Raw genomic sequence first — 54705 nt, forward strand, 5'->3', positions numbered from 1 at the left:
TTTTTCTAAAATTAACAGATATTTCTATCATAGATCAATTGGTCGCATGTTCAAAATAATGGCTGCCAATTGTGTTCTTATACTGCTGATTTTTTCGGTTGTATCGATGTCCCCGACTGAGGTTGGGCAGGTGACTGGCGTCAGCCTGAATGGATCAGCCAATTGGAATGCAATAACCAGTGCCTTGACAATGCTAGATGCACCGTTTCTTGCTACGATCCTACTACTTTACGTAAAAGTCATAGCTATACTAATTTTGTTTCGGTTGGCACTTCGCAGAACTCGTTTGATTGTCACCATTTCACTAGCAATCTACGCGTTTTCGCAAACGCGAATTTTGTCGGGACTGCCTTGGTTGGAAGGGGATTTCAACCCGCTAAGCTGGCAACTGGCTTTCGTCATCCCTGCTGTGACGGCTAAAGAGTGCGCCGTTTGGCTCAATCGAAGTGTGAACGGGCGCGGTTTTGTCGTGGCTGTACCGTTCATTCTTGTGATTCTCGGCTTTGTTCTAAAGGCCAGCCTTCGCTATCTTACCGATATCGACCTTCAAGAACAGTTCCTGTTCTCCAAATCACATCTGGGCCCTCTGCGCATTTTGAGCGCGATCGTTTCGTTTGTTTTTCTATTTCAGATTTTCAGTTATCTTCAGAAATATTTCCCCAAACTGGGAAATATTTTCGGTGCTATAGGCGCCAATTCGCTGGAGACCTTTATTGCCAGCGTCGTCGCGGTTTATGTCGTGGGCGCGCTTTGGCTTTTGCAGCCTAGCACGATTTCCTATTGGGCGTTTTGCCTCGCGGGATCATTGGCTGTGGGCGTTTTCGGATATCTTTTCACGCAATGGAAGCGGATGGCGATCTAGGCGATTGAGGCACGCCTGGACTGCGAGCCGAACTTTGCGAAACCTAAGATGGAACCATGAAACTCGCGCATTTCTTCTGGTCCGGGGTTCGCAACTGGGGCACGCGCCTGGGCAGCGTGGTGCTGTTCCTGATCGTCGCGCGCATTTTGAGCGGGCACGAACTTGGCCTGTTCAGCGCCGCCATCGCCATTCTCGCCATCGCGGAACTGTTCGCCGATAACGGGATCGGCGATGCCGTGGTGCAGGCGCGCAAGCTGAACCCGGGCGCTCTGAGCGCGGCCTTTCTGGTCAATCTGGGGGCCGGGATCATTCTCGGCATCCTGCTGTTCGTCTTCGCCGAGCGGCTGGAGATATGGTTCGGTGCCGATGGCCTGGCGCCGCTGCTGCGGGTCCTGTCGCTGGCGCTCATCCTCAACGCGGCGAGCTATATCGCGCAGTCGATCTTCCGGCGCGAAATGGCCTTTCGCTGGCTGGCCGTGCGCGCGTTGATCGCCACGTTCATCAGCGGCGCGATCGGCGTGACCATGGCGTTGATGGGATATGGCGCGTGGAGCCTGGTGGCGCAGGCGATCATCCTGGCGACCATCAATTGCGCACTCATCTGGTGGCGCGCGCCGTTCAATCCGCTGGTGCGCCCCGATTTCGGTGCGGCGAAGGGATTGCTGCGTTTCGGACTGTCGCTGCTGACCGGGCGGGTGCTGTATTATATCGGCACCCGCGCCATAGAACTGGTCCTGCTGTACCGCCACAGCGCCACGATCCTGAGCTATTACGTCATCGGATCGCGGCTGTATTTCGTGCTCGCCCAGATGATCATGGCGGTGCTGATCGATGTGAGCTTCGCCACGCTGTCGCGGATCGCGGATGATCGCGTAGCGCTGCAGAACGCTTTCCTGCCGATGATCCGAACCGCGTCCATCGTGGCGGTGCCGATCTTCCTCGGGCTGGCGGCGGTCGCGCCCGAAGCATGCGTGGTGGCGTTCGGCGACAAGGGAGAGGAGGCGGCGGTCTATCTCCAGATCGTGGCGCTGTTCGGCGCCTTGCAGGTGACCCAGCACTTTCTGTCGAGCATGTTGGGCGTCGTGGGCCGTCCCGGCGTCGCCACCGCGATCCTCGCGGTCCGCGCGGCGCTGGTCGCTCTGGTCGTCCTGCCGGGATGGGCGCTCGACCCGGTTCAGCTCGTCCTGCTGAGCACGGCGACGCTGCTGATCACGCTGCCTTGCGATTTCTACGCGTGCCGACGGGTCGCCTCGCTCGGCACGATGGCGATCCTGAAGGCGATCGCTCCGGCCTATCTCGCGGGGGGAGCCATGTTGCTGGCGGTCCTCGCCGCCCGCTGGGCCCTTGCGGGACAGGTTCCGGACGTTTTCCTGCGGCTGGCGGTGCTGGCCGGGATCGGCGCGCTGACCTATGCCGTGCTGCTGTTGCTCTTCGCGCCCAAACTCGTGCGCTCGCAGATCCAAGCCATTCGCGCCCGTATTCGCGGCAAGGCGCGGGCGGCGGGCTGAACGGTTTCGCGCAAAAACAAAGGTGGGCGAGCTGCGGCCCGCCCGCCCACCACAGGCGATCGCGTCAATTCAGGTTCCACGCGGGACGCGGATCGGCAATCTTGCGCAGGATCGGAGATCCGATCCTGACCGTCCCGGTGCCGCCCGCGCCCGTATCGAAGAACAGGCGCACAACGCGCGAGGCCCAGCGCAGCATGGTCGTGCCGGCGGGAATTTCCATCCGCGTCGTCAACCATGTCGATCGACCCGGCACGCTGGCGCTGTTTTCCGCAGTCCACAGATAGCCTGTATCAAAGGCATCGTTGAACAGAGCCGCCGGCCCTTCACCTGTGTAGAGGCGGCCGACCCAACCCGCCCACTCGTCGAACTCCACCGGCACGTCCATCTGGACCCAATCGCCGCTTGCGAGGCCGAGCGAGGAGAGGGAGGGATTGCCGGTGCAGCGGAAATCGAAATACTGGTAATCGCTCGTGTCGCCAGATGTGTTGGTCACACTGACGATCTGGCGTTCGTTTTCGGGCGAGAGAACCTCCTTCGCGCCCACGGCGGTGGACTGGCCGCGACCGCGTGTCAGAGTCATTCCGGTCGCCACGGTGCCGCTGGCACCGGCTCCGAGAGTGCCCGAAACGCCCTTCAGCCCCTTGCGGATGAAGAGGTTGTCGGCGGCAAGAGGGTCGAGCGCGGCGCGGGCATCGCCATGCGTCACCATCGACCGAAGGATCGGCAGCAGGATCTCCGCCCGTAGCACGCTCATCCGGATATTCGGATGGACGCCATCGGTCTCGAACAGCGCGCGGTCAGCCGATGCTGTCCCGTCGATCGCCACGGTGTCGCACAGCTTCACACCGGGTCGGGCAGCCTGCGCCCTGATCCACGCGTTGACCGCCCCGAGCGTCGAAAAACGTGGATCGCCCTCAGGCCAGTCGAATCGCCACGCCACGCTTTGCAGCACGACCCAGACGCCATGGCTGGTCAGCAGCGCGATTTGCCGGTCGAGCGCAGCGATGATCGTGGAAGCCGAATTGTCCGTGCCATGAGCACCGCCGACTCCGGAATTGATGTCGTTGGTCCCGATATCGAGATAGACGATGCCGGGCCCGCGATTGAGGACATAGGGGGTTCGATTGATCGATCCGGGCACGCTCGATGTGGCTAGAAGATGCTCGCCGCCGATCCCGTGGTTCGCGCCGCCGGTCGCGTTGAACAGACTGGGCTTATCCTGTCCGAATGGCGCATCGGGCATGGCGAAAATGTCGAGATTGAAGCGCCCGTCCAGCGCGGCGATCACAGGCAGGACGCCGCGCGCACGCTCTTCCGTCCCGCTTATGGTGGAGCCGGAAAAATTCGCGCGATAACCGCGCTGGATGAAGCTGTGGCCCAGGCCAGCGATTTTCGTGCGATTGGGCAAGGGGAGCGCGGAGGGATCGAGCGGTGGAACGCGTGGCACGGGGGCGGCCTGTCCGCCGCCGAAGAGGATCGGAGCCGTCCCGACCGCCTGTGCCATCGCCATATGGCCCGCCACCAGTCCGCTTGCGCCGACGAGCCCGCCGACAAATTGCCGCCGCCGCATCAGGGCACCCGCGCGAGGATGGCGTTGCAAGCGCTCGATCCGCTCGGGGGCGCAATATCGACGACTGCGCCCGATCCCAGCGAAACCAATGTGCCCCCTCCCGTATCGCTTGTATTCAAGCTGTGCAGCGCCAGCATCGTCGCCCCGTCCGGCCCGCGATAGCGCAGCACCAGAGCGCCGCCATTGTAGGACGCGCAGGACTGCGACAGCGCATAAATGCCGCCATAAACGGTTGCGGGCGCGGCGGGTGCGTTCGCGGTTACGAGCTGGAACGCCTCCTGCTTGGCGGCCGTGGGCAGCGGTTCAGTCGAGCTGGCGGGCACGCAGCTGCCATCCGCCTGGGCAATGCAAGGGGCGTAGATCGGGGCATAGCCCGCCGGCGCCTCGATACGAGGGGCCGTCATCTGCGCTGCAAGCGGGAAGAGAGATGGGATGGGAAAGGCCGCCGCGACAATCATCGCGAGGGAAAGGGGTTTGGACGCTAGCATATCGGTATCTCCATTTTTGGAGTTCCCCATATGTTCCATAAAACCGCGTGTAGGAAAGCTGTTTTTCGAAGCCCCCCCTTGATCGTCAGCGATCGTCAGCCGCGCGCCGTCGTTGCCAATGCATCGCGATATTCGGAAACCGGCAGTTCCCCGCGCGCGACCAGCGCCGCCCCGACCAGCGTCTTGCGTCCCAGCGCCCACAGCCCGGCTGGCGAAGAACCGCCATAGCGACGAATCGCAAGCAGCGCCCCGCCGTAATATTTCGCTCGGATGGAGGGATCGAAATCGCGATGTCCGATCATGCGCGCATCGACGAATCGCGCCGTGCGCGCTTCCCGAAACGCGCGGAGGGCAAAACCGGTATCTTCTCCGCTGCGTGCCGGAGTGCCGAGCCCCAGAGTCTCGTCGAAGCGGCGGACCGACTTCAATATTCGCCCGCGCAGCAGCACCGTGTTAGACGATGCAAAGGACAGCACCTGTTGCAGCGAAGGCGTTTGCCATGGCGCATCGGGCTGCCACGTCGCCGCCGACCCATAGCGGCAGAACCACAGGTCGAGATCGCGGTCATCTCGGAACGCATCGTATACGGCTTCGAGCGTACCGGCCGGATACCAAGCATCGTCATCGGGGAAGCCGATCAAATCATCGTCGAGATCCTCCTGCGCCAGAACGGTCTCAAGCATGCGATTGCGCGCCACCGATAAAGGCAATTGCGCCGTGTCCGATGTCACGCGGACATCGCCGGGCACGCCGATGCTATCGACGCTCGCCGCCGGATCGTTACAGCATTGGAGCAGCAGATGGTGATCGACCAGCGCATGGGGACGAGCCTCGCGGAAGGCCGCGACCGAAGCGAACAGCCGCCGCAATTCTTCGTCCCGCCCGCCTTTGGCATTGGCGGTGGTAATCAGGATGACGCGATCGGAACTGCTCATAGGGAAGCGCCTTCCGAAGGGGATGTGAAAGTGTCGGGCGAAGAGCCCGGAGGCGTCGCCGGCGGCTGATCGGCCGACAGAAACCGACCGTAATGGCCGACCTCGATATCGCTTCTCACAATCTTGGCGGGATTGCCCGCGACGATCGATCGCGGCGGCACATCGCGCAGCACCACGGCCCCGGCGGCCACGATGCTGTTGTCGCCAACCCGCACACCCGGCATGATCAGGCTGTGCGCGCCGATGAAGCAATTCTTCCCGATAATGGTGTCCCGATAGATCCCACGTGTGCGATCGTGGCACAGGATCGATGTGCGAAAGGCGATATAGGTATGGGCGCCCACATGGACGCCCTTGGGGTAGGTGCGATCCATCTTGGCCGACAGCGACATGACCACCGTGGGATCGATGGTCATTCCCCAGAAGCGATTATAGAACGCGATCCGCGACCGATTGAGCGAGCGTTGCAACCAAAGCAGCTTGTTCAGGCTAGGCATGGATGAAATCCCGTAGGAAAGTGGTAAGCGCCGGCAGCTTGGGCCCTTCGCCGAGATGGAAAGGTTTGAGATCGGGGGTTTCGAGATGCGCGGCCAGCTCAGTCTCGTCCATAGCGACGTAAATCCCCTCGCGCGCTTCGACTGCGGCAACGGTCGCCAGTTGGTGCTCGTTGCGATGCTCGCCCAGGCTGGCGCGGCGCGGCATGAGGATCAGCGGCTTGCCCAGCCTGCCGGTGCCCAGGATCGTGCCGATGCCAGCATGGCCCACGATCACCGAAGCATCCCGCATCGCCCCGTCGAACTCCGCTGGCGCCATCGCCGCGAAGGTTTCCATATGCGCGTAATGGGCTCCGGGCTCACAGGTCTGGGCGGTCACCTTCAAGCCGCGTTCGCCGGCGATCCCATCCAAAGCCGCCAACATTCTCGGGAACGGCAACTGCGTTCCGACCGTGGCGAAGATCACAGGACCGATCCTTCGTACCGGCCGCCTTCGCGCAGCGCGACCTCCGGCCATTGCGACAGCCATTCGGTGGCATGCCGCTTGGCCTGGCGTCCGGCCATCGACGGCTCTTCCGCATTGGCGATACTGTCGATCCAGATCGTGCGCGTGCGCATCCGGCGCGCCAACATCATGGCCAGCACGCCGGGAAGCGCCCCCGTCGACACGAGGACATGCGGCCGTATCTTCAGGAGAAGCACCAACAGCTTCGCAGCGCACAAGGCTGCACGTAGCGGCTCGTGGCGGTTGCAATCGGGCACGATATGCACACTTTCGAGCCCGGCGCGCTCGCCAAGCCCTTCAAGCGTCGTCACGAAGGTGATCTGCGTGCCTTCGAAGGCGCTCCGCAGGAGCATCATCTGCTCCCAATGGCCCCCTCCGGAAGCCACGGCGACGACTCGGCGCTTTTGCCCCACGCGTGTCAAAAGGCCACCGTTTCACAACCTGAAACGTGCATTCCCCTGTATTTTCCGAACACTACCAACCACCCCATTGGATTGCTTCGCCGACCCCGGAGCCAAACCTAATTTCTCAATTTAACTTTGGCTTGTTCGCTGACATATTTGCGGCTGGACGATGGATCCGTCAAGGCAGGAAGACGGAGATTGAGCGTCTTGGCCTGGTAACATGGGAGGCAGATTGCGGTTTGCCAGAGGCCAATCGTGCTCGCCACACGACGCGCGTCCCTAGGGTTTGGGGGCGATTGCTGGCTCCGCGATTTGCGATCGAGTAGGCTCGGGCACGAGAATTTCTGCCTAAACAAAAGTAAAATCACGATAAACAGGATAGATTACTCAAGATGACGCCATCCAGAGTGCTTGTGCTGGTCACGGGCGGTGCTGGTTATAGCGGGAGCCATGCAGTGGCCGCGCTGCGCGATGCGGGCTGGGATGTGGCGGTTATCGACAATCTGCGGACGGGCTTTCGCTACGCAATCCCGGACGACGTGGCATTTTACGAAGACGGCATTGAGAACAAGGCCCTGAAGACGCAGATTTTCTCCGAGCGAGGTATCGGTGCGATCATGCATTTCGCTGGGTCGATCATCGTGACCGAATCCGTCGAAAAGCCGTTGAATTATTATCGCAACAACACAGTGAATAGCCACGGACTGGTTACCACCGCGATCGCGGCGGGGATCCGGCATTTCATCTTTTCGTCAACCGCGGTGGTTTGTGGAAATCCGACCGCAATTCCGATCGGGGAAACCCATCCGACCGCGCCGATCAATCCGTATGGCAGGTCCAAGCTGATGACCGAGATGATGCTCGCGGACACGGCTGAAGCGCACGTTTTCAATTTCTGCGCACTGCGATATTTCAACGTCGCCGGCGCGGACCCCGATCTTCGAACCGGGCAGTCCACGGCGGGGGCGACCCACCTTATCGAGGTCGCGGTCGAGGCGGCGTTGGGCAAGCGAGACTATGTCGCGGTCTATGGCACCGATTACGATGCCGCCGACGGCACCGGCGTGCGGGGAACCTTCGGCTCTGGTCAGCGAAAATGCATCTATCCTGCGCGAGCTGAAATGGCAGCCGCGCCATGACGATCTGGAAACGATCATTCGTCACGCGCTCGCGTGGGAACGTAAGCTAAGCGAGATGCAAACAGGGCGTTGATGCCGCCCCCTTTCGATTGCAGCGCAAGTCCTATCGATTGGCCCGGCCGCGACCGGTCCAACCATGCTGTTTTCGCAGCTATCGGGAGCGGTCAGATAATGGCTGACGCCGCGAGTACGGCGCACACGGCCAGCGCCGCATATCCCGTCCAGCGCGATAAGACCGCTTCGATGTCCCGCAAGCGCGTGGTGATCGGAAGGACCGGGGTGGCGAAACCCTGTGGCCCACGCGCGGCGGCCGCAAACCCTTCGGCACGGATGAATTGTTCATGGTCTTGATGCATCATGGATCGGGTCCTCCAAATGCATGGTGCACGTCGAAAATTAAAATTTCGTATAGAACCAGACGCGGTGCGAGTTGGAAACCGGCGCGCTTCTCACCTGACGTTCGAGGGTCGGTTCGATCGCACACAGTAGAGCTTCGGGAAAAGCCTGCCCAAGCCTTCAACCCTGCTCGCGGCCATGAGTGAGCATTGCCGTCCCGTTCATACTCCTCGCGCCGCGTATCGCGTGGGCACGGAACTCGCACCTCGGCTGATGTGAGAAATTGGGTGAAAACTAAGAGCGACGAACCGCGCATCACCGCCTCAAAGAGTGCGGTTTTCTGCGGCTGTCTCAGGACAATGGAGCGGGTAGCGAGAATCCGCCTCACATCCACGCTGCCCTCAACACCGCAGAAAACCATGGTTTTCTGTTTGGGTGGGAAGGTGTGTATCCCACCATGTGAGAAGGTCAAGTGGTGCAGACAATGTCCGCATTTTGCGATGACGCTGGGCGATACTCGCTCGTCGATGAAGAAAATCTTTATGTGAAAATTCGGCAGCTTTGCGCCCTCAAATCCGCCATTCCCAACCGCCTTCGGCTCGACCTAGAAGCGGACATACGGTTGCGTGCAGCTGAAAATGGTGCCGAGGACCTAAGGTCACGCCGTTTATCGCACGGATCGCGCAATCCGGCTGGGATTTCAACAATTAGCGGGAGCGCGCGGCGCGGGTTTGGGTTGGGTTATCAGTATCAACTCACGAGGAACTTCGACATGAGCACTACCACATTCAAAAGCCTAGTCGACACCACGATCGATTCTGTCGAGGGTTATCGCAAGGCGATCGAGAAGGCGAAAAGCCCGCATCTCAAAGAGGCACTTCAGCGGCGGCTCGCAGCGCGCGAAGCCACTCTGGAGACGCTGAACGGAGAACTGCGGCGACAGGGTGACGAGTTAGTCACCAAGGGTACCGTGACCGGTGATCTTCACCGGCTTTGGACCGAGATCGCCGACCTGTTCGAGAGCGGTGACAAGGCTGCTGCCGAACGCGTCGAGGAAGGCGAGGATTACATCAAAGAGAAGTTCGAGAAAGCTCTGAAGGGCGACACGTTGACACCTGAAGAGCGTGCTGTGGTGCAGAGCAGCCTCAGCGAAATCGCCGAAGGCGAAGCTTTCGGCGATGTGATCGAGAAGGAATACGACTAACGCTTATTTTGGCGGTTCCGGGATGCGGGGGCATTGCTCCCGCATCCCATTATCGTGCGAGCTTGAAGCTCCAGCATGAGCTTCGATTCAGCAGATCCGACAAGGATTTACACACCAACTATTCGGCCCTTCGTGGACTGGCCCTTTTCCCAATCCGAGGGCCTATCAGGCAACGGCGTGCTTCATGCGATATCCAGCGTGATGTGACACTCCAGGCCTTCGGGCAGAAATCTTTGCGTCGTAGTTCCCTCTGCCGCGAGCGCTTCTGCAATAAGCATCGAGCCAAACCCGTCGCTGGTATCGGGATCGACGGGTGGTCCCCCATGTTCCTTCCAGAGTATATTCAGGGTTTCCGCATCGCGATCGACCCGGATCTCGATGCGCCCCTCATCGGCAGACAGGGCGCCATATTTCAGCGCGTTGGTGAGCAGCTCGTGGAAAACCAGGGCCAGGCCCTGGGCAGCCGAGGCAGACAACTCGGTTTCGTCTAAGACAATCAGGCCAATGCGTTCGCCGACGTCATCGAAGACTGACAATTCCTCCCGCAGAATGGTGCTGGGCTTCATCGCGCCGGCTGTCTCGCCAGCCAGCAGGTGATGGGTTCGTGCCAAGGCGCCGACCCTGCCCTCCAGGGCTTCTGCAAAAGCTGGAATGTCCTGCGCCCGCCGAGCCGATATCTTTACCATCGACCTGATGATTGCCAGCATATTGCGAACGCGATGGTTGAGTTCCTCGGTAATGAGCCGGAGCCTCGCCTCGCTTTGCTTGGATTCGGTTATGTCGACGACGTGACCGATCAGCTTTTCGACATCGCCTGCTGGATTTAGCAATGGGCGACCAGCGGCCCTGATCCAGCGGATCTGGCCGCTGGCGGTCCTGATCTGGCATTCGAACGACCATTCACGCTTCTCTGCGATGGTGGCCTTCTGCAGCTCATCTACCCTTTCCCGGTCGATCTCCATGACATGCTGCAGGAATTGGTCATAGGTCCATTTCGGGAGCAGTTCGGGATAGCCGAAGATCTCGTCGTGCGTCCTGTTTCTAACGGCTTCACCCGATTGGAGATCGAGCTCCCAAATTCCGATGTGGCCGGCTTCGAGAACCAGGCGAAGATGGTCGGCACTTCGGTTCTCGAAGGGTAGGAGATCAGGCATTCGGATTGCTTATGCCGACAGTAGCCGGAAGTCATCAAGTTAAGCGCACCGATCACCAGAGGAGGACCGCAAGCACATCGTCTCGAAGGCCCCTCACAGAGGTCCACGCGCAGACATTGGCCGCGCTATCGAGTTGAATGTAGAAACAGGAAAGGATGGAGAGAAATTCCTTCGATCATTCCGACGCTCTGAAACCGCACTTCATCGATTTTGCGTGAAGGATCCGATCTTTCCGGGAACTTCTCGCATCAAAATGTCTTTCATAGTCAAGCAGTTGTCGCTGCCCATAACCATGGTGTTCTACCGCTCTCGGCCTTGAGCCCAGACGCGGAATGGATGTCAAAGAACCTTGCAAGATTGAAGATGAGGAAAGCGGCTTCCCATGCCCAACTATGTCTTACGATCGCTCGATGAGAACGCGAAGCCCGTATCGGAATCGACGTTCGAGTGCCTATCGATAGCCGGCGCGCTTGACCGGGCGCAGAAACTCGTCCGGGGCCATCACGCTGATCTGTATCAGGACGGGCAACCCGTATGTTCGATGGAGCTTGTTACGGAAACAGGTGTCTGGCTTGTCGGCGGCCCTCGCCGGGGATGCTCGGAATCTACGCTCGACGAAAAGGCGGTGGCATAGCGTGACGCCATGTGGTCCCGCCGATCGCCTGGATGGTCCGCCCGATCGCTTGGCCGCAATCGTGTATCTGCGTCCCCTCGACGTAGGTCGATTAGAACGCAGTTGGACGGTGGCAGTTCATGAATGCGTAAGTTCGGTTGAGGTCGCGCCCCTCCCCCATGCCGCCATATCTTCGGGCAGGATTAGCAGGTGCTCCGGGTACCGATTGGCAAGCATGGCGGCGATTGCGGTCGGTCATTAGCGAATGAGGTGTGCGTGTTCACTCAGCTTAATCCCCCGCTGCCGGTTCTGATCATCGACAAGGGCGCAGGCCTGGCATTCGCAGTGATCGACTATGGAGCGGAGCATAATCTGATCTGGGTGACCGCGCTGGACGATACGGGCGAGATCTGGTGCGCGCCGAACCCGAAAGTCCGGATGCAGGCGAACTGGACGATGGGCCGGGAGAAGGACCGAAACTTGGAACCACCCCTTACCCCGAGGTCTACGCAATGAACCCTGGAGTGCTCGCTGTAGAAGAACCCATAGCCGAAGATATCGAGGCAAGGTTTCGTGCGCATATCTCGGACACCAGCTTTCCCTGCGTGGGTGCAAAGTCGGCTCAGGCCCGCAACTTGCTCGAGGTCGTCGTCGCCTACGATATGCGTAGCGGCTGGGACGACCTGCGAATTCACGACAGCCTGCTGAAATGGGCCGACCGGTACCGCGAAGATCCCGAAGGGTTGCGCAGCATTGCGGTTGTTTTCCAGTATCCCGAAACCCTCTGCGAGGGCGAGTTCGAGAGGCTGCTGTGGGAGAGGCTGCAATCCTTTGCGGAAAAAGACAACTGGCTGGGCCAGCCCTATGACCCTTCTGTGAGTTCCAACCCCGCCGATCCGCATTTTTCGCTCAGCTTCGGAGGGGCGGCATATTTCGTCGTGGGCTTGCATCCGGCAGCATCGCGGCCGGCTCGCCGGTTCGCCTATCCCACCATGGTCTTCAATCTTCACGACCAGTTCGAGGCCTTGCGGACTGATGGCAGGTATGAACGGATGCGGGAAACCATTCTCGAGCGCGACCGTAAACTCGCAGGGGATATAAATCCCATGCTCGCCCGTCACGGGGAGAGCAGCGAAGCAAGGCAATATAGCGGGCGGCTGGTCACCGACGACTGGACCTGCCCGTTCAAGGATCCCCGTCAGGAGGAAAAATGAACCGCATCGAGCCTCGAACAGGGGTCGCTTTCGAATTGTCACGAGGTGACAGGCTGACGGTTCGCGATCCCGATGGGGGGCAGGTTTCGGACCTGTTAGCCTACAATGCGTCCGATGTAGGTGAAACAATCTCCAATGGGCGGACCTTCGATTACGAGGAAACCATCCGCCTGGGAAAAGGTAATCGCCTCTGGTCCAACCGGTCGAACCCGATGCTGACAATCGTCGAGGATACGGTAGACCGACACGACTTTCTGCTGACGCCCTGTTCGGAGGACACATTCCGTCATTTCTATCCGGACAAGCCGCTCCATCGAGGCTGCTTCGGCAATCTCGCCGAAGCCCTTGCGCCCTATGGAATTTCGCCCGATGCGATTCCGACCGCTTTCAATATCTTCATGAACGTGCCGGTCGATGGGGATCGCGGTACTCTGGCCGTCGAGCCGCCCGTCAGCAAAGCGGGCGATCGCATCGTCTTGCAGGCGGAGATGGACCTTGTGATCGGTTTGACCGCCTGTTCCGCCTATGCCTCCAATGGAGGCTCTTTCAAGCCGATCGACTACGAGATTTCCTCGGATGCCTGAAGCATTCAATATAACCTCCGACTGGCCGCGCATTGCCGAAATCGCCGGCAACGCCATCCTGTTCTACGTGATGATCATCGTGATGGTCCGCCTGGTCGGCAAGCGGACCACCAGTCAGCTGAACAATTTCGACTGGATCATTAACGTCACGGTTGGCAGCCTGGCTGCTAGCGGAATCCTTTTGAAGAACGTCGCAACGCTTGACGCGCTTGTCGCGATTGCGGTGCTTGCGCTCTGTCAGTACGCAACGACCCGGTTGGTTTGGCACAGTCGACGGCTTGCCCATGTCGTCAAGGCAGAGCCAACATTGCTAACGCACAAAGGGAAGTTTCTCCGCGATGCAATGAAGCGAACACGGATTACGGAAGAGGAAATCAAGAGCGCATTACGTGAGCATGGCATCACCAAGAACGACGGAGCGAACTGGGTCGTCTTGGAAACCAATGGCAACCTCTCGGTGGTGCCGCGGCAGGAGATAAAGTGGGAAGAAGCTGAAACGCTTTCCGATGTGCGGGCGCCCAACCGTATGCCCGGAAGGTGACGCGTTCTACCCTATATAGGCGCGAAGACCGGTCGGCGACATTCAGTGTGCATCGATAACGCCATGGCCATTGATCGCGACAGCAGCTGTTCTATCTACCAATCATGCGACCTGCGCTGGCGAACCCTGTTCAAATTTCCCGGATCTGGCTAGCTTCACTGATCGTCATGAACCTCTTGCTACTCGCCGCTGTTGCTTCCCTGTTTTTGACCCAGTCCAGCCCGGTCGCTGAAACGCGAACGGTCACGCCGAGGGGGGAACTCGGTGCAGACGAGCGCGCAACGATCGATCTGTTTCGCAACGCCCGCGCATCGGTGGTCTTCATTTCGACGCGGCAACGCGTCGCCGATTTCTGGACCCGCAATGTCTATAGCGTTCCGCGAGGATCGGGATCGGGTCTCGTGTGGGACGAAGCCGGACATATCGTAACGAATTTTCACGTCATTGAGGGGGCGTCGGAGGCCCAGATCCAGCTCGCCGACGGGCGCCAGTTTCCCGCCCGCCTGGTCGGAATCAGCCCCCAGCATGACCTTGCCGTGCTGAAAATCGGAAAGGCGGGCTTCGCGGCCCCGGCGCGTGTTCCCATCGGCACAAACCACGATCTCCAGGTCGGGCAGAATGTGTTTGCCATCGGTAATCCGTTTGGCCTGGACTGGACCCTGACAAAGGGGATTGTGTCGGCGCTCGACCGTTCGCTCCCGAACGAAAACGGCCCGGATATTCGCCATCTGATCCAGACCGATGCGGCCATCAATCCGGGCAATTCGGGTGGCCCGCTGCTGGATTCCGCGGGCAGACTGATTGGCATCAATACGGCAATCTACAGCCCCTCGGGTGCATCGGCCGGCATTGGGTTCGCTGTGCCGGTCGATACAGTCATGCGTGTCGTACCACAGCTGATCGCCGAGGGGCGTTATACGCGTCCCACGCTGGGTATCGAAAGCGACGACGAGATCAACGACCGCCTCAAACGGGCCTCCGGGATTGACGGCGTCTTCATCCTGCGCGTCGATCCCGGTTCGGCAGCAGACCGCGCCGGCATAATCCCGGCCCAGCGCACGAGACGGGGCGTGGCGCCAGGTGACATCGTCACCGCCATCAACGGAGTACCTGTGTCGCGCGTCGGTGATCTTCTGGCCCGCCTCGACGACTATCGTGTGGGACAGACAGTTGTCCTTACGCTGGTGCGCGGCGAAGCGGAGCGAACCGCGAGACTCACGCTGGAAGCGGGAAGCTAGCGATCAGGATCTCACGCGCTTCGTTGTCGTCGGCAAGCAGCAAAGGCGGGCATTAGGCCGCTCTCGAACACGTGATTGGCTCTGCGGCTGGCCAAGGACCCGACTGACTCGCCAAAGGCGGGACGGATGCAGCCGCACCCGTCCCGCCGAACGTCCGATACTGATTGAAGCTTAAGCCGCCTTCTGGTCGGTCAGCTGCGGCGCGTCATCATTGTCGTGGCTGCCGCCTCCGATCTCGATCTTGCGAGGTTTCATCGCTTCGGGAACGACGCGCTCGAGCGAGATGCTGAGCAGGCCATTCTCATAGGAAGCCTCCTTCACCTCGACAAAATCGGCCAGCTGGAACCGACGTTCGAAGGCACGAGTGGCGATGCCTCGGTGAACGAATTCGACGCCGTCCTCGTCCTTCTCGTTCTTCTGCCCCGAGATGACGAGCTGGTTCTGCTGGGCCGTGATATCGATCTCGTCACGGGCAAATCCGGCCACCGCCAGAGTAATGCGGTAGCTATCGTCGCCGGTGCGAACGATATCGAAGGGTGGGAAGCTTTCCTGCGCATCGGTGCGGAAGCTGTTCTCGAGCGCGTCGAACAGGCGGTCAAATCCGACAGTCGAGCGTCGATACGGACTCAGGTCAAATGCAGTTCTCATTTCCAAATCCTCCTTGTTGAGCAATCTGGGCGTGAGAGGCGCCGGACCGAAAGAGCCGGCGCCCTCTGTCCAACCGGACCCATTCTTGGCGTCCGGCACATCTATAACTAGGAACGAGATCTCGAGTTTCAAGAATTTTTTGGTTTTTAAACCATGTTTTTCAGGTTGTTAATGCAAAACAGGCGCGCTCGGTGTGAGCGCGCCTGTCCGGCCTCCAGGAGAAAGAAGCGCCTTAGAAATCCATCGAAGGCATCGAGGAGGGACTGTCTTCCTTGGGTAGCTCAGCTACCAGCGCTTCGGTGGTGATGAGCAAAGAGGCTACCGACGCGGCATCCTGCAGAGCAGTCCTAACGACCTTGGCCGGGTCGATCACACCCGACTTGACCAGATCTTCGTATTCGCCTTTCGCTGCGTTGAAGCCGTGATTGTAGTCATCACCCTCAAGCAGCTTGCCGACGATGTAGGCACCGTCTTCCCCAGCGTTCTCAGCGATCTGGCGCGCCGGAGAGCGCAGCGCCCTGCGTACGATGTCGATGCCTGACTGCTGGTCGTCATTTGCTGCCTGCAGGCCGTCGAGCGCCTTAAGCGCACGAAGCAAGGCGATGCCGCCGCCCGGGAGGATACCTTCCTCGACAGCCGCGCGGGTCGCATGCAACGCGTCGTCGACACGGTCCTTGCGTTCCTTGACTTCGACTTCGGTTGCCCCGCCAACGCGAATGACGGCCACGCCCCCAGCGAGCTTTGCGACGCGCTCCTGAAGTTTTTCCCGGTCGTAGTCGCTGGTGGTCGTCTCGATCTGTGCGCGGATCTGGCCTACCCGGGCGTCGATGTCGGCCTTGTTGCCCGCACCGTCGACAATGGTCGTATTGTCCTTGTCGATGATCACCTTCTTGGCGGTGCCCAGCATGCCAAGCGTGACGTTCTCGAGCTTGGTTCCCAGTTCCTCGCTGACGACATTGCCAGCGGTAAGGATCGCAATATCCTCCAGCATCGCCTTGCGGCGGTCGCCGAAACCAGGCGCCTTGACGGCAGCGACCTTGAGCCCGCCACGAAGCTTGTTCACCACCAGTGTCGCGAGCGCTTCGCCTTCGACGTCCTCTGCGATGATCAGCAGTGGGCGGTTCGACTGAACGACCTGTTCGAGTAGCGGCACGAGTGCCTGCAGGTTCGAAAGCTTCTTCTCGTGGATCAGGATCAGGGGGTCGTCGAGTTCGACCTTCAGCTTTTCGGTGTTGGTCACGAAATAGGGCGAGAGATACCCGCGGTCGAACTGCATGCCCTCGACGGTCTCCAGCTCGGTTTCGAGGCTCTTCGCTTCCTCGACCGTGATCACGCCCTCATTGCCGACCTTGTCCATGGCTTCGGCGAGGATGCGACCGACGGTTTCGTCGCCGTTGGCCGAAATCGTCGCAACCTGCGCGATCTCGCTATTGGCAGAAACCTTCTTGGCATGGCTCTCGAGGTCCTTGACCACAGTGCCCACGGCAAGATCGATACCGCGCTTGAGATCCATCGGGTTCATCCCGGCGGCAACGGCCTTGGCCCCTTCGCGAACGATCGACTGGGCAAGAACGGTTGCGGTGGTCGTGCCATCGCCGGCCTTGTCGTTCTGCTTGTTGGCGACTTCGCGCAGCATCTGCGCCCCCATGTTCTCGAACTTGTCCTTGAGTTCGATTTCCTTCGCGACGGTTACGCCGTCCTTGGTGATGCGGGGCGCCCCGAAGCTTTTCTCGATCACCACGTTGCGTCCTTTGGGGCCGAGGGTGACTTTGACCGCATTTGCAAGCGTATCCACGCCGCGGAGCATGCGATCACGCGCGTCCGACGCAAACTTTACTTCCTTTGCAGCCATTTTGGCCTGCTCCTTTCGTTTCTTCCTTCGATTGAACTGAAGATTTGATCTCGTGGCTTACGCCGCTCGCTTGAGTTCGGCGGTGGCTTCGATGATGCCGAGGATATCGCTCTCCTTCATGATGAGCAGATCCTCGCCCTCGATCCGCACCTCGGTGCCTGACCACTTGCCGAAAAGGATGCGGTCGCCAGCCTTGACTGCAAGTTCGACCGGCTTGCCGGCCTCGTCACGCGTACCGGGCCCCACGGCCACGATCTCGCCTTCCATTGGCTTTTCCTTGGCGGTGTCCGGGATGATGATGCCACCCGAGGTCTTCTCTTCGGCCTCGAGACGGCGAACCAGCACACGATCGTGCAAAGGTCGGAAATGCATGCATAACCTCCATTACAAAGCGATATGTCTAAAGGTGTCTCCCCCGCATTCGGCAGGAGACCTCGGCGATCTAGTTTTGGCCAAAATCGGCTTCAAGTGGTCCGCTGAAAATTTTTGACGCGCGTTTGCCAGCCCGCGCCAAATCGGGGTTTTGCCGCTCCTTATCAGGGGCTTGACGGGCCAGATCCGAGGTCCAAAATATTCTTGGCGGATCTTCCGCAGTGAGTGACGAGCGGCGAAGCGGAAAGGAGGATGACCCTATGTCGCAACCATTCTCACGTTACCTGCACCCTTTCGATGAAGCGCACCACCCTTCGCCAGAACCGGAGGTTAAGCACGCGATTCTCGCGTCATGGGTCCGTAAATCCAACGCACTTGAGATCGGGTCTGCGGGCCGTCGCTTGCCCGAACCCGAGCGATCGGAAACTGCACGAGAACTCTTCCCGGCGAAAGGCTCGATCTACGGGACCCACGGGCGGAGACCTTCGCTATGACCGACCGGGCGTTCCTGGTTCAGCTGGAGGGATACGGTTTGACTACGGCTGAGATTTGTTACGCCATGCCGGATTATCCCGCCCTTCTCCAGATTTTCGCGTGGCAGGAGTACGACGCGGCACCTGATTTTCCTGTGCTCTTCGATTTTCTTGATCATTGGCGGCGCGAGATAGATGCGGAAATCAGGGCAGTCCGTATCGCCCACGAAGGGATGATCCGGCCTGCGACTTGGCGGTCTGCAGATGGTGTTATCTCATGGGAGTAGGCGGCGGTTCGGAAACCCATTTATGAATGCGCCGCCTTCCAGGCGCCCATCGAACCCAGATACACATCGAGATGGTCGAACCCGTGCGCATCGAGCCAGCCGGCGGCCACGGTCGCGCGCATGCCGCTTGCGCACATGAGCGTATAGCGTTGGCCGCGGTCGAGGTCTTTCCACTTCTCGTTCAGTTCGCCGACGTAGATATGACGCGAACCCTCGATCGCCTCGGCCTCACGCTCGTCTGCGTCTCGCACGTCGAGCAGGGTCCAGTCGTCGGGCTTTTCCTGCAAGCGGCGCTCGACTTCTTGCGTGCCGATCATCGGAATCGAGCGCATGGTTTTCCCCGAGGCTGCGGCTGGAACGACGCCGACATAACCCCCGACGATGTTGTCGAGCGCAATCCTCACCAGATGCTCCATCGCGGTTGATAGCTGGTCCTGCGACGAAGCCACCAGCGCGAGCTTTTCGCCTTCGCCGATGAACCATCCGGCAAAGGCCGGGATCATGCCGACCGGCAGGTTGATGCTGCCCGGCAGATGCCCCGCCGCATAGGCAAGCGGCTCGCGGACATCGATAACCCTGTCGGCTTCGCAGGACGACAGTTCGCCAAGGCTCATCGGCTGGGGCTTGAGCACGCGCGGTGCGGCCTCGCCGCCCACCAGGTTGAGGTGTTCCATCAACCGGAAATAGGGCGGCTGGTAGTGGTTTTCGTTGACCTTGCGGTCGATGAACGTGTCGCGATCCTCGATCTGGAGCATGGGGTTGTTGCGGCGCTCGTGACCGACCGTCGAAAACTCCCTGTCCGCCATACCCGATCCGCACACCGAACCGGCACCATGTGCGGGATAAATGATCGCCTGGTCGCCCAGATCGCAGATCTTGCGAAGCGAGTCGAAAAGGAGGCCCGCGACCTCGCGCTTGCGATCGGGATAGAAATCGGTTCGGCCAACATCGCCGACAAACAGCGCGTCGCCGGTGAACACGCCGACAGCCTTGTCGGGATACTCGCTATCGAAGATGGCATAGGCGACGTGGTCGAAGGTATGGCCCGGAGTTTCGAGGACGCGGATCTCGAGCTGTCCGATCGCGTGGCAGTCGCCTTCTCTCGTGGTCTTTGCGTATTCCACCTCGCCGTCCGCGTTGGGGCCGTGGAACACCTCCGCCCCGGTCAGCTCTGCGAGGATGGGCGCACCGGAAACCAGGTCTTCGTTGCGATGGGTCTCGAAGATATGGGTGATCCGCAGCCCCTCGCTCCGCGCCTTCTCGACATAGATCTCGCAGTCCCTGCGAGGATCGATGACGGCGGCCTGACCGCCCGCTCCGACAAGGTAGGAGAGATGGGAAAGACCGGGTGTTTTTATCTTCTCAATCAGCATTTTTCGCCTCCTGATCGCTCAATGTCGCGAGAGGCGGGCGGGTTCCGGGAACAGTCATCTATGACAGGACCATCTATGACAGGACCACAAGTTCGGAACAGTTCGCGCTCTCAGCCGCTGAAAAATCAGCAGGGGAGATGAATGTGAAGGTTTTGTCGAAGACCCTGTCGGCGGCAGCTGTAATCCTGTTCCTGGCGGTGGTGGTATCACTGCTGCCCAGCGACAAGTGGTTTATCCGGACGGTCGACCTTGTGCGCGAACCGCTAACCTATCTTGCCGGCCTATTGCTGATCGCAGCGCTGTTCGTAAGATCCTCGGGTCGATGGTGGACGGTGGCAACGCTAATTGGCGTCATCGTGATCAATCTTTGGCGAATGTGGCCGTATAATCCGGTGGCCCAGACCCAACTAGCGTTGAATAACGAGAGCGCGGCAGCGGAGCGCTGCTTCACCGCGCTATCAGCCAATGTGAAGATCAAGAACAAGGGTTACGGCCGCATGGTGGAGCAAATCCGCCGCTACGATCCAGACCTACTGTTCCTGATGGAGACCGATCAACAGTGGATCAACGAGCTGGGACCTGTGCTCGCGGCATATCCGCATAGTTATCGCCATCCACAGCCTGAGGCTTTCGGCCTTGCCTTCGCTTCCCGCCTCGAAGTCGTGAAATCGAGTATCGTCGAGAACACCCACAGAGACACCCCCACGCTGTATGCCACGCTTCGTCTGCAAAACGGAGCAGCGGTCGAGTTCATCGGGCTTCACCCCAAGCCTCCGCTGCCGGGGTGGAACACCGAGCTACGCGACGAGAACATAGTAAACGCAGGGATCCAAACACCGGACCGCCTGGCCGACGCTTTTGTCATGGGCGATTTCAACGATGTCCCTTGGTCACGCACGACGACCAAGTTTCGCGAACAGGGAGGTTGGCGCGATCCACGCATAGGCCGAGGTGTATTCCCGACATTCCCGTCCGACTGGCTGTTTGTCGGATGGCCCCTGGATCACATCATGGTGAAGGGCCAACTGGAACTGGTTTCGTTCGAAATTTTGCCAGACAATGGGTCCGATCACCGGGCGGTGTGGGCAAAACTCTGCGCACTTCGTGGCCAGTGAGGCTTGGGGAAAAAGTTTGAACCATCACCGGCGCCATTCATTGAGGGGGCGTTAGCCTAGTCACACAACAGGGGAGTTTTGAGTGAAATATCCATTTCTGACCACCGTCGCCGCAGCCTGCGTCGCGGCTGCCGGTTGCAGCTCCGAGGACGTTGAAAACACGCCGATAGATGACATCGATGAAGTCGTCGTCGAAGACGACGAAGGTTACCCGGTTGCGGGCGAATTGACGACCGAACAGCAAGCCAATTTCGACGCCCTCGACCGTGATGCGGCGGTGGAGGAATATGATACAAATCAGGCGGCGCTCGCGGTGACAGGTTCGACGGAAAGCGATGCAGGTAGGGTCACCTCTGACGCCACAGGTAGCGCCACCTCCTCCGATGATGCGCCTGCGAATAGCGCTACTGCTGAAGCGGGCTCCAACATCAAACCGCTGAAAGCGCGCAGTGCGATGGACTTCGTATTCCTCGACCGGAACGAGGATGGCCAACTGTCCGTAGCGGAGTATGCCATCTGGGCCGTGCGCTCCAACCCGCGCAAGCCGAAGGAAAATGACGAAACCCGCCCGTTCACGTCTCCGGACCAGATCAACGAGGCAGGAAAGACGTTTTTCTACTTCGACAAGGACGGTGACACCTTTCTTTCGCCCGATGAGTTCAGTGCGGCGCGCGCCAGCGCGCGAACGCCTTGATGATCCAGGAGTGTCAGGTTTCGAAACCCTGAGACCGAACCAATAGGAGGAATAGAATGAATAAACTCGCATTGATCATGGCCGCCCCGGCTCTCGCCCTTGTTGGCGCCTGCGGAGACGACAGCGCAGTTGAGGAAACCGGCGATGCGCTTGAACAACAAGCAGACGCTGTCGAGGATCTCGGCGACGAACGGGCAGAGCAGCTCGAAGAAATGGCCGACGACGCCTCGACCGACGCACGCGAGGATGCTTTGAACGCGCGCGCCGAAAAAATTGACGATGTTGGCGATGAGCGGGCTGATGCCCTCAATGAAACCGCCGATGAAATGGAATGATCGGCAGATAATCTTGCGGCCCTTGTTTTCCCCTTGGTGTCGCAAAGAGACCCTCGCCTAGACGGCGGGGGTCTCGCTCTCAGCGGTATGCGAGCGTATTGGAGGTACTGCGTATTTAACGGCTAGTATCGCCTTGCGAGTATCCGTTGGAATTCGCTGCGAAGCCAATATTCTCGGGCAATCTATTGGTAGTCTCGATTTGCACAAGTACCCGTTCAGCGCATGATCGGAGATTCGTTTGAGTATGACATACGGCATGCGCACGACGCTACATATCAAACATCTTCGTGCGGCGTCACATTCGCTATCAACGTCTTGATCGTTGAAAACAGCAACGTAACCATCGCTACGAGCAATGCACTCAGCAGCACCACCAACCAATAAAGAACGGTGTAGAGTGCCGGGAACCAGCTATCTGGGACCTCGTCGAACTCTCCGATTGGCATGGTCATCAATAAAAGCATGATGACCGAGCCGGCCAACAACCAGGCACTGAGCATACTGATCCGATAAACCCGCCGGTACATGCTGGGATCGAAATCAGCGTCGGCGCGCCGGACCAATCCCAACATGGTGAGCATCAAGGCCATGGTGGTCGCTGCGCTGGCCGCAATGGCACTGCCAAGATAGAGGGCTGGCTGACTGAGTGCCTCTATCATCTCACGTGCGTGAAGGCTGGAATAGATAGCGCCGTTCGCCATATGACCGGCAATCCCAACCGCCACAACGCCGCACGCCGCTAGAGGGGCAAGGTAGGGCAATTTCATCTCTAAGCTCCCGACCCTTGTTGAGGTCCATTCACGCTGTCGGGGCGAATAAGATAGCGATAAACGCCCCACAGGTTGATCAAGAGTAGGCAGATATTCTGCCACCCAATGCCTTCAGCATCCTCGCTTAGAAAACCCCAAGCAATCAAGGCACAGGATGACGTGACGAAGAGGACAAAAGCCCAGCCTGATACGCGCCGGCTAACGTTTGAGGCGACCACAAACGCAGCAATTACGGCCGCTATCGCGCCATACCATTCAAGCACATCAAGCATCATATTGGGCGACCCTAGAGCACTCTCGACGCGGCTCGACTGATTTCGACACCCGATGACCCCGCCTTCGAGGAGCGTTGAGGGGCCCAGTCAGTGTTCGCGGCGATCAATGATTTTTCAAGACTAGAGCGCACAGGACAGGTGAAGTTCGCGTGACATGCAATGGAAGCGCGCTAACGGCTGTTTCGTTCCGCGCGTGATGCCAAGGCTTTTCTCAATAGATCTGCTGTTTCCGCAGCCTCCGGACAAGGAGTGCAACTTGGCCCCGACTTCGAACCGATCGATCTCGCTGTAGAGACATGTGCCCGGTACGTGGTGGCACGTGCTGTGGATACATATGTCACTGCGCGCCTATCTAATGTTGGGCGTAGAGTAGTTCCTGCCCGGAAAACCGCCGGTCCGCCGCTGGCCCCCTGAACCGATCATTGAGTGACTGACAGCGCCATCCGAGCGATCAGACGTCCGGCAACTGCTGGTTGGCGAAACCCCAGCCAGCCAAGGTTTTGCTTTCCGCGCGATCGATCAGCCGTTTCGCGTCATCGATCGAAAAGGGCTGCGCATCTTTCATCGATTTGAGTTCATTCCAGCCGATCGGAACCGCGACGGGCGCACCGGAGCGAGCGCGGGCGGAATAAGGGATGACGGCAGTGCTGCCGCGCTGGTTACGCAGCCAGTCGATGAAGATCTTACCCTTGCGCTTCGCCTTGCTCATCGTGGCGGTGAAGCGCTCGGGCTCGGCAATACTCAACGCCTCGGCGAAGCGGCGCGAGAAGTCCTTGTGCTCGTCCCATGAGCGGCCGGTGTTGAGCGGCACCACGACGTGAACTCCTTTCCCGCCGGAAAGCATGGCGAAGCTGACGAGGCCGATGTCGGACAGCCGCGCTCGGATATCGCGCGCGGCCTGCTTGACTTCGTTGAAACCTAGACCCTCGTCGGGGTCGAGATCGAATACCATTCGGTCAGGCGCCTCGACATCGTCGCTGCGCGAGCCCCAGCCGTGAAATTCGATCGTCCCCATCTGGACGCATTGAAGGATGCCCCTCACATCCTCGACATAGAGATAGTCTTCCGTCCCGCCGTCCTTCTCGCGGATCGGAACGTGGTGCACGGCATCGCCAAACGCTCCGCTGTCGTGCTTCTGGAAGAAGCATTTCTTCGCGCGTCCTTGTGGGCACCGGACGAGGCTGACCGGGCGCCGTCCGGCGAAAGGCAGCATGAGCGGCGCGACCGCTGCATAGTAGTCGGCGAGTTGCCCCTTGGTCTGACCGCTATCGGGGAACACCACGCGGGGGCGGCTGGAAATCTTGACGTCGGCCGCCGGCGTTGGTGGCTTCGCAGCAGTTTCCGGTTTTATCGATTTGGCATCCTTGTCGCTCCGCAAACCAATATAGCTGCCATGGCGAATGTTCCCGTCCGCAGTGAATTCGGCGAAGGCGACTTCGGCAACGAGCTTCGGGGTCAGCCAGGTCACGCCCTGCGCGCTCGCTTCGTCAGTTTCGACCGGCGGCGTCTTGCGCTCGAGCCGCTTCATCTTCGCCGCCAGATCGTCGAGCTCGTCGGTGGAGAAACCGGTACCGACATTGCCCTTGTAGACCAGCTCGGCATCCTCGTGTTGAGCCATGAGCAAGGACGCGAACGGACGTCCCTTCGCCTTGCTCGCTTTCCACCCGACGATCACGAATTCCTGCCGCCGAGTGCATTTTATCTTCACCCACGCCTTACTGCGCGAGTGTCGATAGGGGGCGTCGATCTTCTTCGCGATAATGCCCTCCTGCCCGGCCTTGCACATGGCCTCGTACAGCTTCTCGCCCGCGCCGATGATGTGATCGGCGACATGGACCGGGGGTTCGGCGGTGGAAAGCAGCGCTTCGAGGCGCTCCTTGCGCTCGATGTTGGGCAGTTTTCTGAGATCCTCCCCGTCCAGCGACAAGAGGTCGAAAGCGTGGAGCGCCAGCGCATCGCTTTTCGACTGGCTTCCGTGTCCGCGCTTCAGGACCTGCTGGAGCGTTGAAAAATCGGGATTGCCCTTTGCGTCGTAAGCGACGATCTCGCCGTCAAGCAGGCAAGCGGGAAGCTCTAGCGCCGCGATCGCCTCGACAAGCGGGGCGAACTTGTCGCTCCAGTCTTTTCCGCTGCGCGTATAGACGCGCACGTCATCGCCCTTCGCCGCGATCATCGCCCGGTACCCGTCGAACTTTATCTCGTGCATCCACTCATTGCCGGTGGGAACATCGTCGACGAGTGTCGCCAGCTGGGGCTTGGCGAATTTGGGCAACCGGGCGGACTGGCGCTTGCTGCGAGATTTGCCCTTGGCGGCATTGCGCGACGAGGCCTTTTCCATCTGCTCGAGAAAGGCATCGTCCTTCTTCCCCGCAAGCGGGAATTCGCCTTTCTTGTCGGCGGCGATTTCGGCCATCGAGCGCCCGGTCAACACGCTGGTGAGCTCGCGTTCGACCAAGGCGTCGCCTTCCTGGGCATGGTCGTCCTGCAATTTCCGCAGGAGCCAGTTTTCGCGCTTCTCGCCGGGCTTCTTCTTGAGCCTGATAAGCAACCATTCGCCCTTCATTCGTTCGCCATTGAGGGAGAAGTGGAGATGGCCCTTGTCGAGATCCGTGGCGCTCTTACCTTTGATCGGGGCCCAACTGCCGCGATCCCACAGCATCACCGTACCGCCGCCATATTCGCCCTTGGGGATCGTTCCCTCGAACTCGGCATAAGACATCGGATGGTCTTCGGTACGCACCGCCAGCCGCTTGATGTCGGGGTCGGGCGATGGCCCCTTGGTCACTGCCCAGCTCTTGAGCACGCCATCGACTTCGAGGCGCAAATCCCAGTGGAGCCGCGTGGCGTCGTGTTTATGCACGATAAAGAGATTGCCCCGTGCGCTGCTTTCCGCCGCGCCCGAGGGTTCCGGCGTCTTCGCAAAATCACGCTTGGCTTTATACTTTGCTAGCGCATCGCGAGGCTGGGTCACTCTTCTGACTCGCCAATCTGTCGATCGCGGTCCTTGGGCTCGACCAAGCGTAACAACGTAAGCATCACCAAGCTGATTACGGACGCGATCGCGACCAGCGGCCACTGCGCGGCGCCGCATGCAATACCGATCACTGCGGCCAGCCACAGGTGGGCGGCCGTGGTCAAATTGTGCACCCGTCCCTTGCTGAACACGATCAATCCGGCACCGATAATCCCGATGAAAGCTCCCGCAGCTTCGTATACGCGCAGCGGGTCCATCTGCTGGCCACCCATCTCATTGTAGAGCGCCACTACGGAAACGGTCATCGCCGCCGCTGAGAAACAGATGAGGCCGTGCGTCCGCATGCCTGCCGCATGTCCGCGCAACTCGCGGTCTAGCCCGAGGAGTAGCCCGATAACGGCGGCGATTCCGAGGCGAGAGAGCAGGTCCCAGTCAAGCCAATGGACCAAAGTGGGATCGTTCAGCTCCATCGGATCAGGCGCTTTTCTTCGGTTTGGCCGCAGCCTTGCGGCTTGCTTTACCGTTGCTTTTCCCGGCGACCGATTTCTTGAGCGCGGCCATCAAATCGATGACGTTTCCGCCGTCCGAGACAGGCTCGCCCACATCCTCAATGATGGCCTTCTTGCTCTTCGACTTGGCCTTCTTGTCGATCAGCTTCTTCAGCGCGTCGACATAGCGATCCTCGAACTCGCTTGCATCGAAAGGCGCGCTCTTCTCCTCGATCAGGGTCGTTGCAAGATCGAGCAATTCCTTCTTCGGCTTCGCCTCGTCGATATCGTCGAAAAATGCCTGTCCCTTGCGCACCTCGTCGGCGTAACGCAGAGTTTCGAGCAGCAGGCCCTTGCCGCACGGCGTGATCGCCACGAGCTTCTCGCTACCGCGCACCGACAACTGGCCCAGCGCCACCTTCTTCGCCTTGCGCAGGGCCTCCCGCAACACGACAAATGCCTCCTCGGCCAGGTCGTCTTTCGGCGCGACGTAATAGGGCTTTTCGAAGTAGAGCGGGTCGATCTCGCACGCCTCGACGAACTGGACGAGTTCGAGTGTCTTACGGCTCTCGATCTTGACAGCCTCGATCTCCTCGTCCTCGAGAAGAACGTATTCGCCCTTGGCAATCTCGTAGCCCTTGATGATTTCGTCGCGGTCGACCGGGCCGAGGCCGGGAACGGTTTTCTCGTACTTGATCCGCTTTCCGCTCGGTTCATGGATCTGATTGAACCTGATCTTCGCGCCCGATTTGCTGGCCGAGTAGATTTCCACCGGGATGGAAACCAGCGCGAGCCTGATCTGTCCCTGCCAATAAGCGCGTGCGGCCATCTGGTCCTCCATTTCGCCGAGTCAGCGATTGGCGGGCATTTTGGTTTCAGGAGAGGGATACTAGGGATGGGTCCCTCCAACCTTAGATGTCGCCCGATGCTAAGGTCTGGATCCGCTATCTATAGGCCAAAACCGGACCGTCAGCTTCCGGCCCAGTTTCCGCCGGTCCGAAAAGCGCCCCAATATCGGGCATTCGTCTGATCGCAATTTTCGCCCGAAAGCTGCCACTGGTTCAGGCTATCCACGATAGCAGCCAAGCGCTTCCGGGTCGGCTGTGCGTCGCAAAAGGAGCCGGACGTCTACGAACATCAAGACGAATTCAAGCGTTGATACAGAACCCTAGTTTCGAGCAGGTTTGCGATTCTTAGTCCAACTTCGATTACATCGAAGGGTTTGGCGACAAAATCTTTCGCCCCGAGCGAAAGAGCGCGGCGTCGTGCCTGTAGCGTCGTGTCGGCTGTGAGCACGAGAACCGGACGGAACTCAGCCGGGCGGTCATGTCGCGAAAACGCTTCGAGCAGTTCGAAACCGTCTACCTCGGGCATCATCAGGTCGAGCAGGACGATGTCGGGTTCCAGATCGATGTAGGCTCTCATCGCCTTCGTCGGATCGGTCAGGCAATGGATGTCGGTATAGCCTTCGCGCTCGAGGACGCTGCGGAGGAGGAGGATATTGGCCACCTCGTCGTCGATCGCGAGGATCCGGCGGGAGGTGATGTCGGCTGGCGCCACCAGTTGGGCAGTCATTCTTCGGGGACCTCGATGGGCGTGAGGGTGGAGGTGGGTGTCGTCGCGTCGACGGCGAGGGGCAGTGAGAACCAGAACCGCGCGCCGAGCCTTCCGGGCCCGGTGCTGGCGGGCTCGTACCCGATCTTTCCCTTCATCGATTCCACTAGGCTTCTCGACAGTGCGAGGCCGAGCCCGGTACCTTCCGTCGCCGATCGGTTCTGTTCGCCGAGTCGGTCGAAAGCGGTAAATAGGCGCGGGACGTCGGGCGGGTCGATCCCCGGGCCGTCATCTTCCACTTCCACAATTGCCATATGCTTCTCGATGCGGCTCGACAGGCGAACCGCCTTGCCGGTGCGGTTATATTTGGCCGAGTTGCCGATGAGGTTGAGAACGACCTGCAAGGCGCGCCGCTTGTCCGCCGATACGACAACCTCCCGTTCGGGCAGATCAAGGGAGAAGGCGAGTCCGGACTGCTTGACCAGCGGCAGGCCGATCGAATGCACTTCGGCAAGCAGTTCATGCAGGTCGAAAGATTCGATCGCCAATTCACTGACTCCGGCTTCGATGCTCGAAATGTCGAGCAGATCGTTAATCAGTGACAACAGGTGCCGACCCGCCTTCATGATCTGCGTTACGGCGGAACGATGATGTGGTGCGAAGTTCTCTTCGTCGATTTCGAGTAATTGCCCGAAACCAAGGATCGCGTTCATCGGGGTCCGCAGCTCGTGGCTCGTTCGCGAGAGGAGGGCGGTCTTGGCCCGGCTCGCCGCGATCGCTTCGTCCTGCGCGGTCCGCAGTTCCTCCTCCGTGCGACGCCGCTCGGACATGTCGCGGGTCACTTTGGCGAAGCCGCGCAGAGTGCCTTTGCCGTCGCGTAGCGCGGTAATGACGACATTGGCCCAGAAACGCGTACCATCGCGCCGAACGCGCCAGCCTTCGTCCTCCGCCGAGCCGTCATGTATGGCGCGATCGATTATCTGCTGCGGGAGGAAATCGCGGGTTTCGGGAGGGTAAAAGGAACTGAAGTGCCTGCCGAGAATCTCACTCGCCTGCCACCCCTTGATACGTTCGGCACCGAGGTTCCACGTGGCGACCCGGCCCTCGGTATCGAGCGCGAAAATGCCGTAGTCGCGCACTCGGTCAACGACGAGCCGGAAGCGTTCCTCGCTTTCGCTCAGCTCCTTTTCCCGCGCACGAAGCAACGCGCTGGCACGACCCAACCGCTGTGCCAACCGCCCGATTTCGTCAGCCTCGTCGGGCAATTCGTCCAACCTTTCCCCCTTGGCCAGCCGTTCCGCATTGCCTTCCAGCACGCGCACCCGGCGAACGATCCCGGTCGAGAAGAGGTAGACCGCCGCGATGCTGCCGAGCAGACCGAGCAGGGCGCTGATGGCGGTAAGCAGCAGAAAGCGCGACCGTACCTCGTCGACCCTGGCCCGGCGCTGGTCAAGCAGAACGGCTTCGCGGCGCTGGATCACGTCGACCTGACTGCCGAGTCGCTCAAGAACATCGCGGCTTGCGCTCAGTTCCGCCTCCAGCACCGCGCGCGACGATGCCGGATCTTCGCCGCCCCGCGACACGCGCACGATCTCGCCCAGACCCTGACGCTTCGCATCGACCAGATTTGTCAGGGTCGCATATTCGTTCCGCACACCGGGGTCTTCGATCGCTTCGTCCAGCCGCTGAATGGTCGGGGCCAGTTCCCGCTCGGCGACGGAGTAAGGCTCAAGAAAGCGATCCTCGCCAGTCAGCGCATATCCCCGGACGCCTGCCGCTGCCTGCGACAGCAGAGCGTGGACCTGATAGGTATCGCGCTGGATGGCAAAGGCGCGCCGAACGTCGGCTTCTGCGCGTTCTTCCGCCGTGCTGGAAAGGTAAAGCGATGCCAGCGCTGCGAACAGAATCGCCAGCGGGATCGCGATAAACACCAGCCCCTTGATCGCCAGCGGTCGATCGGCCCAAAAGCGCAGGGGCGCAGCGGATGGTCGCAACTCCGGCATGGCTCAATCGTCGTCGCGCCGCATTTGCGTCATCAACACCGCAGCCTGTGTGCGGTCGGCAACGCCCAGCTTGCCGATGATCCGCTCGACATGAACCTTGACCGTCGCCGGACTGATGTCGAGCCGACGGCCGATCTCCTTGTTGGTCAGCCCTTCCGCGACCAGCGCGACGACATCGCGCTCGCGATCGGTCAAGAGGCGCGACACGTCGGCATCGCGGTTCGGCAAGGACGCGGCGCGCATTGCAGCATTGACCAGTTCGAGCGGCACCGCAGACTGACCTGCCTTGACCTGCGCGATCGCCGCCTTCAGTTCCTCGATTGCAGCATCCTTGAGGACGTAGCCTGCAGCCCCGGCGGCCAGCGCCTCGCGAACATAAGCGGCCATTTCGTGCAAAGTCAGCATCAGCACCCGCGTACCCAGGCCAAGCGCCACGATCTGCCGCGTAGCTTCCAGACCGTCGATGCCGTCGCCCAGCCGGATATCCATCAGCACGATGTCGGGCTCGTGCAAGCTCGCCATTTCCACCGCTTCCTCTCCGCTGGATGCCATTGCGGCAACCGCGATGTCGGGACCGTCAAGAACCGCCTTCAGGCCCTCACGTGCAAGCTGATGGTCGTCTACGATGAGGATGCGCGTCGCTGTCATGGCTGGACAATCTGAGGCAAATAGGCGGTCACGGTCACACCGCCGCGCGCATCCGCGCGCCAGTCGAGCTTGCCGCCGACTGCTGTCATCCGTTCCGTCATGACACCGATACCGATGTGCTCTCCTGCATCTTTCTGGAGCAGGCTGCCACCGGAAGGCCCGCGGCCGGTATCGGCGATGCGCAGAAAACCGCAGCCGCCCCCTTCGGAAAAAGCGAGCTCCAGCATGACCGCGCAGGGACCGCCTGCATGCTTGCGAATATTGGCGATAGATTCTTGCGCCACCCGGAACAGGGCGGTCTCCAGGGTCTTCGGCAAGCGCTCGGTCGATCTGAAAACGCGAAGGGAGATTCTGTATCCGTCGTCTCCAAGCCCCTCGGCGAGCGCCCGGATCGCAGCTTCAAGACCAAGATCGTCGAGGAGAGTAGGACGCAGCCCACCGATAACGGCGCGCAGTTCGCGCACCAGTCCACGAGCAATACCCGCGAGGCCCGCCCGTTCGGCGGCGGGCAGATCGGGAGCCTCCGAGCCCGGTCCTTCGATCAGCCGTGCGAGCGCGGTAGCGGTCTGGGCCACGCCATCATGCAGTTCCTGCGATACCCGCAATCGCTCGCTTTCCTGCGCGGTGAACATCCGTTCGACCAGCATCTCGAGGCGTTTTTCGCGATCCTGCAGGGTTTCGAGGAGATGCTGCCGCTCGGATTCCCTGCGAGTGCGGTCGATCGCACTGCCCATAAACTCAAGGTACAAGCGAAACGTTTCCCGGTCTTCCTCGTCGCGGATGTCCTGTTCGCTCGAAAGACCTTCGATGGCGATGAAGCCGAGTGGTTCGTCCCCGCCGACCGCGCGAATTGCGATCCCCGGTCCTTCGCCATCCAGCGTGAGGCGAGCACTGCGCGCGCCGAGGAAAAAAGCCAACCGTTCGGCGCAGCGGTCAAGCACGCTGCCCAAGGTTTCGGGACGAACCTCCGAGAGGATCTTTCCAACACTGGTCAGCAGACGCATCCGCGCTGCTCGCGCTTCGGCTGCGCGATAAAGCGCGCGCAGGTCCGCAACGGTCTCGAGTGCGGGAGGAGCGGATGACACGTTCTGGCCCATCGCACGGCTATTAAAGGAATTGCCGCAGAGCGCATAGGCTATCCGGCCTACGCCGCGCGGTTAGCCGTCCGGCTGATTTGAGCGCAACCGTGCCAGCCTAAATGGGGTCCGTCGGGTCGATACCCGCAGAACAATTCAGGGCCTCCACGTTTTCCTCATGGTGGCCAAAACAGGAGACGACACATGAAGCTTACCCGCATCAAGGCTCTCGGCCTCGCCGCTGCTCTTCCTCTCGCCGCCATCGCCGCGCCCGCAGCCGCCAACGTTGCCACTATGCCTACGTCCACCATGGTCGCCGCGCCCTACGCTCCGATCACCGAAGCCGAAGTCATCGCCGCGCAGCAGGCCTGGGGCAACGCGCTGGTCGCCATTGCCGTCGAATACGACGACAAGGGTCATGCCGCTGCCAAGAAGCTGGCGGGCGACATCATCGATAGCGCTTACGGCTACAACCTAGGCCCGGTGCTGTTCAAGCCGACCCTTGCCAAGGGTGACGACGAGCAGACCTTCCGCACGACCCGCGATGGCGCGCTGTCCTATTTCGTCGGAGGTGACCCCAAGTTCGCCCAGGATGGTGGGTTTGCGCTGAAGGGCTGGCGCTCGTTCGAGATCGACAATGCCGGTATCCTCATCACCGGCAACTCGGCCATTTCGATGGGTCACGTGACGGTGATCGACGCCAACGGCAACCGCACCATGGTCGACAAGACCTGGGGTTATGTCCGCGGCCCGGACGGCAAGCTGCGTATCGTGCTTCACCACTCGTCGCTGCCGTACTCGGCTGGCTGACCCCTTCCCCCTCGGCCCGGCTCCGCGCCACGATCCCTCCAACAAGCGCGGACCGGGCCTCCCTCTCCCCGAAAAAACAAGTGCCGAGATCCGGCCGCGCATCGCGCGGGCTGGGCGAAGGCCGCAACAGGATTTCCCCATGCTCGAGACCCGCTATTGTCTTGCCTGTGCCGCAATCGCGCTTCCGTTTGCGACGCCCGTCGCCGCTCAGAAAGCCGGCGATATTCAGGTCAAGGCTTTTGTCACCGGTGTGCTACCGGACGGTGCCATCGCCGAGGTCGAAACCGATCTCATCGGCTTGCCGCCCGGCTCGCAAACCGAAGCCTCGGACTCGGTTGTGCCGACCGTAGCCATCGAGTATTTCGCTTCGCCGAACTTCTCGCTTGAGACGATCTGCTGCGTCACGCCGCATGATGTGCGCGGCGCGGGCGCTCTTGCCGGTGCCGAGCTGATCGATGATGCGATTATCCTGCCCGCCAGCCTGACGGCGAAGTATCACTTCAATCTCGGTGGCGGCTTCAAGCCCTATGTCGGGGCTGGCGCAACCTACTTCATGATCTTCTCCGAAAACGCGGGGGCGGACGCGGCAGCGCTTGGTGCGACCGATGTCGACCTGTCGGACGAGTTCGGATTTCTCCTTCAGGGGGGTGTCGATATAGCGCTGAACCAGCGCGGGCTCGGTCTGTCGCTCAATGCCAAGCGCTATTTCGTCGGTACGACCGCCACTTTCCGTGCGGGCCAGACCGTTGCGCTGCAAAGCGAACACGATCTCAATCCATGGGTTGTCAGCGCTGGCCTCGCTTATCGCTTCTGACGCTTGTTATCTAAGCCATGGGGGACACCGCTCGGACTCCTGATCGGCAAGCAGATCGGCATCTTCGGACTTGCCTATCTCGCAGTTAAGGCGGGTTTGGCGAAGCTTCCCGAAGGCATCGGCCGGTGGCAGCTCCATGGCGGATCGCTGCTGGCCGCGATCGGGTTCACCATAAGCTCGCTCATCGACGGCCTTGCCTCGCCGGCCCGGGGCAGGTCGGTGCAGTTAAGCTGGGCGTACTCAGCGGGTCATTGATGGCGGCGGTCGCAGGCTTTGCACTCTTACGCACAACGTTTCCGAGGGAAACTCTTACATGATCGAAACTTTCGCTCTCCTGATCGGCGGACTGATCGCGCTCCTGATCGGTGGTGAACTCCTGGTTCGCGGCGCGGTGCGTCTGGCCGAAAAGGCGGGTGTAACGCCGCTCGTCGTTGGCTTGGTCATTGTCGGGTTCGGCACCTCGACGCCCGAACTCATGACCAGCGTGGAGGCGGCCATGGCCGGTTCACCCGCGATCGCCTGGGGTAACATCGTTGGATCGAACATCGTCAATGTGCTGGTGATTCTGGGCGTCGCTGTCCTGATCACCCCCATCGTACTGCGCGGCGGCAATCTACTACGCGATACGGGCGTATGTGCTGTGGCATCGCTCGGTCTGCTGGTCCTTGGAGCGACCGGTTGGCACGGAGCTTGGATCGGCCTGGCGATGGTGGTCGCGCTCGTCGTTTACATCGTGCGCTGCTACCGAGATGAGCGAGTAAGGGCAGCGGATTCCGGCCACACGGCGGCTTTCGACCGGCAGCAGGCGCTGGAAATCGCCGATACTGCGCTGCATCAACAAAAAGAAAGCTGGTGGAGGGCCACCCTGCTGCTGCTTGCCGGTTTGGCCTTGCTGATGCTGGGTGCCCGCTTTCTCGTGAGCGCTGCCATCGACCTCGCGCACATCGCCGGTTTGAGCGAAGCGGTCATCGGCCTCACCATAGTCGCGATCGGAACCTCGCTGCCCGAGCTCGTTACCTCGGTGGTCGCCGCGCGGCGAGGCGAGGCCGAGATCGCGTTCGGCAATGTCGTCGGCTCCAACATCTACAACATTCTCGGCATCGGGGGTGTAACGATGATCGTCAGTCCTGCTGCAATTCCGGTAACGCTGTTTCCCGTCGATCTGGCCGTGATGGCGGCGGCGGCGGTCGCGCTCCTGATCGTAAGCCAGGTCTGGAAGCGCTTCGGGCGGCTGGCCGGGATCGTCCTGATGATCGGATATGCAGCTTATGTTGCAATGTTGCTCGCTGCACCCGCGATGCACGAGAATAAGAGCGTGGCTGCGACGTCGCAGTCGACGCAAAAGCCATCACGCGCATCTCCCTGATACACTGTAGAACCAAAGGACTCAGAAGGTGAGAAGACAGGCTGTACTATTTGCGACATTGGCGACATTCGCGGCACCGTCGGCTGCCCGAGCGAGCGACGATGCCGCCGAATTCTGGCTCAATCCGTCCGTCGAAGTCGGATTGGACGACGACACGGCGTTCGAACTCGAAACCGCCCAGCGCTTTCGTTCGGAGAGTGATGGCCGGGTCGATACTTACTTCTTCCGTGGTTGGGTGAAGCAGGACATCGCCGACAACGCTACCCTGGCCGGTGCGGTCGAGTATCGCATCAACGACGGTGGATCCAACGAGGTGCGCACGATCCAGCAGCTTTCGACCAGACACGGCATCCTGAAGACACGGCTGCGCCTTGAACAGCGTTTCGTCGATGGCGCAGATCGAATGGGTCTGCGCCTTCGCCCGCGCTTAGGCTTGGGTTTCGACCTGACCGAAGACGGCAGGTGGTCCGCTGGAGCCGATGCGGAACTATTTTTGGTGCTGCGCGGTAACAATGTCGGCAACGACACCGGCCTCACGGGACTGCGCACCACCATGGGCGTCGAGTACGAAGTCAACGGCAATTTGTCGCTCGGACTTTCCTATCTGCGGCAACAGGATTTCGAGGAGGGCGCACCGGACCAGATCGGCCATGCCCCATTGATTGGCATCGAATACACGTTTTGAGGAGCTAGTTATGCGGAGTGAGCAACAAGTAAGCGGGATGCTTTGTCCGGTTTGTCGGACGGGCCTTGCACTGTCGGATCGCGGCGGGGTGGAGATCGACTATTGTCCGTCGTGCCGCGGTGTCTGGCTGGATCGCGGCGAGCTCGACAAGATTATTGAGCGGACCCCGATTTCGGACAACGATCGATCCGCTCCCGGACGTCAATACGACCGGGCGAAGCCTGGCGGCCTGATGGGCATGGCGGCTGCAATGCTCGAGGGAGACGACGGCTATCGTAAGGACAGACCGCGACACGGTGACTCTCGCGAAGCGTACGAGAAGCGGAAAAGGAAGTCGTTCCTTTCAGAGTTCTTTGACTGAAATGGTTGCCCCTTTTGGTATCTGAAGATCGCGGCGGTTGGCGCTCGTCGCAAGCTTGGAGAAACGTCGACGTCCGTCCATTTCAACCCAAGGAAATGGCGGCTTGCGTCCCCTCGATCGCCCACAGCGGAAAGTCCGGAAACGGCCCAGATGCAGTCGGTCAGCAACGCGCCCCATCTCGGTCATCGAAGCTTCGACGACGATCGCCTGAAAGCGGACATCAGATTATAGGATTTGGAGTACCCGCGTTGTCGGACACTCCGGTAAGTCCGCTTCAAGTTCGCGATCCGGCTGAAGCCGACATTCGTTCATGAGATCCGACACAGCAGCTACGCGCCCCAATGCCGGAACTTTCGAAACCTTTTCGGAAGAGCTCCTGAAAGCAGACGAGGCGCAACTGAAATCCCCCCAGCTACCTATGGGCCTCGATGAGCCCGGTTAGATACGCCACTGCGAACGAGGGCCTCTTGACAACTGAGATGGTAAGCATATCTTACCACCCGTAAGAGCTGGAGAGTCGTGATGGATCCCAATGTTGTCAAAGCCAAGCTGGTTGGGGTGCTGCAGACCGTGCAGTCCCTCAGCGGCGAAGAGTGTCCCGCTATCGATGGTGCCACCAAGCCGGTTGAAACACTTCCGAAGTTCACCAGCAAAGTGTGGCCGGTCGCTGCCGGCATGCTCGGCATTGCGCTCGGCAAGTCCATCCCCTGCGAGGCCAACATTTTCGTCGATGAGGAGAGCAAGGAGCCCTTGGCAATCAACCAGACAGTGGCGCTCGTCCTGAAGCTCCTCGAGGCACAAGAGGCTGAGAAAGCCGAAGAGGCTGCGGCAGAATGAGTGACGATCCTTCGCTCAAGTCGGCAACGATCCATGCCCGATTGCGGGCAGCGCGCGAGACTGCCGGGCTGTCACAGGGGCAGGTGGCCAAGCTTATGAACATGCACCGTCCGACCATTTCGGAAATGGAAGCCGGCAATCGCCGCATCGCGGCGCATGAGCTCGCCAAGCTTGCTGACCTCTACGATACCAAGGTGGCATGGCTGCTGGGTGAGGCGCCCGAACGTGCCGCCACCGACGATCCCAAATTGCAACTTGCAGCCCGCGAACTCAGCAAACTCAAACCCGACGATCTCGACCGCCTCCTCAAACTCATCGCCGCGATGAAGTCGGACGATGACGAGAAGGAGCCCAACCGATGAAAGCGCTGGTCAAGCCGATGATGCACAACCGCCGCGCCTTGGCCGACAAGGCGATGAAAGCAGCGATCTCGGCCCGCCTGAAGGCGGGAAAGGACCTCGTCAGCCCGATTTGCATCTATTCGGTGGCCGAGGCGCACGGCGTGCGCGTGCGGTTCAACGATATCGACATGGAAGGCATGTACCAGCGCGGCTCTCCGCCGCGCATTCACCTGTCGAGCAAGCGTCCGCTGGTCCGCCGCACCTTCAATTGCGCCCACGAGCTCGGCCATCATGTGCTCGGGCACGGCTCCTCGATCGACGAGTTGCGCGAAAACCAGACCGTCCGACCTTGGGACATCCCGGAAGAGTATAGCGCCGACACCTTTGCCGCTTACGCGCTCATGCCGACCCTGGGGCTTCGCAATGCCTTTGCCGTCCGCGGTCTCAAGCCGGAAACCGCGACACCCGCCGAGGTCTATCGCATCGCCTGCCAGTTTGGGGTCGGGTACTCGACGCTGGTCACGCACCTGCTGTGGGGCGAGGCGATGATCGGCCGCTCGCGGGCCGACGCGCTGCGCAAGTTCACGCCACAGTCGCTGCGCGCCCAGATTCTCGGTGCGTTGACGCCGCAGCCGCTCATCGTTGCCGATGAACATTGGGGCGGAGCTGCTATCGACGCGGAAGTGGGGCACCTGCTCCTGTTACCGACAGGGACTGTCGCCCATGGAAACGCCGTTACCGCGATTGGCGACCTTGCCCATGGGCGCCTGTTTGAAGCGAAGCGTCCGGGCTTGGTGAGGCTGGACCGCCCGGGCGGCGACTGGGCCGCGTTCGGCCGCGTCGCGCGAACCGCATACGTCGGGCTCGCTGAGTTCCGCCATCTGGAGGATGACGAAGATGACTAAGACCAGCACGAAGCCGAGCGTTCCGCTGCTCATTGAAGGTCACAGCATATCCGAAGCCTATAGCCGGTTGCTTCTTTATATAATGGAGCATTCCGGTGTGGAAGTCGCACCGCTCGTGCTGACTGTCGATGGCTTTCCTGCCGACTACTCCATTCCTGAAGATCCAGCAGTACGGCGATCGCTGGACGCCTTGCTCCACCGCAAGGGGAAGACAAAGGTCGAGGATGTTGCGTTCACGATCTTTCCCGAACGGCTGTGGGTCATGGCTCAGGGTGACCGCACCAAACTGTTTCAATACTATGGCTGGTCCTTTCCATTCTACCGTGCAAGGGACAAGGCCAACAGCCGTGGCCTCTATTTCGAACGGTTGACGATGTACGGCAGCGGTCCGTGCGATGGAAATCAGCTGGAGTGGATATTGAGCGAATGGAATAAACGAGATGGAGTGAGAGATTCCCTCGCGCAAGCTACGACTTTCGATCCTGCCCGAGACCATACAGCAAGTGCGCAACTCAAATTTCCGTGCCTGCAACATGTTAGCTTCGTGCCGACGGCAGCGGGACTGGTCGTCAATGCGTTCTATGCGACACAGCAGATCTTCGACAAAGCCTATGGCAATTATCTCGGACTCGCTCAGCTCGGCGCGTTTATGGCTCATGAAATGAAAATGCCTTTTGCCCGACTCAATGTGAACGTGGGAGTCGCGAAACTGGAGCGGATCGGAAAGACCGATGGCGCCATGAAGCCGCTAATCGAGGCGGCCCGCCTTTGCATTGCAGCCTCTCCGGCCGCTGCGCTGACAGATGTGGGCTCCGCTCAGCTCACCGCGGATGCTGCCTGATTCAATTATGGGTAAATCCAGCGCCTCGAGCGGCCGCAAGCGCGGTCGCCCCGCCAAGATTCCTGCGGCAATCCAGCAAACGCTTGATGTCGTTTCCGAGCGGAAAGCTCCGATCATCGTTTCTAGCCACCTTGCCCCCGCCAAGACCACTGCCGTCTATGACAGCTACTGGCGGTTCGCCGCGGAAAGGCAGCGCATCTTCTACCGCCGCGCCCTTGGCGAACCGGCTCCATGGACCGACAATCGGGTGCTCGCGACCTACAAGTTCACCAACGCCTACCGGGCGTCTGACCGGGTCAGCCAATATCTGATCCGCAATGTCATATATCGCGAGGACCTGCCTGACACGCCGGACGAGGTCGTGTTCCGCATCCTGCTGTTTAAGCTGTTCAACAAGATCGAGACCTGGCAGCTCCTCGAAAGATCGGTCGGTCCTATCACCTTCGCGGATTACCGCTTCGACCACTTTGATCGCATTCTCACTAAGGCGATGGATGAGAGCAGGCGCATCTATTCGGCGGCCTACATCATGCCACCGGGAAGCTCGGCATTCGGCTGCAAGGCGAAGCATCAGAACCATCTGAAGCTGCTCGAACTCATGATGTCGAAGGCTTTACCGGCCAAGCTCGCTGAGGCGTTGACTATGCAAGAGGGCTTTGAGTTGCTGCGCGCCTTCCCGACGATCGGCGACTTCCTCGCTTATCAGTTCGTCACCGACATGAATTACAGCGAAGTGACTGATTTTTCGGAAATGGACTTTGTGGTCCCGGGGCCCGGCGCCCGCGATGGTTTGCGCAAATGCTTCGCCGACACTGGCGGCCTCAGCGATGCCGAATTGATCCGCCTCATGGCAGACCGGCAGGAGGAGGAATGCGCGCGCCTTGGTCTGGAATTCCCATCGCTATGGGGCCGGCGGCTACAATTGATCGACTGTCAGAACCTGTTTTGCGAAGTCGACAAATACGCCCGCGTTGCGCACCCCGACATTGCAGGGTGGACTGGGCGTACGCGCATTAAGCAAAAGTTTGCTCCGCAAGCAAAACCGATCGAATTCTGGTATCCGCCCAAATGGGGCATCAATGATCGAATCGCTGCCGGTGCAATGCCTAATGAAGCATTTGAGAATTCGCGGCCCGCGACTTTGAAATGTGAAGCAGAGGACGGCTAAGGGCAGGATATGGCAATCGATTTCAAGACATATCAGGAGCAGGCCCTGCTGACCGACCAGGTCCCGCGCTCTAGCGAGGATGAGGCCCTCAAGGCGTTGATCGTGCCGATGCTTGGTCTGGCTGGTGAAACCGGCCAGCTTCTCAGCGAATACAAGAAGCACCTTCGCGACGGGGAAGCGCACCGCCTGTTCATGGATCGTGTGGGTGAAGAACTCGGCGATCTTCTCTGGTATATTGCCAACGTCGCCAGCAAGTTCGACTTGGATTTGGGACAGATTGCGCAACAGAACCTCGACAAGGTGCACGCGCGCTTTGCTCCTGCCAGTAGCAAAGCCCCGAAGCTCGATTCCGGATTTCCCGATACCGAGCGTTTCCCTCGTCAGATGACTGTACGACTGGCCGAAGAGTCCCGTTCGGGTGAACGTCCGAAGGTGCGAATGTCGGTCGACGGGGAAGAGATCGGGTGCCTGCTCGGTGACAATTCCTATGATCCCGACGGCTATCGCTTTCACGACGTGTTCCATCTTGCCTATGCCGCGATCCTTGGTTGGTCGCCGAACCTGCGGGCGTTTCTAAAGCGTAAGCGCAAGAGCCATCCGTTGTTCGATGAAGTCGAGGACGGTGGCCGCGCGCGCATCATCGAGGAAGGCGTCTCCGCGCTGGCATTTGACTATGCGCGCGTCCACAGCTTCCTCGAAGGCATTAGGGAAGTCGATTACGGCTTGCTTCGCACGATCCAAAGCATGACCTCACATCTCGAAGTGGGGCAAGCGACCGCGGCCGATTGGGAACGCGCTATCCTTGAGGGATTTGCGGTGTGGCGTCAGGTTCTCGCCAATAAGGGCGGCGAAATTTTCGTCGACCTCAACGCACGCGCGATCCGCTATCTGGGTGCACCCTGATCGCCGAGACCGATCACGCTGGCGACCGCCAAGTCGCCTTCGTGTGCAGTGCTCACCAGCCAGGATCGGATACCGAGCGCAGCGGCCCGGCGCTCCGCCTCGTCATGCAGCACGATGGTGGGCGCGCCCGAGCGCAGCTTGACCACTTCGATGCTAAGGAAGCCAACGCCTTCGGCAAAGCCCGTGCCGAGCGCTTTCATGACCGCTTCCTTGACGGCGAGCCGACCGGACAGGCGCGCCGGGCGGTCTTGCCCCGTCCCGACCGCTTCTTGTTCCTGAGGCGTGAAGCATCGAATCAGAAACTGATCGGTCGGATCGCGCAGTAAGGCAGCGGTGTGCGAAATATCGACGAGATCGATGCCGTGCGCGAGAATCACGAGGGCGATCCGTTCAAGTTGCGCTCAAGGTCATCGACACTGGCGAGCACGGCGTCGAAGGACGGCACCTCCCCGAAAATCATGCCCGCCATGGCGTCGTAATCCCGGCGCAAGTCGACGGTCATCGCGTCGGTCGGATTGAGCGAGAAGTTACCTGGTTGTGCATGAGCGAGATCGAGATCGCGACTGTTGAAGAACATTCGAGCATGCGCAACGCAATCGCGGCCGAGATCCGGATTGGCGAGCGCCGCAGCTCCCGTTCCGGCGGCCATCAGCTGATGTACATCGTAGTAGTGGCGCGAGACACGCTGTCCTCCTGCTCGCAAGACCTGGCGTGCGTCGAACCAGCGTCGCAGCCCATGCAGGATCACCACCTTGTCCCAAAAGGTCCGCTCCGCATCGACGATCGTCACATCGGCGACGGTGAGATCAACGTCCGGTAGATCCGCGGCGAGATAGGGCGTGATGGTGTGCTGCGCGTGCGGATCGAGCGCGGACTTGGCGCCCGATTCGATCTTTACGGCCTTGCGGATATAGCCATCTGACGCTTCCGTGGTGCTCGGATACCAGAGCAGCAGGCTTTGGCGGCTTTCATCGTCTGTATCGAGCTCGACTCTTGCGGCGGCGGTCTCTCCGTCTGCCGCTGCCACCGCCTCGGCGAGTGTTGCCGAGAGTTGGGCGAGAAGTTCGCCGCCGATGAACGCCTGGCACGCGCCTTTGATGGCATCGAGCTTGGCCTGGCGCTTCTTTCCCGACATTGCTTCCAGCGCCTCAACGCTGGTTTCCTCACCAATGTCCTCGCGAAACACGGTGATATCGATGTCTTCGGAGAAACGCTCGATGAGGCCGAAGCCTTTGGAAAGCGACGTTCCGCCCTTGAACAGAAAGCGGGGCCCCCGCGATGCTGGCCCATTGAACAATGCATCAAGCGTCCAGCAGACCCAGAAATCCTTCTCGATGTTCTGGGGCGCAGTGCCCAGTCGCTGTCCTGCACCGACGAACAGATCGCGCCTGTCGTTTACGGTGGCAGCGAGAACCTGATCATAGGCAGTGTTCATCGTCATGAGCGAGGTGGCCTTCGATGACTGGGCATCGTGTCGCGCAGGATCTGTTGCATCCATGCTGGAAGAGCGAGCAGATCGGTTGAGAGATCGTCGACAATCGCTACACCATGGTCAGGATCGGCAAACAGGCTGCGCAAGCGCTTCACGACAGCAGGGTCGGTATCGCCTCCTGCATCGTGAAGCCAGTGCAATGCCTGCACGACGCGCATGCCGGGACGGCCAGCCCAATGGAGACGGCTCGGCGCGGTCGTCTTGAAGTCTATCTGCAGGTTGCCGAGCTTGATTGGTTTGAGGCGGGCATCGGTGTGAACCACGATTCGCGCCGGTACTGCGTCCGACAGGCCAAGATCGTTCGCTGCGGTCATGCCGTCGACAAGAATTCGAGCTTGGTCGCGGCGTGCTAGGGCGTCGACGACCGAGCGAGGGTTGGGATGGGTCGGCTTGCCGGTGAGGTTGTTGCGCTGCGGCTTGTCATAGAGACCGCGCGCGATGCGTCGTATATCGCCGCTGCGTGTCAGGCGATGAAGAACTTGATCAACAGCCTCCCGCGATCCGAGATCGAGAAAGTCGCGCGGGGTCCAAACCGACGGGTTGCTGCCGTCGGCCATCCGGTCCGTTATAGCGGCTTTGAGGTCGAGGCCGGGTCCGCGCATGCTGGTTCCTTTGTCAGATGCGTGTATACACTGTTCTGACAAATCGGAAAGACGGTTTGTCAGATTCATGTAGCATATTTCTGACAAATGGGGGGCAAAATGGAAGCGGTCGGATTCTGGAGCGGCGAAACGCTGGCAGAGCGTCTCCCGACTCTCATAACGCCGTTCGACGAGGACTGTGTAGACTGCTCGGCCTACACCTTGCACATGGGCCGGGAGGTCTACGTTTCGCCCAATGACCAGACCGAAGACCCGCAGAGCGTCACAATCCGTCAGCTCGACGACAACCAAGCCTTCACCATTCCTCCCGGTCAGTTTGGCTTTCTCCTGACCGAGGAAATCGTCGAGATTCCCGACGATGCGCTGGGCTTCATTTCGATCAAGGCGAAAATCAAATGGCGCGGCCTGATCAATGTATCGGGTTTCCACGTCGACCCCGGCTTCAAGGGACGCCTTATCTTCTCGGTCTACAACGCCGGGCCGGTACCGGTCCATCTGCGGCAGGGCCAGCCGATGTTTCTCCTTTGGCTGTCAAACCTCGATCGCAAGACGAAGCGCGGCCGCGATAGGCCGGTTCAGCTCACCTTTCCGCCCGATCTGATCCCGGGGATTTCGGGAGAACTGCAATCGCTGGCGGGCATCAACAAGAAGATCAAGGATGTCGACAAGGACCTGACCGGCCGGATCCACGCGGTTGAACGCGAGCAGACCTATTACCGCGTGATCGCGCTCGTTCTGATGCTCATAGTCGGCGCAATGGTGACGAACTGGATCCGCGAAGGCGGCCTTCAGCAGTTGTTCGCATCGCAGACCGCCGTCGAAGCCCAGATGGTCATCCCTGACGATGGGGCCTCCCCAGCATCCGATACCGCCATCCAGACGAATGGCGCCGGCTCCGCTGGAGCTCCCACTCCCGCTGCCAGTGGCACTCCTCAGTAGATGCACTTGCTCAGGCCAACTACGCTCGAAGACTTTGCGGCTTACCTTCCGCGATTTCTTGCGCTTGTCGGTCACGAACGCTGGTTCAAGCGGGCCGATGGGCTCGATGCCGAGCAAGGCCGATCCCCCTACCGATGGAAGATCGTGGCAGACTATCACTGGCTCGAGCTCGCAATCAGCCACCAATGCGACATTCTCGCCAAGGAAGGCCGGCTCCTTGGCGAGTATGTCGACATACAGGCCTGGGCCGGGCTTCACTTCGCGGCAACGGTCGTAGAGGTGCACGCGGCTCTCAATACCAAAGGGAAGAAATCGCTCACCGGGCGTCTCCGGGATGCACTGAAAGCAGAGACCGGCTTCGCCGCTCTCTATCTCGAGATGGATGTTGCACAGCGTCTCGCAATCGATGGCTTCGAACTCGAATTTCCTGATCTTGACGGCACAGACCAGTATGATCTCGCATTTTGTCGCGAAAAGGTTAGAGGCGAAGTCGAATGCAAGAGCATTTCTGCTGACGCCGGACGGAAAATCCACCGCAAGGACTTCTATCGTTTTATCGAGGCGATGACCCCTGCCTTCTCGGGCCCGATCGAACAATCGCGCAGCGAAGTTCTCCTTATCGACCTCGAGGACCGGCTGTCCGCCAATCTGCAGGCTCAAAAGCCACTGCGCCGGTCAACGATGGACATGCTGCTGAACGGACAAGCCGATAATGCTGCGGAGTCATGGTTCACCGTTACAAGGATTGCTCTCGATCAAGAGTTGCGAAACGAGGTCACGGTCGACCAGGCGAGAATGAGCGCAATCTGCCGCCAGCGATGGGGGCAAAATTGTCATGCCGCCGGTGCTATCACTGAAGACGGCGGATGCCTGATAGTGATGCGCAGCCAGAATGAGGATGATCCTTCCAAGCCGCTTCTCGAGGCGATGCGAAAGGCAGCGAGCCAGTTCTCAGGCGAACGACCGGCGTTCATAGCCGTACAGTTCGATGAAATCGCCCCTGCCGACCTGATGTTGCCGCATGTCCGCCGACGCGCGGGACTGCTCTCCCATGCGCTATTCCAGCATTATGGCGAACTCCACGTCAATGCGACGTGCTTCAGCTGCTTTGACGGCTTGGTGCGGTATGAAGGGAACGCCTCGTCGCCGGGCTTCGCCGTGCCTAACCTCAATCCGCAATTTCCGCTCGGCGCGACCGACATGCCCACCTTTCTTCGTCGTATCTCTGATCAAACCTTCGCCGACATTATCGGAGCGCCACTTCCGGCTCCTGATATCTCGACCATTCACTTTGGCGCGTCGGCTTCCGACTAAATTCAAATTCGCCCATACCGAGTTAGGACGAGGGCGGCTCCTTAACCGGTGCCTCGCACCCAAAGTGACAGTCTGCAACCGGCCTAAGAGGAGCCAAAATTCGCCGCGTGAACCAACGGTCGGTTTCAGGGGCCAACCACAGTGCTTCGAACGGCGGCTCTGTCGGCGAAAACTTCCAACGCAATCAGGCGTGATGAGCGGCAGCTATCCACTGTCGGCCACCTGAAACCGGACAATCTGTAATCGGCCCAGAAGCTGCTGGGCCGGTTTTGACGGAGATGCCTGTCGGCAAGGCGCATTAATCTCAGTCATTGACTGGGCCGAAGTTTCCCAACCGAAGCTGACGTTCTTTCAGATTCAACTTGGAGGCAACCTCGCGCCCTTATCAGGGTCATTAGTGAGCAAGACTTGGTCGTTGCGAGGCGGTCGTATTTCCTTGCCCGCTTCTCTTTATAAGGATGTGCTTTTAGTCCTAAATAGAGGGGGTGTATCCCATTGCCATACGTAACGGATTGAGCTATAGAATGGGGTATGACGAAGCCCCTCACCACCGCCCAGTTTTTCAAGCTGTATCCGGACGACGAAACCTGCCTCCAGCACCTGTTCGACGTTCGGTTCGGGCAGGGCTTCGAGTGTCCCAAGTGCAAGCGCGCTTCCAAGTGGTTTCGCATTCAGGCCGAGCGCGCCTATTCCTGCCAATGGTGCGGCCATCACCTGCATCCCACGGTTGGCACCCCGTTCGAAAAGACCCGCACGTCGCTCCAGCTTTGGTTCTACGCGATCCACCGGTTCACGACCACGCGCCATGGTGTGAGCGGTAAAGAACTCCAGCGCCAGCTCGGGGTCACCTACAAAACCGCATGGCGCATGGCGGCGCTTATCCGCGAACACATGGCGGACGTTGACGGTGACCGTCAGATCGGCGGCGCTGGCACGAACGTTGAAATTGACGAAACCCTGATGGGCGGCGTCAAGCGGGGCACTCACAATCGCGGCAGCGCCGCTAAGACGGTCGTTGTGGGCGCTCTGGAGCGTGGTGGCGACATTGTAGCGCAGGTTGTTCCGAACCAGCGTCGCGCCACGCTGGAGCCGTTCGTGAAGGCGAACGTGCGTATAGGCGGCAATGTCCACACTGACGAACTTCGCAGCTACGCCAGCCTTTCAGAAGCCGGTTACCGCCATGCACGCGTGAACCACCGCGCGATGGAATATGCCTATTACGACTACCGCCTAGCCGAGACGGTTTCGGTCAACGGTATCAAGAATTTCTGGCGGCACCTTAAGTGCTCGATCAACGGCACTCACACCAGCGTCAGCGCCAAGCACCTCGGCCGCTACGTCAAGGAATTTGAGTATCGCTTCAATCGTCGCAATCGGGCGGAGACGATGCTGGCGGAGCTTCTTTCGACGTTCCGGCCATTGAACGCAGCGTAGCGTCGAAGGCGGCTTGGTCGCCTTCCTCGCCTTCACGTTCGGCGATGAATTTGGCGAGCTTACCCTGTTCGATCGCTTCACGCAGGGTTGTCATCGTCTGTCTCCGTTGGTGGCAGTAAGGGCATATCAAGCTGACGCGGCGCTGGAATGTGGCGCTTGACTTTCTTCACTACGTTCTCGGTAACCAGACCCTTTGCGGTCTGCTTTTGGACGAACGCGATCTCACAGATAAGCACGTCGCCCTTTGCAAATCGGATGTTGTTTTGGTTCACGCGGCGGAGAAAATCCTCATCCTCGATAGTTGCGCTGACAGAGTTCTGGCCATCGTGGAGCCGCCACTTGTTATCATCCTTGAAGGCCAACGAGACGATTGAAAACGCCGCTTCGCGAGTGTCGCTGACGAGGACCTTCTCTGGAATTTCGGGGGTGCGAAAAGAACTCGCCTCGTTCTCCCGCACTCGTTGTGCCGGATTCCTCCGCTCGCCAAATTCGACCAAATCAATGCCAGGGTTTTGAAGCGGGCGATAAACGACCTTCTCCAGCGCGTGCCGCACAGAAAGGTCCTGATATAGGCGGAGCAGTTGAAGTGGGACATCGAAGCTTTCGCCGCCGTAATGAACGCGGATCATGTTACCAGACAGCTTTTCGACCCTATCCGGCATCTGCCCACCGTGAGTTCGGATCCACCAGACCAACCCAGCGCCGCCGAGCAGTAGCTCCTTCAGATTAAGTGCCGCCGCAACGTAGTCGCCTGTCAGGAGAGATAGAGCGCCATCTCGCCAGTTTTGGATAATATCGAAAACGACCGAGAAGCACCCCGGCTCATGCGCTTTGACGTTAATTTGGACTTCTGCCGACTCCCCGTTGAGCAGGAGGTTCATCGCATCGAATAATTCACCGACAGCAAGCATGGCCGGGGCAAGATCGCGCACGTCCATCTCGTGCGCTTTTAGCGCCGGTCCGTCATAAGTGAGAGTGAAGTCTGCGCGGCTCATTATTACCCCCGATTTAGCGTCTGTGACGCTAACACCCCCTGAACGGGCTTGCGCGAGCCGCGCGATAGGCCGTGCCTGATTTGAGTCAAGCGCTACCTATGCGAAGGGGATACACCCCTAAGTTAATGGTGCCGACTGCAGGATTCAAGGCTCGACAGATGCACACATCCATGACCCGGCTTGGGGCAGGAAGACGACTTAAGGCGTTTTAAGGAACCAAGAGCGAGTGATCCCAGTCTGTGCTATCATGCCAGCTCAGTTTTGTTTGCGCGCTGCACTAATTAGTGCCCAGAGAAGCTGTCTTGCTGCAACGACTCCAAGAAAAGCGAACGGCCTTCGACCGGCCCATGTCCGGACATAGCTTTCGGTTCCGGCTTGCAGGCCGAAGATGATCCGACCGGGTCGCGCATTCATCTGCGTCGGTAATCTGATGATCCGAAAGCGGGACGATTTTCGGAAGAGGATCTGAAATTTTACTTTCGGTATCAACGATGAGCGAAAACTCGGTCGAGGTTAGGCCGCCAACCTGATCCCACCCTGCTGCAGCCGGGTCTCCGCTACACCTAGATTTTCGTACTGATAGGCGTAGCCGAGGCTCGGGTTGGCTTTGCTTGATGCCGGATAGATCCGATCTCGGATCGTGGTGCTCTCCGCAATCCAGACCTGCGGATCGGCCGTCCACCAAGCGATGGTCTGCTCCGGATTGATTTCGCGGCCCAGCCAGTGGGAGTATTCGGTATAAGACAGGTTCCGACTCTCGATCAGCTTGCTGTCCCAGACGGAGTGCAGGTTGGTTTCCTCGCCGAACCAGCGAACCTTCACATCGTTGCCGCCACGGTCCTCGCCATTGCCAGCATGAAGCGGCTGATGGACGTCGCCGACGATGTGCACGATGAATTTGAGAGCGAGCGCCTTTTCTTCGCGAGACGCGTTCGGATCGCGCACGGTTTGTGTGAACCGCGTCAGCGCGCTCAGAGCGTCGCCTTCTTCGGGTGCGTCGACGTCTGCGTAGCTCTGGCCTTCCGGAACCGTAACGAAGTGATAGGGACCAGCCTCGCGCTGCCAAAACGTGTCCGGGTTAGAACGTTCTTCGTCCGCTCAGATCGAGGCCTGCGCCAGATCTTCCTCGCCGAGGATCAGTTCGATCTCGGCGCGGGTCCTCCCGTTGATGTGCTCCTGCGCGATCTCGCCGATGACCCGGTGTCCGGTCTGACCCCAGGCATTCGCGACGGAAGGGACGGCAAAAGCGTTTGCAGCAGCCAGTGTGGCAGTTCGGCGGAACATGGTATCTCTTTGAGCGGACTTGCCCATAGTCACCGCTAGATGACAGGATCGCGGCATGAAAGACTGGAACGCCGATAAGAACCCCAATGCCAGCGCAAATCGATGGATTGCCTGCGAAGCTGCGTTCGTCGGTCTCCTGTTCGTCCTCGGACTTGCCAGCGTGCTCTACAACATCGTCGTCGCGCTGGTCTGAGCATGCCCGTTACGCGCGAGCAGGAGATTTGGGCATTGACGCTGAGCGTCGAACGCAAGCACGGCGAGAACGGCGCCCGTTACATCGCACAGCGTGTGACCGCGTTCGAGCAGTCGGGACCGCCAGAAGCCGTCGCGTTGTGGCGTCAGGTCCAGCGCCGATACGAGCAACTGTCGCCAACCAGCAAAAATTGAAGCTTTCCTACACGGAACAAAGTATGAACATATAGCCGCCTTCATCGAATCGGAAGGTCGCCATGCTCGTTCTCGATCCCGCCACGCTCGCCGGCCTCGCCGCTGTCATCACCGCCATGTCTGCCCTCGTGTGGGCGATCCGTCGCAAGCCATGAGCTCCAAGCGGCTCGATACGATCTCGGACTACGCGAGGCACGGCTACATGCTGCGGGTCGAGTGTCGATCCTGCCAGCGCCGGAATTGGTCGCGGCAGATTGCGCAAGTGGAGCGGAGGCTGCGATGCTCGAAATGCGGTAGCCGAGACGTACGAGCGGGACCCGGCTTCAGCGCCTGAGAGAGCGATCACACTGTTTCGTAACTCGAAGTTTGGTCGGGGGGACAATCGCCTTCCACCACGATAGCCCCCCAACTGACCATCCAAGCTTAGGCTGCGAACCACTGGAGGAGATCAGGGTCGATCGTTCCATCGGAGCAAAGGGGAAGGCAGACCGATTGCGCTGTACGCTTAAGGCGACGGCGCAGGGCAGCAAGCTCTAGTTCCGTGATACCCAAGGAACCACGTAGTTTCCGGCCACGCTCACTCATGCATATCCCGTCGATAAGGATACGCATTTCCACATCATCGCCAGCGATCAGGTCCAACGCTTTCATCGCCCCCGCCCGTCGCTGCTCGCGTTCGATGTCCGCTGCCGGATCGCGCGGCGAAGGAAAGCACTTATCGATGATCGCACCATCATTGTCGGCAACGAGGACGATGCCCTTCTTCTCCATCCGCCTACGTGTCCGGTTGATCGTATGGGCGTGACTCGACAGAATCCCGTCAAGGCGACCCTCAACTCCTGCGACCCAATTCGGCCGGCGCAGGGCATGAACGAGAGCAGCGCTCAGCAGATCATCGGCATTGCCTTGGCAACGTCGCGCATATCGGGCTGCCCGTTTTTTGAGATCACGCGGGTCACGGAACCGCGCTTCGAGTTCGCGTGCTTCGGGAGAAGCGGGGTCGAAGGTCGGTAATTTCACCTTCGTATCATCATGCGCCGGTTCCGGTTTATTCGGACACGATGTCCGAATTTTTTTCGAGCGGCGCATTGGTTTGGTAGAAGGGATGCTGTTCGTCATGGGAGCCTCTTGTGGTCGAGATGACATGCTCGTGCGCGCCACGCGCACGAATATTGTCGATCACGGTTTTACAGGATGTCGTATCCGTGGCTCGTCCACTCACGACCGGAGCGCCCACAAAAGGCATTAACATATTCGGCACAACGGGGCCGGATATATGGACACGCTCGTTTGCAGATATGGTCTGAAGAGATTTCAATTCAAGAAAGAAGAATGGTTAACAGTTCAGTATTGGACTTCTCCTGCCCTCTCGATCAAGACGAATGGATCGCCCCCATGCGAGGCGAGCTGCAAAAAAGGAGGCCGGTACCGGCCTCCTTCTTCAGTTCGTATCAAATCCTCCTCTCTTCGCAGTCCTGCGCGATGAACAGCGTGAGCAGATGCTCGGTCAGCGCGCCGGAACGCTGTTCGCGAGCGATCGTAAACCAGCCTTGCCACCGATCAGTCTGTGCGAGCATCCAGGCGTAGAGATGATCGCGATGATAGGTCTGGGTGAAGCCGAGTGACCAATGCGTCTCCGCCATCGGCATTCTAGCGTTCGCAGCACCAACCAACACGATCGAAGGGCGGTTCGGCATATCCTTTCGCAAGAAGCGAACGGTCGCGTTGGGAATTTTGGCTTCCGCAGCGAGGATCGCCGACTCCATCGCCTCGCGGTCCGGTACGGGGCGAAGCTTCGCGAACGGATGAAGCCCTTCGAGCCCGATGGGCAGCGGTTCGCGATCCGCAGGCCTCGTACTGGCGAGCATGACAAGGACCGCCCTGCCCTCCGGTGTCAGTCGCGCGGTTGCGAGGTTGCCGTCCGCCTCGATAAGATTCTGGCCCGCCAACCAAGAGGAGTAATGCGAGGTCAGGAGCCAGCTGTTCTCGAACATGTCGCTGACGACGCCTTCGGCGCTGACGACACTGCGATCGATCATGGCGAGCATGGCGAGCAGGAACTCGATCTGCTCTTCGTCGGCCGGACCCAGATCACCGCGAGCGGCCATGCCGAGCCGCCCCTTCCACAGCGCCTCGCGTAGCGAACGCCATCGCTCGCCGTATTCGTCGAGCAGCGGGGCTGCAGGATCATCCTCGGCGTCGATGAGGATCCAATAGCCCCATGGGAGCGCGGGGTTGCGGCGTGCCTCGTACGGCAGATCGGACGCACCGTTCATTGCCCGTCTCCCTCTTCGGAACTGCGCAAGACAGGCGGTGACCCATCGCTCTTCGCGTCCCACTCGTGAAGGCGGCGCGCGAGAAGGGTCGCCTGCTCGTACGCGAACCGTGCATCGCGATACGTCTCACCGCGCTCTGCTGCGAGCTTACGGTCGCGACCCATCGGCACGAGATCGCGTGGGCCGTCGAACAGCATGCCGAGCCACCAGGCATCGTCCTCGCTCTCCTGCCCCCTCGCCATCTGCTGCGCAAAGTGCGCGTTCCGTTCGGAAACATGGCAGATGCTGACCGGTTCGGGCACGCGGCGTTGACAGGCTTGCGCACAACTCACCGGTCGATGCAGGCCTTGGCTGATAGCGCCAGGAACGGCATCGGCGTTATACCCGCTCAGCGAGTGTTCGGGCGGCACACCGACATGAGCGCCGTACTCGCCGAGGCGCTCTCGTACGATCACGCAGGAATAGCCGGTCGCCCGGTCGGTCCAGGCGATCTTGTCCGGCTCCCCATCCCATGGGCCCGGCCGATCCGGATGACGATCGTTGCGGTACGCGGCTTCCGCCACGACGTTGGTGCCTGGGATGACGGTCGCAGGCAGGACATTGCTCGCTACGATGACGTAGGAGCTTTTCTTGGATGGCTTCTTGGCCATGAGATAATTCCTTCAGATACAAAAACGCCACCGACGCGAGATCTGCGCGGGCGGCGGACATGATTGATGATGACGGAGTGCGGCGGATCGCCGACGAGCATCAGGGCGGTTTCATGACAGGGACTCCTTCGAAGATCGTGTCAGGCGGCTACCGCGAGCGCAGGGCTGGTGAAGCCATCGATCGCTGCCATGAGCTTTGGCCGATAAGGACGAGCCTGCGCCATTGCGTCGGCGATCTCACGATCGAACTTCATCCGTTCGCCCTTCACCCTGCCGGTCGCCAACAACCAGCGCACCAGCAGCATTGTGGTCACGGTGACGTCGCATTCGCAGTGCTCGCGCAAGGCGACCCACGACCCTTTTTCGGCAGCCTCGCCCAATTGCCATGGCGCCATGATCTTGGCGGGTAGGGCCTGAGCGTGAGCGTACTCGTTCAGGTGCACAGATTCCGCTTTCACCCGAAGCAGATCGCACAGATCGAGGCGCTCGCGCAGCCAAAACCCGTTCGCAAGCGACGATGGTAGCGCGAACCCTTCGCGGATGGCGACGGAGAGGATGACGGGCAGATCCTTGCACTCACCTCCCCAGGTAGTGAGAATTGCTCCTGTGCTGCCTTCCACGAACTCAGCGAAAGCCTGGACGATCTCGCCTTCGGTCAATTCAGGTCGAGACCAGGTCTCGCAGTTCTCGACCGCGATCCCTGTCGGCAAAACCATCAGGGTCATTGCAGAAATGCAGGCGATGCGATGGAACGGCCACCTCGTTTCCGTTTTGCGTTTCTTGGTTTTGCCGGGCTTGGTTTCAACCGTAGTGCCACGGGGATCGGCGGCATGCCGGTCGGCGCGGTGCTGGCCTTCCCGGTCGTAGACATATTCGATATCGAAAATGACATAAGGCCGGGATGAAAGATTGCGGTCGAGAATCGCGTTGGCGTCGGCTTGCAGCCGGGCCTCGAGCGTTACGAGGTCGGTCATGATTTTGGTCTTTCGTTGGACTGCGCGTGGCTCGCGCAGAAAGCGCGATGCCAGCGGTCAGGAATGGGAGATGAGAAGCGTCTGAGCTTTCAGAACCGGTGACGGTTTACGGCGTCGAGCTGCGAGCCGATGGGCTCGGGAAGTTCAGCCTGTGCGAACGCGGCCTTTTCGGTGAAAAAGTCGTCCATCGGGACATCTTTCCACCAGACCTTGCGGTTTGGATCCCAGCTATATCCGCGCGCCTTCAACAAGTCCTTCGCTTCGTAGGGCGCGCCCTTTGCGCGGACCCGTACCGCGCCGTCATCCGACGATTGCAGAAGGCACTGAAGGTAGGTCCGCTCTTTGGTTTCATTGTCCACGCCGTCGACCAAGCGGGTCGGGAGCTGAAGAAGCTGGAACAGCGCCCAGACATCGATCTCAGCACGATGCCCGTCGAAGAAGGCGCCGTGGTCCACCAGCAGGTGTTCCAGCTTTCGGCACGAATGCCCGAACGTGGCCCATGGGATCTCGAAGCAGGAGCAGGCCCACGGCATCGTCGCGGTCGTCGGAAATTGCCGGTCGACGAAAGCGACATCGAACCGAGCATTGTGCGCAACCACGATATGGCATCGCTCGAGCGTTCGAAGGATGATCTTCTCGTCGAGAACTTGGCCCGCCAGATCATCATCGGTCAGACCGGTCAGCTCGACGATTTCCGGTTTCAGGGGACGGCAGGGATCCTGGCGCCAGGATTTCGGTTTCGAATGTCCGATCACGCAGCCGTTCTGATCGACCGCCACATGCATCATCGCCAGTTCGATGATCGCATCGGTCGTCGGATCGAGGCCTTCGGTCTCGACATCCAGAATGGCGATCCTACGCCCGCCTTCCGGCAGATCGTCAGGCAAATTATCGAACGGCTTCGGCAGCCTTTCGAGTACGCGGTAGTCGGGATGGTCGCGCAGCAGCGCGGCCGCGGCGGTTACATCCGCCGTGCGAGAGAACGGTCTCGTCATGGGTAATCTCCGATAAGGATGGTTCATGACTGATCGAGGCCGAAGGTCCGAGAGCGACGCTCTCTATTTTCCCTTCAACCTCTTTCGGTCACAAACTCGGCTCCTGCCGGGTCTTCTTCTTTCGCCGCTCCTTTGGTGTGGGGCGGCGCCTTCCTTTGCAGCAATCGAACGTAGATGATTTCGCTATCGCGAATGACGACGCGCGAAAGCTTTTTGAGCCGGTGTCATGTTCTTGATGAGCGTTTCATCTACCACCAACGTGGGACTCATGTCGGGCGCCATTTCGATCGCACCTTCCACGATCATCTGTTCGCGTTGGTCGAGCCGATGAAACCATGTGGAGCGTTTGCCGCCTTTTCGCGCTTTCTTGAGCAAGCGTTGGGCGAGCTCCTGCCGAGCGATCGTGAGATCGTGCAAGGTGTGAGGTTCACCGGAAAGTACGTAGGCTTCGATGTCCGGATCGGTGCTTTCGATTTTGGGCTTGCCTCGATTGACGGCGCTTCGGAGGAAAACCGGATTTTCGTTTTCACGCTGAAGAGCAATCGGGGGCCAATCGCGTCGTCCTTTGTACACCACCCCGTCGTCTGTGATCGTAGCCTCGCCACG

61 protein-coding genes and 2 pseudogenes (1 of these 63 only partly in view) are annotated in these 54705 nt (G+C 59.9%); 30 read left to right on the forward strand and 33 right to left on the reverse strand.

The window, feature by feature from the left end; genetic code table 11:
- Together opgC and A3736_RS18190 are read left to right on the forward strand one after the other, a co-directional pair.
- Positions 1-862, forward strand: an 862-nt coding sequence (gene opgC / locus A3736_RS16675; RefSeq protein ID WP_082851368.1) for an OpgC domain-containing protein, incomplete at its 5' end; no start/stop codon positions are given.
- 56 nt (positions 863-918) lie between these two features.
- A complete protein-coding gene (locus A3736_RS18190; protein ID WP_067681159.1) occupies positions 919-2370 on the forward strand; it encodes an oligosaccharide flippase family protein in 1452 nt (483 codons plus the stop codon).
- Between the two features lie 64 nt (positions 2371-2434).
- On the opposite strand, the gene A3736_RS07510 is transcribed toward A3736_RS18190, so the two are convergent.
- The 6 genes from A3736_RS07510 to A3736_RS07535 form a co-directional block, all read right to left on the reverse strand.
- Positions 2435-3970: an SGNH/GDSL hydrolase family protein gene (locus A3736_RS07510; protein ID WP_197465538.1), complete on the reverse strand. Its 1536-nt coding sequence runs from the start codon at positions 3968-3970 to the stop codon at positions 2435-2437.
- Positions 3940-4344: a hypothetical protein gene (locus tag A3736_RS07515; RefSeq protein WP_233999306.1), complete on the reverse strand. Its 405-nt coding sequence runs from the start codon at positions 4342-4344 to the stop codon at positions 3940-3942. Before A3736_RS07515 ends, A3736_RS07510 begins: the two co-directional genes overlap by 31 nt.
- Positions 4345-4523: 179 nt before the next feature.
- Positions 4524-5363 (reverse strand): hypothetical protein, encoded by an 840-nt coding sequence (locus A3736_RS07520; protein WP_067681165.1) that lies wholly within the window; start codon positions 5361-5363, stop codon positions 4524-4526.
- Positions 5360-5860 (reverse strand): DapH/DapD/GlmU-related protein, encoded by a 501-nt coding sequence (locus A3736_RS07525; RefSeq protein ID WP_067681168.1) that lies wholly within the window; start codon positions 5858-5860, stop codon positions 5360-5362. The genes A3736_RS07520 and A3736_RS07525 overlap by 4 nt, the downstream gene beginning before the upstream one ends.
- On the reverse strand, positions 5853-6323 hold the full coding sequence (locus A3736_RS07530) for a glycosyltransferase (protein WP_067681171.1): 471 nt from the start codon (positions 6321-6323) through the stop codon (positions 5853-5855). The genes A3736_RS07525 and A3736_RS07530 overlap by 8 nt, the downstream gene beginning before the upstream one ends.
- Positions 6320-6715 (reverse strand): hypothetical protein, encoded by a 396-nt coding sequence (locus A3736_RS07535; RefSeq protein WP_233999307.1) that lies wholly within the window; start codon positions 6713-6715, stop codon positions 6320-6322. The genes A3736_RS07530 and A3736_RS07535 overlap by 4 nt, the downstream gene beginning before the upstream one ends.
- Positions 6716-7158: 443 nt before the next feature.
- Between A3736_RS07535 and A3736_RS07540 the strand changes: the two are divergent.
- A pseudogene (locus A3736_RS07540) lies at positions 7159-7978 on the forward strand (NAD-dependent epimerase/dehydratase family protein).
- A gap of 91 nt (positions 7979-8069) precedes the next feature.
- Here the strand turns inward: A3736_RS07540 and A3736_RS07545 are convergent.
- Positions 8070-8264, reverse strand: coding sequence for a hypothetical protein (locus tag A3736_RS07545; RefSeq protein WP_156502035.1), 195 nt, complete (start codon positions 8262-8264; stop codon positions 8070-8072).
- Between the two features lie 449 nt (positions 8265-8713).
- Here A3736_RS07545 and A3736_RS17920 point away from each other — a divergent pair, with 449 nt between their 5' ends.
- Positions 8714-9445, forward strand: a complete 732-nt coding sequence (locus tag A3736_RS17920; RefSeq protein ID WP_233999308.1) for a PA2169 family four-helix-bundle protein — start codon at positions 8714-8716, stop codon at positions 9443-9445.
- Positions 9446-9627: 182 nt separating this feature from the next.
- Here the strand turns inward: A3736_RS17920 and A3736_RS07555 are convergent, their stop codons facing one another.
- Positions 9628-10599 (reverse strand): sensor histidine kinase, encoded by a 972-nt coding sequence (locus A3736_RS07555; protein ID WP_067681183.1) that lies wholly within the window; start codon positions 10597-10599, stop codon positions 9628-9630.
- An 889-nt stretch (positions 10600-11488) separates the two neighbouring features.
- On the opposite strand from A3736_RS07555, the gene A3736_RS17925 reads away from it, so the two are divergent.
- The 5 genes from A3736_RS17925 to A3736_RS07585 all read left to right on the forward strand — a co-directional run bounded on the left by A3736_RS17925 (position 11489) and on the right by A3736_RS07585 (position 14789).
- A complete protein-coding gene (locus A3736_RS17925) occupies positions 11489-11728 on the forward strand; it encodes a hypothetical protein (protein WP_067681190.1) in 240 nt (79 codons plus the stop codon).
- Positions 11725-12426 carry a guanitoxin biosynthesis heme-dependent pre-guanitoxin N-hydroxylase GntA gene (gene gntA, locus A3736_RS07570; RefSeq protein WP_067681193.1) on the forward strand — a complete coding sequence of 234 codons (702 nt, stop codon included), beginning with the start codon at positions 11725-11727 and terminating at the stop codon, positions 12424-12426. Before A3736_RS17925 ends, gntA begins: the two co-directional genes overlap by 4 nt.
- A complete protein-coding gene (locus tag A3736_RS07575) occupies positions 12423-13010 on the forward strand; it encodes a DUF1989 domain-containing protein (RefSeq protein WP_067681196.1) in 588 nt (195 codons plus the stop codon). Before gntA ends, A3736_RS07575 begins: the two co-directional genes overlap by 4 nt.
- The gene (locus A3736_RS07580; protein ID WP_067681199.1) at positions 13003-13551 is read left to right on the forward strand and encodes a DUF421 domain-containing protein; all 549 of its coding nucleotides are present in this window, start codon (positions 13003-13005) and stop codon (positions 13549-13551) included. Before A3736_RS07575 ends, A3736_RS07580 begins: the two co-directional genes overlap by 8 nt.
- A 104-nt stretch (positions 13552-13655) precedes the next feature.
- Complete coding sequence (locus A3736_RS07585) at positions 13656-14789, forward strand: S1C family serine protease (RefSeq protein WP_067681202.1); 1134 nt, start codon at positions 13656-13658, stop codon at positions 14787-14789.
- A gap of 171 nt (positions 14790-14960) precedes the next feature.
- Here A3736_RS07585 and A3736_RS07590 read toward each other — a convergent pair whose 3' ends face one another.
- The 3 genes from A3736_RS07590 to A3736_RS07600 form a co-directional block, all read right to left on the reverse strand.
- Positions 14961-15437, reverse strand: coding sequence for an Hsp20 family protein (locus A3736_RS07590; protein ID WP_197465539.1), 477 nt, complete (start codon positions 15435-15437; stop codon positions 14961-14963).
- 232 nt (positions 15438-15669) lie between these two features.
- Positions 15670-17289, reverse strand: coding sequence for a chaperonin GroEL (groL, locus tag A3736_RS07595; RefSeq protein WP_067681205.1), 1620 nt, complete (start codon positions 17287-17289; stop codon positions 15670-15672).
- 57 nt (positions 17290-17346) lie between these two features.
- Positions 17347-17661: a co-chaperone GroES gene (locus A3736_RS07600; RefSeq protein ID WP_067681208.1), complete on the reverse strand. Its 315-nt coding sequence runs from the start codon at positions 17659-17661 to the stop codon at positions 17347-17349.
- Between the two features lie 490 nt (positions 17662-18151).
- Between A3736_RS07600 and A3736_RS07605 the strand changes: the two genes are divergently transcribed.
- Positions 18152-18421: an usg protein gene (locus A3736_RS07605; RefSeq protein WP_067681211.1), complete on the forward strand. Its 270-nt coding sequence runs from the start codon at positions 18152-18154 to the stop codon at positions 18419-18421.
- Between the two features lie 20 nt (positions 18422-18441).
- Here A3736_RS07605 and A3736_RS07610 read toward each other — a convergent pair whose 3' ends face one another.
- Entirely contained in the window at positions 18442-19794 is a 1353-nt protein-coding gene (locus A3736_RS07610; protein ID WP_067681214.1) for a rhodanese-like domain-containing protein, read from the reverse strand.
- A gap of 137 nt (positions 19795-19931) precedes the next feature.
- On the opposite strand from A3736_RS07610, the gene A3736_RS07615 reads away from it, so the two are divergent.
- From A3736_RS07615 to A3736_RS07625, 3 genes are all read left to right on the forward strand, one after another.
- Positions 19932-20909, forward strand: coding sequence for an endonuclease/exonuclease/phosphatase family protein (locus tag A3736_RS07615; RefSeq protein WP_082851371.1), 978 nt, complete (start codon positions 19932-19934; stop codon positions 20907-20909).
- An 82-nt stretch (positions 20910-20991) separates the two neighbouring features.
- A complete protein-coding gene (locus tag A3736_RS07620) occupies positions 20992-21603 on the forward strand; it encodes a hypothetical protein (RefSeq protein WP_067681220.1) in 612 nt (203 codons plus the stop codon).
- Between the two features lie 56 nt (positions 21604-21659).
- The gene (locus A3736_RS07625; protein WP_067681223.1) at positions 21660-21938 is read left to right on the forward strand and encodes a hypothetical protein; all 279 of its coding nucleotides are present in this window, start codon (positions 21660-21662) and stop codon (positions 21936-21938) included.
- Positions 21939-22213: 275 nt separating this feature from the next.
- Here A3736_RS07625 and A3736_RS07630 read toward each other — a convergent pair whose 3' ends face one another.
- The 9 genes from A3736_RS07630 to A3736_RS07670 all read right to left on the reverse strand — a co-directional run bounded on the left by A3736_RS07630 (position 22214) and on the right by A3736_RS07670 (position 31747).
- Positions 22214-22705, reverse strand: a complete 492-nt coding sequence (locus tag A3736_RS07630) for a hypothetical protein (protein WP_067681226.1) — start codon at positions 22703-22705, stop codon at positions 22214-22216.
- Between the two features lie 2 nt (positions 22706-22707).
- Complete coding sequence (locus A3736_RS07635) at positions 22708-22983, reverse strand: hypothetical protein (protein ID WP_067681229.1); 276 nt, start codon at positions 22981-22983, stop codon at positions 22708-22710.
- Positions 22984-23434: 451 nt separating this feature from the next.
- Positions 23435-25954 carry a DNA ligase D gene (gene ligD / locus A3736_RS07640; protein WP_067681232.1) on the reverse strand — a complete coding sequence of 840 codons (2520 nt, stop codon included), beginning with the start codon at positions 25952-25954 and terminating at the stop codon, positions 23435-23437.
- Entirely contained in the window at positions 25951-26427 is a 477-nt protein-coding gene (locus A3736_RS07645; protein WP_067681235.1) for an MgtC/SapB family protein, read from the reverse strand. Before A3736_RS07645 ends, ligD begins: the two co-directional genes overlap by 4 nt.
- A gap of 4 nt (positions 26428-26431) precedes the next feature.
- Positions 26432-27274: a Ku protein gene (locus tag A3736_RS07650; RefSeq protein WP_067681238.1), complete on the reverse strand. Its 843-nt coding sequence runs from the start codon at positions 27272-27274 to the stop codon at positions 26432-26434.
- A gap of 308 nt (positions 27275-27582) precedes the next feature.
- Positions 27583-28020, reverse strand: coding sequence for a response regulator (locus tag A3736_RS07655; protein ID WP_067681241.1), 438 nt, complete (start codon positions 28018-28020; stop codon positions 27583-27585).
- Complete coding sequence (locus A3736_RS07660; protein ID WP_082851373.1) at positions 28017-30002, reverse strand: ATP-binding protein; 1986 nt, start codon at positions 30000-30002, stop codon at positions 28017-28019. The genes A3736_RS07655 and A3736_RS07660 overlap by 4 nt, the downstream gene beginning before the upstream one ends.
- A 3-nt stretch (positions 30003-30005) precedes the next feature.
- Positions 30006-30650 carry a response regulator transcription factor gene (locus tag A3736_RS07665; protein WP_067681244.1) on the reverse strand — a complete coding sequence of 215 codons (645 nt, stop codon included), beginning with the start codon at positions 30648-30650 and terminating at the stop codon, positions 30006-30008.
- Entirely contained in the window at positions 30647-31747 is a 1101-nt protein-coding gene (locus tag A3736_RS07670; RefSeq protein WP_067681247.1) for a sensor histidine kinase, read from the reverse strand. The genes A3736_RS07665 and A3736_RS07670 overlap by 4 nt, the downstream gene beginning before the upstream one ends.
- A gap of 183 nt (positions 31748-31930) precedes the next feature.
- On the opposite strand from A3736_RS07670, the gene A3736_RS07675 reads away from it, so the two are divergent.
- The 12 genes from A3736_RS07675 (at position 31931) to A3736_RS07730 (ending at position 40757) form a co-directional block, all read left to right on the forward strand.
- Positions 31931-32536 (forward strand): phosphoribosyl-AMP cyclohydrolase, encoded by a 606-nt coding sequence (locus tag A3736_RS07675; RefSeq protein ID WP_067681250.1) that lies wholly within the window; start codon positions 31931-31933, stop codon positions 32534-32536.
- A 139-nt stretch (positions 32537-32675) separates the two neighbouring features.
- Positions 32676-33350 (forward strand): OmpW family protein, encoded by a 675-nt coding sequence (locus tag A3736_RS07680; protein WP_067681253.1) that lies wholly within the window; start codon positions 32676-32678, stop codon positions 33348-33350.
- 3 nt (positions 33351-33353) lie between these two features.
- Positions 33354-33605: a Na+/H+ antiporter NhaA gene (locus A3736_RS07685; RefSeq protein ID WP_067681256.1), complete on the forward strand. Its 252-nt coding sequence runs from the start codon at positions 33354-33356 to the stop codon at positions 33603-33605.
- A gap of 58 nt (positions 33606-33663) precedes the next feature.
- A complete protein-coding gene (locus A3736_RS07690) occupies positions 33664-34716 on the forward strand; it encodes a calcium/sodium antiporter (protein ID WP_067681259.1) in 1053 nt (350 codons plus the stop codon).
- A 28-nt stretch (positions 34717-34744) separates the two neighbouring features.
- Positions 34745-35401, forward strand: a complete 657-nt coding sequence (locus tag A3736_RS07695) for a DUF2490 domain-containing protein (protein WP_067681262.1) — start codon at positions 34745-34747, stop codon at positions 35399-35401.
- Positions 35402-35411: 10 nt separating this feature from the next.
- Positions 35412-35762, forward strand: a complete 351-nt coding sequence (locus A3736_RS07700) for a zf-TFIIB domain-containing protein (protein ID WP_067681265.1) — start codon at positions 35412-35414, stop codon at positions 35760-35762.
- A gap of 522 nt (positions 35763-36284) precedes the next feature.
- The gene (locus A3736_RS07705) at positions 36285-36599 is read left to right on the forward strand and encodes a hypothetical protein (RefSeq protein ID WP_067681268.1); all 315 of its coding nucleotides are present in this window, start codon (positions 36285-36287) and stop codon (positions 36597-36599) included.
- On the forward strand, positions 36596-36961 hold the full coding sequence (locus A3736_RS07710; protein ID WP_067681271.1) for a helix-turn-helix domain-containing protein: 366 nt from the start codon (positions 36596-36598) through the stop codon (positions 36959-36961). The genes A3736_RS07705 and A3736_RS07710 overlap by 4 nt, the downstream gene beginning before the upstream one ends.
- Entirely contained in the window at positions 36958-37845 is an 888-nt protein-coding gene (locus A3736_RS07715) for an ImmA/IrrE family metallo-endopeptidase (protein WP_067681273.1), read from the forward strand. The genes A3736_RS07710 and A3736_RS07715 overlap by 4 nt, the downstream gene beginning before the upstream one ends.
- Entirely contained in the window at positions 37838-38686 is an 849-nt protein-coding gene (locus A3736_RS07720) for a thymidylate synthase (RefSeq protein ID WP_082851377.1), read from the forward strand. The genes A3736_RS07715 and A3736_RS07720 overlap by 8 nt, the downstream gene beginning before the upstream one ends.
- 7 nt (positions 38687-38693) lie before the next feature.
- Entirely contained in the window at positions 38694-39854 is a 1161-nt protein-coding gene (locus tag A3736_RS07725; RefSeq protein ID WP_067681276.1) for a nucleotide kinase domain-containing protein, read from the forward strand.
- Positions 39855-39863: 9 nt separating this feature from the next.
- Entirely contained in the window at positions 39864-40757 is an 894-nt protein-coding gene (locus A3736_RS07730; RefSeq protein WP_233999309.1) for a nucleoside triphosphate pyrophosphohydrolase family protein, read from the forward strand.
- On the opposite strand, the gene acpS is transcribed toward A3736_RS07730, so the two are convergent.
- Genes acpS through A3736_RS07745 form a run of 3 tightly spaced genes read right to left on the reverse strand, consistent with a single transcriptional unit; the run spans position 40739 to position 42851 of the window.
- Positions 40739-41134 carry a holo-ACP synthase gene (gene acpS, locus A3736_RS07735; protein ID WP_067681279.1) on the reverse strand — a complete coding sequence of 132 codons (396 nt, stop codon included), beginning with the start codon at positions 41132-41134 and terminating at the stop codon, positions 40739-40741. The genes A3736_RS07730 and acpS overlap by 19 nt on opposite strands.
- The gene (locus A3736_RS07740; protein WP_233999310.1) at positions 41131-42198 is read right to left on the reverse strand and encodes a nucleotidyl transferase AbiEii/AbiGii toxin family protein; all 1068 of its coding nucleotides are present in this window, start codon (positions 42196-42198) and stop codon (positions 41131-41133) included. The genes acpS and A3736_RS07740 overlap by 4 nt, the downstream gene beginning before the upstream one ends.
- Positions 42195-42851: a DUF6088 family protein gene (locus A3736_RS07745; RefSeq protein ID WP_067681285.1), complete on the reverse strand. Its 657-nt coding sequence runs from the start codon at positions 42849-42851 to the stop codon at positions 42195-42197. The genes A3736_RS07740 and A3736_RS07745 overlap by 4 nt, the downstream gene beginning before the upstream one ends.
- Before the next feature lie 99 nt (positions 42852-42950).
- On the opposite strand from A3736_RS07745, the gene A3736_RS07750 reads away from it, so the two are divergent.
- From A3736_RS07750 to A3736_RS07760, 3 genes are all read left to right on the forward strand, one after another.
- Positions 42951-43790, forward strand: a complete 840-nt coding sequence (locus A3736_RS07750; RefSeq protein WP_197465540.1) for a deoxycytidine triphosphate deaminase — start codon at positions 42951-42953, stop codon at positions 43788-43790.
- Positions 43791-43934: 144 nt separating this feature from the next.
- Positions 43935-45104: a hypothetical protein gene (locus A3736_RS07755; protein ID WP_156502036.1), complete on the forward strand. Its 1170-nt coding sequence runs from the start codon at positions 43935-43937 to the stop codon at positions 45102-45104.
- 531 nt (positions 45105-45635) lie between these two features.
- Positions 45636-46538, forward strand: coding sequence for an IS1595 family transposase (locus A3736_RS07760; RefSeq protein ID WP_067681291.1), 903 nt, complete (start codon positions 45636-45638; stop codon positions 46536-46538).
- Positions 46539-46615: 77 nt separating this feature from the next.
- On the opposite strand, the gene A3736_RS07765 is transcribed toward A3736_RS07760, so the two are convergent.
- The 3 genes and pseudogenes from A3736_RS07765 to A3736_RS17935 form a co-directional block, all read right to left on the reverse strand.
- Entirely contained in the window at positions 46616-47533 is a 918-nt protein-coding gene (locus A3736_RS07765) for a hypothetical protein (RefSeq protein ID WP_067681294.1), read from the reverse strand.
- A gap of 513 nt (positions 47534-48046) precedes the next feature.
- A pseudogene (locus A3736_RS17930) lies at positions 48047-48589 on the reverse strand (S1/P1 nuclease); the annotation flags it as partial.
- A gap of 42 nt (positions 48590-48631) precedes the next feature.
- Positions 48632-48817 (reverse strand): hypothetical protein, encoded by a 186-nt coding sequence (locus A3736_RS17935; RefSeq protein WP_233999311.1) that lies wholly within the window; start codon positions 48815-48817, stop codon positions 48632-48634.
- A 55-nt stretch (positions 48818-48872) separates the two neighbouring features.
- Between A3736_RS17935 and A3736_RS17060 the strand changes: the two genes are divergently transcribed.
- On the forward strand, positions 48873-49010 hold the full coding sequence (locus A3736_RS17060) for a hypothetical protein (protein WP_156502037.1): 138 nt from the start codon (positions 48873-48875) through the stop codon (positions 49008-49010).
- Positions 49011-49045: 35 nt separating this feature from the next.
- A complete protein-coding gene (locus A3736_RS07775) occupies positions 49046-49204 on the forward strand; it encodes a hypothetical protein (protein ID WP_197465541.1) in 159 nt (52 codons plus the stop codon).
- Positions 49205-49627: 423 nt separating this feature from the next.
- On the opposite strand, the gene A3736_RS17065 is transcribed toward A3736_RS07775, so the two are convergent.
- The 6 genes from A3736_RS17065 to A3736_RS07805 form a co-directional block, all read right to left on the reverse strand.
- Positions 49628-50323, reverse strand: coding sequence for a hypothetical protein (locus A3736_RS17065; RefSeq protein WP_156502038.1), 696 nt, complete (start codon positions 50321-50323; stop codon positions 49628-49630).
- A gap of 332 nt (positions 50324-50655) precedes the next feature.
- Entirely contained in the window at positions 50656-51480 is an 825-nt protein-coding gene (locus A3736_RS07785; RefSeq protein ID WP_067681303.1) for a hypothetical protein, read from the reverse strand.
- Positions 51477-52130, reverse strand: a complete 654-nt coding sequence (locus tag A3736_RS07790) for a hypothetical protein (RefSeq protein WP_067681306.1) — start codon at positions 52128-52130, stop codon at positions 51477-51479. The genes A3736_RS07785 and A3736_RS07790 overlap by 4 nt, the downstream gene beginning before the upstream one ends.
- Positions 52131-52270: 140 nt before the next feature.
- Positions 52271-53104: a hypothetical protein gene (locus A3736_RS07795; protein ID WP_067681308.1), complete on the reverse strand. Its 834-nt coding sequence runs from the start codon at positions 53102-53104 to the stop codon at positions 52271-52273.
- An 89-nt stretch (positions 53105-53193) separates the two neighbouring features.
- The gene (locus tag A3736_RS07800) at positions 53194-54099 is read right to left on the reverse strand and encodes a 3'-5' exonuclease (RefSeq protein WP_067681311.1); all 906 of its coding nucleotides are present in this window, start codon (positions 54097-54099) and stop codon (positions 53194-53196) included.
- 183 nt (positions 54100-54282) lie between these two features.
- Positions 54283-54705: the 3' portion of a relaxase/mobilization nuclease domain-containing protein gene (locus A3736_RS07805; RefSeq protein WP_067681314.1), read on the reverse strand. Its footprint extends 2130 nt past the window's final position; 423 of the gene's 2553 nt are visible here — the last part of the coding sequence; its start codon lies off the right edge, out of view; it ends in the stop codon at positions 54283-54285.

The organism is Erythrobacter sp. HI0063 (assembly GCF_001635685.1).
Taxonomy (GTDB): domain Bacteria; phylum Pseudomonadota; class Alphaproteobacteria; order Sphingomonadales; family Sphingomonadaceae; genus Qipengyuania.

Excerpts from the sequence above, each read along its gene's own strand:
- A3736_RS18190 (WP_067681159.1), top strand. The coding sequence starts at position 919 with ATGAAACTCGCGCATTTCTTCTGGTCCGGGGTTCGCAACTGGGGCACG.
- A3736_RS07515 (WP_233999306.1), bottom strand. The coding sequence starts at position 4,344 with ATGACGGCCCCTCGTATCGAGGCGCCGGCGGGCTATGCCCCGATCTAC.
- A3736_RS07520 (WP_067681165.1), bottom strand. The coding sequence starts at position 5,363 with ATGAGCAGTTCCGATCGCGTCATCCTGATTACCACCGCCAATGCCAAA.
- A3736_RS07525 (WP_067681168.1), bottom strand. The coding sequence starts at position 5,860 with ATGCCTAGCCTGAACAAGCTGCTTTGGTTGCAACGCTCGCTCAATCGG.
- A3736_RS07535 (WP_233999307.1), bottom strand. The coding sequence starts at position 6,715 with ATGCTCCTGCGGAGCGCCTTCGAAGGCACGCAGATCACCTTCGTGACG.
- A3736_RS07545 (WP_156502035.1), bottom strand. The coding sequence starts at position 8,264 with ATGATGCATCAAGACCATGAACAATTCATCCGTGCCGAAGGGTTTGCG.
- A3736_RS07555 (WP_067681183.1), bottom strand. The coding sequence starts at position 10,599 with ATGCCTGATCTCCTACCCTTCGAGAACCGAAGTGCCGACCATCTTCGC.
- gntA (WP_067681193.1), top strand. The coding sequence starts at position 11,725 with ATGAACCCTGGAGTGCTCGCTGTAGAAGAACCCATAGCCGAAGATATC.
- A3736_RS07575 (WP_067681196.1), top strand. The coding sequence starts at position 12,423 with ATGAACCGCATCGAGCCTCGAACAGGGGTCGCTTTCGAATTGTCACGA.
- A3736_RS07580 (WP_067681199.1), top strand. The coding sequence starts at position 13,003 with ATGCCTGAAGCATTCAATATAACCTCCGACTGGCCGCGCATTGCCGAA.
- A3736_RS07585 (WP_067681202.1), top strand. The coding sequence starts at position 13,656 with ATGCGACCTGCGCTGGCGAACCCTGTTCAAATTTCCCGGATCTGGCTA.
- A3736_RS07590 (WP_197465539.1), bottom strand. The coding sequence starts at position 15,437 with ATGAGAACTGCATTTGACCTGAGTCCGTATCGACGCTCGACTGTCGGA.
- groL (WP_067681205.1), bottom strand. The coding sequence starts at position 17,289 with ATGGCTGCAAAGGAAGTAAAGTTTGCGTCGGACGCGCGTGATCGCATG.
- A3736_RS07600 (WP_067681208.1), bottom strand. The coding sequence starts at position 17,661 with ATGCATTTCCGACCTTTGCACGATCGTGTGCTGGTTCGCCGTCTCGAG.
- A3736_RS07605 (WP_067681211.1), top strand. The coding sequence starts at position 18,152 with ATGACCGACCGGGCGTTCCTGGTTCAGCTGGAGGGATACGGTTTGACT.
- A3736_RS07610 (WP_067681214.1), bottom strand. The coding sequence starts at position 19,794 with ATGCTGATTGAGAAGATAAAAACACCCGGTCTTTCCCATCTCTCCTAC.
- A3736_RS07615 (WP_082851371.1), top strand. The coding sequence starts at position 19,932 with ATGAATGTGAAGGTTTTGTCGAAGACCCTGTCGGCGGCAGCTGTAATC.
- A3736_RS07625 (WP_067681223.1), top strand. The coding sequence starts at position 21,660 with ATGAATAAACTCGCATTGATCATGGCCGCCCCGGCTCTCGCCCTTGTT.
- A3736_RS07630 (WP_067681226.1), bottom strand. The coding sequence starts at position 22,705 with ATGAAATTGCCCTACCTTGCCCCTCTAGCGGCGTGCGGCGTTGTGGCG.
- A3736_RS07635 (WP_067681229.1), bottom strand. The coding sequence starts at position 22,983 with ATGATGCTTGATGTGCTTGAATGGTATGGCGCGATAGCGGCCGTAATT.
- A3736_RS07645 (WP_067681235.1), bottom strand. The coding sequence starts at position 26,427 with ATGGAGCTGAACGATCCCACTTTGGTCCATTGGCTTGACTGGGACCTG.
- A3736_RS07650 (WP_067681238.1), bottom strand. The coding sequence starts at position 27,274 with ATGGCCGCACGCGCTTATTGGCAGGGACAGATCAGGCTCGCGCTGGTT.
- A3736_RS07655 (WP_067681241.1), bottom strand. The coding sequence starts at position 28,020 with ATGACTGCCCAACTGGTGGCGCCAGCCGACATCACCTCCCGCCGGATC.
- A3736_RS07660 (WP_082851373.1), bottom strand. The coding sequence starts at position 30,002 with ATGCCGGAGTTGCGACCATCCGCTGCGCCCCTGCGCTTTTGGGCCGAT.
- A3736_RS07665 (WP_067681244.1), bottom strand. The coding sequence starts at position 30,650 with ATGACAGCGACGCGCATCCTCATCGTAGACGACCATCAGCTTGCACGT.
- A3736_RS07670 (WP_067681247.1), bottom strand. The coding sequence starts at position 31,747 with ATGGGCCAGAACGTGTCATCCGCTCCTCCCGCACTCGAGACCGTTGCG.
- A3736_RS07675 (WP_067681250.1), top strand. The coding sequence starts at position 31,931 with ATGAAGCTTACCCGCATCAAGGCTCTCGGCCTCGCCGCTGCTCTTCCT.
- A3736_RS07680 (WP_067681253.1), top strand. The coding sequence starts at position 32,676 with ATGCTCGAGACCCGCTATTGTCTTGCCTGTGCCGCAATCGCGCTTCCG.
- A3736_RS07690 (WP_067681259.1), top strand. The coding sequence starts at position 33,664 with ATGATCGAAACTTTCGCTCTCCTGATCGGCGGACTGATCGCGCTCCTG.
- A3736_RS07700 (WP_067681265.1), top strand. The coding sequence starts at position 35,412 with ATGCGGAGTGAGCAACAAGTAAGCGGGATGCTTTGTCCGGTTTGTCGG.
- A3736_RS07705 (WP_067681268.1), top strand. The coding sequence starts at position 36,285 with ATGGATCCCAATGTTGTCAAAGCCAAGCTGGTTGGGGTGCTGCAGACC.
- A3736_RS07710 (WP_067681271.1), top strand. The coding sequence starts at position 36,596 with ATGAGTGACGATCCTTCGCTCAAGTCGGCAACGATCCATGCCCGATTG.
- A3736_RS07715 (WP_067681273.1), top strand. The coding sequence starts at position 36,958 with ATGAAAGCGCTGGTCAAGCCGATGATGCACAACCGCCGCGCCTTGGCC.
- A3736_RS07720 (WP_082851377.1), top strand. The coding sequence starts at position 37,838 with ATGACTAAGACCAGCACGAAGCCGAGCGTTCCGCTGCTCATTGAAGGT.
- A3736_RS07725 (WP_067681276.1), top strand. The coding sequence starts at position 38,694 with ATGGGTAAATCCAGCGCCTCGAGCGGCCGCAAGCGCGGTCGCCCCGCC.
- A3736_RS07730 (WP_233999309.1), top strand. The coding sequence starts at position 39,864 with ATGGCAATCGATTTCAAGACATATCAGGAGCAGGCCCTGCTGACCGAC.
- A3736_RS07740 (WP_233999310.1), bottom strand. The coding sequence starts at position 42,198 with ATGACGATGAACACTGCCTATGATCAGGTTCTCGCTGCCACCGTAAAC.
- A3736_RS07745 (WP_067681285.1), bottom strand. The coding sequence starts at position 42,851 with ATGCGCGGACCCGGCCTCGACCTCAAAGCCGCTATAACGGACCGGATG.
- A3736_RS07750 (WP_197465540.1), top strand. The coding sequence starts at position 42,951 with ATGGAAGCGGTCGGATTCTGGAGCGGCGAAACGCTGGCAGAGCGTCTC.
- A3736_RS07760 (WP_067681291.1), top strand. The coding sequence starts at position 45,636 with ATGACGAAGCCCCTCACCACCGCCCAGTTTTTCAAGCTGTATCCGGAC.
- A3736_RS07765 (WP_067681294.1), bottom strand. The coding sequence starts at position 47,533 with ATGAGCCGCGCAGACTTCACTCTCACTTATGACGGACCGGCGCTAAAA.
- A3736_RS17935 (WP_233999311.1), bottom strand. The coding sequence starts at position 48,817 with ATGTTCCGCCGAACTGCCACACTGGCTGCTGCAAACGCTTTTGCCGTC.
- A3736_RS17060 (WP_156502037.1), top strand. The coding sequence starts at position 48,873 with ATGAAAGACTGGAACGCCGATAAGAACCCCAATGCCAGCGCAAATCGA.
- A3736_RS17065 (WP_156502038.1), bottom strand. The coding sequence starts at position 50,323 with ATGACGAACAGCATCCCTTCTACCAAACCAATGCGCCGCTCGAAAAAA.
- A3736_RS07785 (WP_067681303.1), bottom strand. The coding sequence starts at position 51,480 with ATGAACGGTGCGTCCGATCTGCCGTACGAGGCACGCCGCAACCCCGCG.
- A3736_RS07790 (WP_067681306.1), bottom strand. The coding sequence starts at position 52,130 with ATGGCCAAGAAGCCATCCAAGAAAAGCTCCTACGTCATCGTAGCGAGC.
- A3736_RS07795 (WP_067681308.1), bottom strand. The coding sequence starts at position 53,104 with ATGACCGACCTCGTAACGCTCGAGGCCCGGCTGCAAGCCGACGCCAAC.
- A3736_RS07800 (WP_067681311.1), bottom strand. The coding sequence starts at position 54,099 with ATGACGAGACCGTTCTCTCGCACGGCGGATGTAACCGCCGCGGCCGCG.